56 protein-coding genes (2 of these 56 only partly in view) are annotated in these 55,299 nt (G+C 65.7%); 30 read left to right on the forward strand and 26 right to left on the reverse strand.

Features of this window, described 5'->3' with window-relative positions; genetic code table 11:
- From IE097_RS03615 to IE097_RS03650, 8 genes are all read right to left on the reverse strand, one after another.
- On the reverse strand, window positions 1–684 hold the 5' portion of the coding sequence (locus IE097_RS03615; RefSeq protein ID WP_189458786.1) for an ABC transporter substrate-binding protein. Its footprint begins 879 nt before the window's first position; only the first 684 of its 1,563 coding nucleotides appear in the window; the start codon lies at window positions 682–684; the stop codon falls past the left edge of the window.
- Between the two features lie 38 nt (window positions 685–722).
- Window positions 723–1,562 carry a taurine dioxygenase gene (gene tauD / locus IE097_RS03620; RefSeq protein WP_189458787.1) on the reverse strand — a complete coding sequence of 280 codons (840 nt, stop codon included), beginning with the start codon at window positions 1,560–1,562 and terminating at the stop codon, window positions 723–725.
- 14 nt (window positions 1,563–1,576) lie between these two features.
- Window positions 1,577–2,425, reverse strand: a complete 849-nt coding sequence (gene tauC / locus IE097_RS03625; protein WP_189458788.1) for a taurine ABC transporter permease TauC — start codon at window positions 2,423–2,425, stop codon at window positions 1,577–1,579.
- Window positions 2,422–3,216, reverse strand: a complete 795-nt coding sequence (gene tauB / locus IE097_RS03630) for a taurine ABC transporter ATP-binding subunit (protein WP_189458789.1) — start codon at window positions 3,214–3,216, stop codon at window positions 2,422–2,424. The genes tauC and tauB overlap by 4 nt, the downstream gene beginning before the upstream one ends.
- Before the next feature lie 62 nt (window positions 3,217–3,278).
- Window positions 3,279–4,268, reverse strand: a complete 990-nt coding sequence (tauA, locus tag IE097_RS03635) for a taurine ABC transporter substrate-binding protein (protein WP_189458790.1) — start codon at window positions 4,266–4,268, stop codon at window positions 3,279–3,281.
- A gap of 206 nt (window positions 4,269–4,474) precedes the next feature.
- A complete protein-coding gene (locus IE097_RS03640) occupies window positions 4,475–4,843 on the reverse strand; it encodes an ArsR/SmtB family transcription factor (protein WP_189458791.1) in 369 nt (122 codons plus the stop codon).
- Window positions 4,830–5,297, reverse strand: a complete 468-nt coding sequence (locus IE097_RS03645) for an SRPBCC family protein (RefSeq protein ID WP_189458792.1) — start codon at window positions 5,295–5,297, stop codon at window positions 4,830–4,832. The genes IE097_RS03640 and IE097_RS03645 overlap by 14 nt, the downstream gene beginning before the upstream one ends.
- 11 nt (window positions 5,298–5,308) lie before the next feature.
- Entirely contained in the window at window positions 5,309–5,794 is a 486-nt protein-coding gene (locus IE097_RS03650; protein ID WP_189458793.1) for an SRPBCC family protein, read from the reverse strand.
- A gap of 264 nt (window positions 5,795–6,058) precedes the next feature.
- On the opposite strand from IE097_RS03650, the gene IE097_RS03655 reads away from it, so the two are divergent.
- The 7 genes from IE097_RS03655 (at window position 6,059) to hslO (ending at window position 10,530) form a co-directional block, all read left to right on the forward strand.
- On the forward strand, window positions 6,059–6,403 hold the full coding sequence (locus tag IE097_RS03655) for an FKBP-type peptidyl-prolyl cis-trans isomerase (RefSeq protein WP_189458794.1): 345 nt from the start codon (window positions 6,059–6,061) through the stop codon (window positions 6,401–6,403).
- 224 nt (window positions 6,404–6,627) lie between these two features.
- On the forward strand, window positions 6,628–7,107 hold the full coding sequence (locus tag IE097_RS03660; protein WP_189458795.1) for a DUF1579 domain-containing protein: 480 nt from the start codon (window positions 6,628–6,630) through the stop codon (window positions 7,105–7,107).
- A 325-nt stretch (window positions 7,108–7,432) separates the two neighbouring features.
- Window positions 7,433–7,999, forward strand: a complete 567-nt coding sequence (gene orn / locus IE097_RS03665; RefSeq protein WP_189458796.1) for an oligoribonuclease — start codon at window positions 7,433–7,435, stop codon at window positions 7,997–7,999.
- 25 nt (window positions 8,000–8,024) lie between these two features.
- Entirely contained in the window at window positions 8,025–8,513 is a 489-nt protein-coding gene (locus IE097_RS03670; RefSeq protein ID WP_189458797.1) for a CinA family protein, read from the forward strand.
- Window positions 8,510–9,091, forward strand: a complete 582-nt coding sequence (locus IE097_RS03675) for an MFS transporter (protein WP_189458798.1) — start codon at window positions 8,510–8,512, stop codon at window positions 9,089–9,091. The genes IE097_RS03670 and IE097_RS03675 overlap by 4 nt, the downstream gene beginning before the upstream one ends.
- Window positions 9,092–9,105: 14 nt before the next feature.
- A complete protein-coding gene (locus IE097_RS03680) occupies window positions 9,106–9,582 on the forward strand; it encodes a NanQ anomerase/TabA/YiaL family protein (RefSeq protein ID WP_189458799.1) in 477 nt (158 codons plus the stop codon).
- A 75-nt stretch (window positions 9,583–9,657) separates the two neighbouring features.
- The gene (hslO, locus tag IE097_RS03685) at window positions 9,658–10,530 is read left to right on the forward strand and encodes an Hsp33 family molecular chaperone HslO (RefSeq protein ID WP_189458800.1); all 873 of its coding nucleotides are present in this window, start codon (window positions 9,658–9,660) and stop codon (window positions 10,528–10,530) included.
- A gap of 43 nt (window positions 10,531–10,573) precedes the next feature.
- Here hslO and IE097_RS03690 read toward each other — a convergent pair whose 3' ends face one another.
- The 6 genes from IE097_RS03690 to IE097_RS03715 form a co-directional block, all read right to left on the reverse strand.
- A complete protein-coding gene (locus tag IE097_RS03690; RefSeq protein WP_189458801.1) occupies window positions 10,574–10,948 on the reverse strand; it encodes a hypothetical protein in 375 nt (124 codons plus the stop codon).
- Entirely contained in the window at window positions 10,945–11,175 is a 231-nt protein-coding gene (locus IE097_RS03695; RefSeq protein WP_189458802.1) for a DUF1653 domain-containing protein, read from the reverse strand. The genes IE097_RS03690 and IE097_RS03695 overlap by 4 nt, the downstream gene beginning before the upstream one ends.
- 64 nt (window positions 11,176–11,239) lie before the next feature.
- Window positions 11,240–13,873, reverse strand: a complete 2,634-nt coding sequence (alaS, locus tag IE097_RS03700; RefSeq protein ID WP_189458803.1) for an alanine--tRNA ligase — start codon at window positions 13,871–13,873, stop codon at window positions 11,240–11,242.
- Window positions 13,874–14,008: 135 nt separating this feature from the next.
- Window positions 14,009–15,205 carry a multidrug effflux MFS transporter gene (locus tag IE097_RS03705; protein ID WP_229797411.1) on the reverse strand — a complete coding sequence of 399 codons (1,197 nt, stop codon included), beginning with the start codon at window positions 15,203–15,205 and terminating at the stop codon, window positions 14,009–14,011.
- 129 nt (window positions 15,206–15,334) lie between these two features.
- Window positions 15,335–15,973: an NAD(P)-dependent oxidoreductase gene (locus IE097_RS03710; RefSeq protein ID WP_189458804.1), complete on the reverse strand. Its 639-nt coding sequence runs from the start codon at window positions 15,971–15,973 to the stop codon at window positions 15,335–15,337.
- A 16-nt stretch (window positions 15,974–15,989) separates the two neighbouring features.
- On the reverse strand, window positions 15,990–16,616 hold the full coding sequence (locus tag IE097_RS03715; protein WP_189458805.1) for a DsbA family protein: 627 nt from the start codon (window positions 16,614–16,616) through the stop codon (window positions 15,990–15,992).
- 101 nt (window positions 16,617–16,717) lie between these two features.
- Here IE097_RS03715 and IE097_RS03720 point away from each other — a divergent pair, with 101 nt between their 5' ends.
- Window positions 16,718–17,614 (forward strand): LysR family transcriptional regulator, encoded by an 897-nt coding sequence (locus tag IE097_RS03720; RefSeq protein WP_229797412.1) that lies wholly within the window; start codon window positions 16,718–16,720, stop codon window positions 17,612–17,614.
- Here the strand turns inward: IE097_RS03720 and recX are convergent.
- Complete coding sequence (gene recX / locus IE097_RS03725; RefSeq protein WP_189458807.1) at window positions 17,611–18,069, reverse strand: recombination regulator RecX; 459 nt, start codon at window positions 18,067–18,069, stop codon at window positions 17,611–17,613. The genes IE097_RS03720 and recX overlap by 4 nt on opposite strands.
- A 56-nt stretch (window positions 18,070–18,125) precedes the next feature.
- Window positions 18,126–19,148 (reverse strand): recombinase RecA, encoded by a 1,023-nt coding sequence (recA, locus tag IE097_RS03730; RefSeq protein ID WP_189458808.1) that lies wholly within the window; start codon window positions 19,146–19,148, stop codon window positions 18,126–18,128.
- 189 nt (window positions 19,149–19,337) lie between these two features.
- On the opposite strand from recA, the gene IE097_RS03735 reads away from it, so the two are divergent.
- The 10 genes from IE097_RS03735 to IE097_RS03780 all read left to right on the forward strand — a co-directional run bounded on the left by IE097_RS03735 (window position 19,338) and on the right by IE097_RS03780 (window position 30,767).
- Complete coding sequence (locus IE097_RS03735; RefSeq protein WP_189458809.1) at window positions 19,338–20,627, forward strand: D-amino acid dehydrogenase; 1,290 nt, start codon at window positions 19,338–19,340, stop codon at window positions 20,625–20,627.
- Between the two features lie 70 nt (window positions 20,628–20,697).
- The gene (locus IE097_RS03740; protein WP_189458810.1) at window positions 20,698–21,141 is read left to right on the forward strand and encodes a spore coat protein U domain-containing protein; all 444 of its coding nucleotides are present in this window, start codon (window positions 20,698–20,700) and stop codon (window positions 21,139–21,141) included.
- A 116-nt stretch (window positions 21,142–21,257) separates the two neighbouring features.
- Window positions 21,258–21,737, forward strand: a complete 480-nt coding sequence (locus tag IE097_RS03745; protein WP_189458811.1) for a spore coat protein U domain-containing protein — start codon at window positions 21,258–21,260, stop codon at window positions 21,735–21,737.
- On the forward strand, window positions 21,734–22,456 hold the full coding sequence (locus tag IE097_RS03750) for a fimbrial biogenesis chaperone (RefSeq protein WP_189458812.1): 723 nt from the start codon (window positions 21,734–21,736) through the stop codon (window positions 22,454–22,456). The genes IE097_RS03745 and IE097_RS03750 overlap by 4 nt, the downstream gene beginning before the upstream one ends.
- Window positions 22,456–24,732: a fimbria/pilus outer membrane usher protein gene (locus IE097_RS03755; RefSeq protein WP_189458813.1), complete on the forward strand. Its 2,277-nt coding sequence runs from the start codon at window positions 22,456–22,458 to the stop codon at window positions 24,730–24,732. Before IE097_RS03750 ends, IE097_RS03755 begins: the two co-directional genes overlap by 1 nt.
- 2 nt (window positions 24,733–24,734) lie before the next feature.
- On the forward strand, window positions 24,735–25,190 hold the full coding sequence (locus IE097_RS03760; RefSeq protein WP_189458814.1) for a Csu type fimbrial protein: 456 nt from the start codon (window positions 24,735–24,737) through the stop codon (window positions 25,188–25,190).
- 102 nt (window positions 25,191–25,292) lie between these two features.
- A complete protein-coding gene (locus IE097_RS03765; RefSeq protein ID WP_189458815.1) occupies window positions 25,293–26,525 on the forward strand; it encodes a phosphoglycerate kinase in 1,233 nt (410 codons plus the stop codon).
- A 157-nt stretch (window positions 26,526–26,682) separates the two neighbouring features.
- The gene (locus IE097_RS03770) at window positions 26,683–27,408 is read left to right on the forward strand and encodes a PepSY domain-containing protein (protein WP_189458816.1); all 726 of its coding nucleotides are present in this window, start codon (window positions 26,683–26,685) and stop codon (window positions 27,406–27,408) included.
- Window positions 27,405–28,481, forward strand: a complete 1,077-nt coding sequence (locus IE097_RS03775; RefSeq protein ID WP_189458817.1) for a 2Fe-2S iron-sulfur cluster-binding protein — start codon at window positions 27,405–27,407, stop codon at window positions 28,479–28,481. Before IE097_RS03770 ends, IE097_RS03775 begins: the two co-directional genes overlap by 4 nt.
- Window positions 28,482–28,637: 156 nt before the next feature.
- Entirely contained in the window at window positions 28,638–30,767 is a 2,130-nt protein-coding gene (locus tag IE097_RS03780; RefSeq protein WP_229797414.1) for a TonB-dependent receptor family protein, read from the forward strand.
- A 22-nt stretch (window positions 30,768–30,789) separates the two neighbouring features.
- Here the strand turns inward: IE097_RS03780 and IE097_RS03785 are convergent, their stop codons facing one another.
- The gene (locus IE097_RS03785) at window positions 30,790–31,683 is read right to left on the reverse strand and encodes a LysR family transcriptional regulator (RefSeq protein WP_189458818.1); all 894 of its coding nucleotides are present in this window, start codon (window positions 31,681–31,683) and stop codon (window positions 30,790–30,792) included.
- A gap of 150 nt (window positions 31,684–31,833) precedes the next feature.
- On the opposite strand from IE097_RS03785, the gene IE097_RS03790 reads away from it, so the two are divergent.
- The 3 genes from IE097_RS03790 (at window position 31,834) to IE097_RS03800 (ending at window position 34,382) form a co-directional block, all read left to right on the forward strand.
- Complete coding sequence (locus IE097_RS03790; RefSeq protein WP_189458819.1) at window positions 31,834–32,889, forward strand: NAD(P)-dependent alcohol dehydrogenase; 1,056 nt, start codon at window positions 31,834–31,836, stop codon at window positions 32,887–32,889.
- A 220-nt stretch (window positions 32,890–33,109) separates the two neighbouring features.
- Entirely contained in the window at window positions 33,110–33,505 is a 396-nt protein-coding gene (locus IE097_RS03795; RefSeq protein WP_189458820.1) for a (R)-mandelonitrile lyase, read from the forward strand.
- Window positions 33,506–33,542: 37 nt separating this feature from the next.
- A complete protein-coding gene (locus IE097_RS03800; protein WP_189458821.1) occupies window positions 33,543–34,382 on the forward strand; it encodes an SDR family oxidoreductase in 840 nt (279 codons plus the stop codon).
- 15 nt (window positions 34,383–34,397) lie between these two features.
- On the opposite strand, the gene IE097_RS03805 is transcribed toward IE097_RS03800, so the two are convergent.
- The 7 genes from IE097_RS03805 to IE097_RS03835 form a co-directional block, all read right to left on the reverse strand.
- Entirely contained in the window at window positions 34,398–34,805 is a 408-nt protein-coding gene (locus IE097_RS03805) for a GFA family protein (RefSeq protein ID WP_189458822.1), read from the reverse strand.
- Window positions 34,806–34,813: 8 nt separating this feature from the next.
- On the reverse strand, window positions 34,814–35,218 hold the full coding sequence (locus IE097_RS03810; protein ID WP_189458823.1) for a ribonucleotide reductase subunit alpha: 405 nt from the start codon (window positions 35,216–35,218) through the stop codon (window positions 34,814–34,816).
- A gap of 121 nt (window positions 35,219–35,339) precedes the next feature.
- Entirely contained in the window at window positions 35,340–36,443 is a 1,104-nt protein-coding gene (locus IE097_RS03815) for an alkene reductase (RefSeq protein WP_189458824.1), read from the reverse strand.
- 90 nt (window positions 36,444–36,533) lie between these two features.
- A complete protein-coding gene (gene curA / locus IE097_RS03820; RefSeq protein ID WP_189458825.1) occupies window positions 36,534–37,553 on the reverse strand; it encodes an NADPH-dependent curcumin/dihydrocurcumin reductase in 1,020 nt (339 codons plus the stop codon).
- Window positions 37,554–37,572: 19 nt separating this feature from the next.
- Window positions 37,573–38,730, reverse strand: a complete 1,158-nt coding sequence (locus IE097_RS03825; protein WP_189458826.1) for an iron-containing alcohol dehydrogenase — start codon at window positions 38,728–38,730, stop codon at window positions 37,573–37,575.
- Window positions 38,731–38,822: 92 nt separating this feature from the next.
- Complete coding sequence (locus IE097_RS03830) at window positions 38,823–39,416, reverse strand: TetR/AcrR family transcriptional regulator (RefSeq protein WP_189458827.1); 594 nt, start codon at window positions 39,414–39,416, stop codon at window positions 38,823–38,825.
- A 64-nt stretch (window positions 39,417–39,480) separates the two neighbouring features.
- A complete protein-coding gene (locus IE097_RS03835; protein ID WP_229797415.1) occupies window positions 39,481–40,371 on the reverse strand; it encodes a LysR family transcriptional regulator in 891 nt (296 codons plus the stop codon).
- A gap of 193 nt (window positions 40,372–40,564) precedes the next feature.
- Here IE097_RS03835 and IE097_RS03840 point away from each other — a divergent pair, with 193 nt between their 5' ends.
- From IE097_RS03840 to IE097_RS03860, 5 genes are all read left to right on the forward strand, one after another.
- Window positions 40,565–40,972, forward strand: coding sequence for a DoxX family protein (locus IE097_RS03840; RefSeq protein ID WP_308429676.1), 408 nt, complete (start codon window positions 40,565–40,567; stop codon window positions 40,970–40,972).
- Between the two features lie 60 nt (window positions 40,973–41,032).
- Complete coding sequence (locus IE097_RS03845; RefSeq protein ID WP_189458828.1) at window positions 41,033–41,818, forward strand: dioxygenase family protein; 786 nt, start codon at window positions 41,033–41,035, stop codon at window positions 41,816–41,818.
- Window positions 41,819–42,419: 601 nt separating this feature from the next.
- The gene (locus IE097_RS03850) at window positions 42,420–44,039 is read left to right on the forward strand and encodes a methyl-accepting chemotaxis protein (RefSeq protein WP_189458829.1); all 1,620 of its coding nucleotides are present in this window, start codon (window positions 42,420–42,422) and stop codon (window positions 44,037–44,039) included.
- A gap of 50 nt (window positions 44,040–44,089) precedes the next feature.
- Entirely contained in the window at window positions 44,090–46,618 is a 2,529-nt protein-coding gene (locus IE097_RS03855) for a LuxR C-terminal-related transcriptional regulator (RefSeq protein ID WP_189458830.1), read from the forward strand.
- The gene (locus IE097_RS03860; protein ID WP_189458831.1) at window positions 46,618–48,258 is read left to right on the forward strand and encodes an EAL domain-containing protein; all 1,641 of its coding nucleotides are present in this window, start codon (window positions 46,618–46,620) and stop codon (window positions 48,256–48,258) included. Before IE097_RS03855 ends, IE097_RS03860 begins: the two co-directional genes overlap by 1 nt.
- 9 nt (window positions 48,259–48,267) lie before the next feature.
- On the opposite strand, the gene IE097_RS03865 is transcribed toward IE097_RS03860, so the two are convergent.
- Window positions 48,268–49,200 carry an NADP-dependent oxidoreductase gene (locus IE097_RS03865; protein WP_189458832.1) on the reverse strand — a complete coding sequence of 311 codons (933 nt, stop codon included), beginning with the start codon at window positions 49,198–49,200 and terminating at the stop codon, window positions 48,268–48,270.
- A gap of 45 nt (window positions 49,201–49,245) precedes the next feature.
- A complete protein-coding gene (gene pepN, locus IE097_RS03870; RefSeq protein ID WP_189458833.1) occupies window positions 49,246–51,882 on the reverse strand; it encodes an aminopeptidase N in 2,637 nt (878 codons plus the stop codon).
- A 299-nt stretch (window positions 51,883–52,181) separates the two neighbouring features.
- Here pepN and IE097_RS03875 point away from each other — a divergent pair, with 299 nt between their 5' ends.
- The 4 genes from IE097_RS03875 to IE097_RS03890 form a co-directional block, all read left to right on the forward strand.
- A complete protein-coding gene (locus IE097_RS03875; protein ID WP_189458834.1) occupies window positions 52,182–53,873 on the forward strand; it encodes a nitrite/sulfite reductase in 1,692 nt (563 codons plus the stop codon).
- A complete protein-coding gene (locus tag IE097_RS03880) occupies window positions 53,866–54,372 on the forward strand; it encodes a DUF934 domain-containing protein (RefSeq protein WP_189458835.1) in 507 nt (168 codons plus the stop codon). The genes IE097_RS03875 and IE097_RS03880 overlap by 8 nt, the downstream gene beginning before the upstream one ends.
- A 185-nt stretch (window positions 54,373–54,557) precedes the next feature.
- Window positions 54,558–54,989, forward strand: a complete 432-nt coding sequence (locus tag IE097_RS03885) for a MarR family winged helix-turn-helix transcriptional regulator (protein ID WP_189458836.1) — start codon at window positions 54,558–54,560, stop codon at window positions 54,987–54,989.
- A 3-nt stretch (window positions 54,990–54,992) separates the two neighbouring features.
- Window positions 54,993–55,299: the 5' portion of an MDR family MFS transporter gene (locus IE097_RS03890; RefSeq protein ID WP_229797416.1), read on the forward strand. 1,244 nt of this gene lie beyond the right edge of the window; 307 of the gene's 1,551 nt are visible here — the first part of the coding sequence; the start codon lies at window positions 54,993–54,995; its stop codon lies off the right edge, out of view.

Below are 55,299 nucleotides of genomic sequence, written 5' to 3' on the forward strand. Positions count from 1 at the left end.
GGCGGCCAGGCGTGGCGCGTCGCTGGTCAGGATGCGGAAGGTCACCTTGTCCCACGCCGGCTTCTCGCCCCAGTACTGCGGGTTCCTGACCAGTTCGATGGCTTCGCCGCGCTTGAAGCTGGCGAACTTGAACGGCCCGGTGCCGATCAGCGCCTTGCCGCTGTTGAAGTCCTCCGGCGTGGCGTTCTGCGCGGCTTTTTTCGAGACGATGAAGATCGAATTCACGTCCAGCGGCAGCGGGCCGTACGGTGTCGCGGTCTTGAGGCGCACCGTGTAGCGGTCGACCACCTGCTTGGCGACGATGGGCTTGGTGTAGCTGGTGAACGGCCCCGGGCTGTTGGTCAGCGTGGCCGGGCGGTCGAGCGAAAAGATGACATCGTCGGCGGTCAGCTCGCTGCCGTCGTGGAACTTCACCCCGCGCCGCAGCTTGAACTCCCAGGTGGTCGGATCGACCGCCTTCCAGCTGGTCGCCAGCCCCGGCTGCAGCTTGCCGTTCGGGTCGATGCTGGTCAGCGATTCGAACAGGTGCGACGACAGCGCGATGTTGGGGGCGATATTGACGAAATGCGGGTCCAGCGACGAGACGTCGGCGGCAAGGCCGATGCGCAGGTCTGCCGCGTGGGCGGGCAGGATGGCGGCAAAGGCGAGGGTCAGGGCGGTGAGGGCATGGTGGAAACGGGGCATGGCGGCTCGATGCTGAGAGGGTGGGCGTAGTTTAGAAATCAGAACGGCGCATCGCCAAGAATGGTGGCGCGATGCATCACCCGCCGGGCCGGCAGGTAGTCGGCAATCGCGTAGTGCTGCGTGGTCCGGTTGTCCCAGAACGCCACGTCGTCCACCTGCCAGCGCCAGCGCACGGTGAACTCCGGTCGGGCGATGTGGGCGTAGAGGAAGGCCAGCAGCGCGGCGCTTTCCCGTGGCGGCAGTTCGTTGATGCGCAGCGTGAAGCCTTCGTTGACGAAGATCGCCTTGCGCCCGGTGACGGGATGGGTGCGGATCACCGGGTGCGACAGCGGCGGGTGCTTGGCCCGGGTCGCTTCCCACTGGGCCCGGCCCGCGTCGGAAACGGCATGACGGCTGGCGGGGAAGGAGAGCGCGAAGTCGTGCGTGGCCGTCAGGCCGTCGAGCAGCGTTTTCAGTTGCGGCGACAACGCATCGAAGGCCGCCGTGCCGCTGGCCCAGAGCGTGTCGCCGCCGGTAGGCGGCAACTGCTTGGCCGACAGCACCGCACCGAGTGGCGGCGTCGGAATGAAGGTGACGTCGGTATGCCAGTTGTCGTTGTCCGGCAGGTTGTCCGCGTGCGTGTCCAGCACGAGGATCTGCGGTGTTTCGGGCACGTTAGGGTAGATCGGGTGAATGTGCAGGTCACCGAACTGGCGGGCGAAGTCGCGCTGCTGTACCGGTGTCAGCGGCTGATTGCGGAAGAACAGCACCTCGTGTGCAAGCAGCGCATCGTTCAGCGCCTCGCGCTGTTCGTCGTTCAGCGGTCCGGCCAGCGAGACGCCGTCGACGATGGCGCCGAGCGCGGGACTGAGCGGGGTGAGGGTGATGGAATGGGGCATGGGGAACTCCGGGTTCAACGGGACTGGCCTTGCCAGGGCACCAGCCGGCGCTGCAGGGCGCGCAGCCCCAGCTCGAGCGTGAAGGCGATGACGGCGATGACGATGATGCCGAGCACGACCACGTCGGTAACGAGGAACTGGGCCGCCGACTGCACCATGAAGCCCAGCCCGCGCGTGGCGGCGACCAGCTCGGCGGCGACCAGCGTGGACCAGCCGGTGCCCAGACCGATGCGGACGCCGGTCAGGATGTCCGGCTGTGCCGACGGCACGATGACGTGGCGGATCAGCTGCCAGCGGCTGGCGCCCAGCGACTGTGCGGCCCGCAGCCGGGTCGGATCGACGTTGCGCACGCCGGTGGCGGTGGCGATGGCAATCGGCGCAAAAATGGCCAGATAGATCAGCAGGACCTTGGACAGCTCGCCGATGCCGAACCAGATCACGATCAGTGGCAGGTAGGCGAGCGGCGGAATGGGGCGGTAAAACTCGATCAGCGGATCGAGCACGCCGCGTGCGGTACGCGACAGCCCGATTGCAATGCCGACCGGCACGGCAAACAGCACCGCTGCGACCAGCGCGGTCACGATGCGGAAGGCACTCGCGCCCAGGTGCTGCCAGAGGGTGGCATCCATATAGCCCCGGGTTGCCGTCAGCCACAGCTTGGCGACGATCGCCTGCGGTGGCGGCAGGAACAGCGGGGCAATCAGGCCGCTGGCGCAGACGCCCCACCATAGCAGCAATACGCCGGCCAGCGTCAGCAGGCTGATGCGCAGGGCACTGCGCGGCCCGGCCTCGGGGGGCGTCGGTTGCGCGGCTTCGGCGGTAATGAAAACGTGCTTGCCCAGTGTCAGTTCGGCGCTGTTCATGCGATGGCTCCCTCGGCACGGTTCGTACGGTGGGCGAAGACCCGCGCCAGCACGTGCTCGCGCACGGCGATGAAATCGGGCTCGGCCTTGATGCTGCGTACCGGCTCGCCCGCTGCGTGGCGGCGGCCGAAGTCGAGCTGCAGCCGCTCGACGATGCGGCCGGGCCCGGGCGACATCAGCACCAGATCGGTGGCGAGGAAGACGGCCTCCTCGATGTCGTGGGTGATCAGGAAAACCCGTTTGCCGGTTTCGCGCCAGATGCGCAGCAGCAGCGCCTGCATCTGCTCGCGGATGAAGGCGTCCAGTGCGCCGAACGGTTCGTCCATCAGCAAGACCTGCGGGTTGGCCGCCAGCGCCCGCGCCAGGCCGACGCGCTGACGCATGCCGCCGGACAGTTGCCAGACCTTGTGTCCGGCATGGTCCGCCAGATCGACCAGCTGCAGGACTTCGCGGGCACGGGCTTCGCGCTCGCGCTGCCGTACGCCGCGCAGGCGCAGGCCGAAGGCGACGTTGTCGCCGACGTTCAGCCAGGGCAGCAGCGCATCGTCCTGGAACACCACGCCGCGCTCGGCGCCGGGGCCGGTCACCGGTTCGGCATCCAGCGTGATCGTCCCGCTCGTGGGCTTGATGAAGCCGGCAATCAGGTTCAGTAGCGTGGTCTTGCCGCAACCGGACGGGCCCAGTGCGACAACCAGACTTTCCGGTGGCACGGTCAGCGACACATCCGAGAGCGCGGTGCCTTGCGCACCCGGATAGCGTACCGAAACGCGATCGACGATCAGCGAGGACATGGGGGAATTCCTGTGCAGGAGCGGGGACGACCGGGCAAGCCCGGCCGTGATATTGCGATGTATTACTTGCCAGCCGTCTGGACGAAGCGGCCGTTCACGTACCCGGTGTAGCTTTGCTGGACGGCGTCGACCTTGCCCTGATCCTTGAGGAAGGCCGAGGTGTCGGTCAGTGCCTTGACGGTGGGGGCCGCCAGGATTTTCGCCTGCTCGCTGGCGACCGGATAGCGGTTGCCTTCCAGTAGCGCGGCGACTTCCCCGGGCTTGGAGCCGGTGATGCGGGCGACTTTCTCGGTATTGGCCGCGTTGGTGGCAAAGGCCTTCGGATTGGCCTGATAGTCGGCGTAGGCCTTGAGGGTGACGCGGGCAAACTGTTCGACGAACTTCGGATTCTTCTCGGCAAAATCCTTGCGAACGATCCAGGCGTCGAAGGTCGGCGCGCCCCACTTGGCCACGTCGGTCGAGGTCACCAGCACCTTGCCGTTTTCCTTGGCCTTGCCCAGCGCCGGATCCCAGACATAGGCCGCGTCGATATCGCCACGCTGCCAGGCCGCGGTGATTTCGGACGGCCGCAGATTGACGATCTGGACTTTGGACGGGTCGATCTTCCAGTGCTTCAGCGCGGCCAGCAGGCTGTAGTGGGTGGTCGACACGAAGGGCACGGCGATCTTCTTGCCCGCCAGATCGGCCGGCTTGCTGATGCCGGCACCGTTGCGGACCACCAGCGCCTCGGCCGAACCGATCTGCGCTGCGATCAGGAAGGTCTGCACCGGCAGCGAGCGGCTGGCGGCGGCGGCCAGCGGGCTCGAGCCGACGTAACCGACCTGCACGTCGCCCGACGCAATGGCGGTGATGACCTCGGCGCCGCTTTCGAACTTGCGCCAGTTGATCTTGCTGCCGGTGGCTTTCTCGTAGGCGCCATCGGCCTGCGCCACCTTGGCCGGTTCGACCGTCGTCTGGTAAGCGACGGTGACCTCGTCGGCCTGCGCCGTGAGCGCAACCCCGGCCAGTGCCAGCGACGGCAGCAAGTACTTGAAGCGATTCAGTGTGCTCATCGGATTTTCCTCATGTATTGGCCACAGAGGGGCGTGTCGTGGCGAAGAGGCAATCTAACAAGCGGCGCTTTAAGTTAAAAAGGAATATTAAATGATTTTTAAATAACCATTTTTCGTTTCTGGTGCAAGGTTTCCCGACGTGCGCCGGGCGCTGCTTTGCGACGTTGGCGAGGCGGGCTCGGGCCGTCGCCCGTGTTCGCGGCCGGTTACGGCGATTCGGCAAAGAGCTTGAGCTTTTGCAGCGCAATGCCCCATTCGTGGCCGATCACGTCCAGCGTCTGCCTGGCGCCTTCGATCTGTGCCGGGTCCAGTTGCCACAACCGTTCCCGCCCCATTTTCACATCGCGCACGACGCCGGCTTCGGCCAGCACCTGCAAGTGCTTGGTGACGCCCTGTCGGCTGATGTCGGTGTTGGCGGTGAGCTGGGCGATCGAGAGCGCGCCGCCGGCGCAGAGCACGGCGACGAGCTTCAGCCGGATCGGGTCGCCCAGCGCGGCGAACACCCGCGCCAGCGTGTCGCTGGCGTGGATGACGTCGCTGCGGTCGTGGGCAACGAGGGGACTAGGCGCTGGCATGACGGGCGATATTCTCCAGTTGCGCCGCCCAGCCGTTGCCGTTCATGCGGAACGCTTCGAGCCGGCGGTGCGGGGGCACGTTGTCGAAGCCGGATTCTGCCACCTTCAGCAGCGTGGTGTTGTCCGGCGCGTCGTGCAGCGTGAACACCACGCGGGTCGGCGTTTCCAGTTCGTAATCGATCGTCGGGTCGACCGGATACGGGTGCCAGTGATAGGACAGCAGCTGTTGCGGCTCGATCCGTTCGATCACCACGTCGAAGTGGATGTGCTCGAAGCCCTTGATGGTGATCGGCCCGCGCGTGCGCTGACCCGGCAAAAACGTCTGGCCCTTGAGGTCAGCACCGAACCAGGTGCCGAAGGATTCGGCGTCGGCCAGCGCGCGCCACACCCGCTCGCGGGGTGCGTTGATGACGATGCTGCGTTCGATCCGGTCGGTCTCGCTGACAGTGCTCATGGTGTGGTCCTTCAGGCGGCGATGGGTACGGCAGGGTGCGGTTCGGCCGGGCGGTACGGCGTGCCGGTGCCGGTGGCAACGTACTGCTGCAGGCTGGTGAGGAAGTGCTGCCAGCCGTTCTGGCATAAATCGTAGCACTCGAATGCCGGCACCAGCCCGAGATGGACGAAGTCCAGCCGGGTCTGGCCGTCGCCGGCCGCAGCAAGACGGAACTTGATCCGCGTGCCGACCCATTCGTCCTTGCGGGTAAAGGCGTCGACGTCGGTGAATGCGGCAGTGCAGTACCAATGCACTTCGGCGGACGGCGTCAGTTGCTCGATGCGCATGTGCATGAAATGCGAGCCGAAGCGGAAGCGCAATTCGCTGCCAACGGTGTCGGCCGGATCGACATCGCTGTCGACCGTCCACCAGCCGCGCAGGCCGGCGGGCGTGGTGAGGGCGGCATAGACGTCGGCCGGCGTGGCGGCCAGGACAAGGCTTTGGTTGTAGTCGTTCATGATGGGGCTCCTTTGGGATTTCAATAGGCAACTTAATGGTTGCTTGTTGTAGTATGCGATCCGGACCGATAAATGCAACTAAAAAGTTGCGTTTTGTGTTGCGGCGCGCAGGGAGCTGGCAGGATGATCGGCGCTGGAGCCGCACCATTGCTGGTACTGAAACGGATGGACGGGTAGAGGCGGCGCGACGGCCGGCCGACGGGCGGCAAAGGGGGGCGGTGGTAGAATCCTCGGCTTCTTCTCCTTACCGTATCGAGCGCCACCATGAGCAATGAAGAACTCCGGATCGAAGACCTGGCCGTTGGCGAGGGCCGCGAAGCCGTCAAGGGCGCGCTGATCCGTACCCATTACACCGGCTGGCTGGAAGACGGCACGAAGTTCGACTCGTCGCACGATCGCGGCCAGCCTTTCCAGTGCGTGATCGGCACCGGCCGGGTCATCAAGGGCTGGGATCAGGGCATGATGGGGATGAAGGTGGGCGGCAAGCGCAAGCTGTTCGTGCCTGCACATCTGGCCTATGGCGAGCGCCAGATCGGGCCGCACATCAAGCCGAACTCGAACCTGATTTTCGAGGTCGAGCTGCTGGAAGTGCTGACCCGCGACGACTGAGCGCGACAAATGCCCCAAGGGCACTCCCTGCAGGGCGCAAATCCTGCGGGTTGCGTTGTGCTCGCTTGCCGTACCGCTTGTACTGTCAGCGCTTCGCACGCTTTGCCAGCACCGTTGCACCGGGTTTTTTTCGCCGCTCAAGGCGCCGCCATTCGGCAGCTTACGGCCTTGCTGCGCCGCACTGCTGACTAGGCTGGCATCTTCAGGTTCTGAAGGAGCCGGCCATGAAAACCGAAGTCCTGCAGCAGCACCGCTGGCTGCAACAACTGCTGGGCGAGTGGACGTTCGAGTGCGAGATGCAGGGGCCGCCCGGCCAGGTGCCGGAGAAAAGCAGCGGCACCGAGTCCGTCCGTGCGCTGGGCGACATCTGGGTGATCGGCGACGGGCGAAGCACGATGCCCGACGGCGACCCGTGCTCGATGCAGATCACGCTGGGTTTCAACGCCGACACGCAGCGTTTCACCGGCAGCTGGGTCGGCTCGATGATGACGCACATGTGGATCTACGATGGTGAGCTCGATCCCGGCGGCCGCATCCTGACACTGTCCTCGACCGGGCCGGACTACATGAATCCCGGCCAGACCCGCGTGTTCCACGACGTGATCGAGATCGTCGACGCCGATCACCGGGTGATGCGCTCGGAAGCGCAGGGGCCGGACGGGGTGTGGACGCCGCTCATGACCGCCCGTTACGCCCGGCGCTGAGTTGCGCTTGTCGACGGTTCGCCTCCGCCCGCGTGGGCGACGGACAAAAAAATCCCCGGCCGGTTCGCCGGGGGAGAAGGACGGGAGGCCGCATGGCAGGGCGGTGACTCCTGTTCCAGTCTAATGCTGCAGTGCAGCAAATCAAATGGCATACAAAGCGGGCCGCCAGGCGGTCAATCGGGCGGCCGGTCGTATGGCTGGCAAGGGCGGTGAATCCGCCCGTCGACGCAGGCCGGCAGGGCTTCGGTGTTAAAATCGGTACAGCTTCGCAGCTGCGCGGCCCCCGCCGCGCGGCAGCCCAACCCGATACCGAAAAGGATGTGCAATGGTCGACCAGAACAACCTGATCTGGCTGGACATGGAAATGACCGGTCTTGATCCGCAGAACGACAGGATCATCGAGCTGGCGATCGTGATCACCGACAGCCAGCTCAATACCGTGGCCGAATCGCCGGCGTGGGCGGTGCATCAGCCCGACAGCGTGCTTGACGCGATGGACGACTGGAACAAGTCGACCCACGGCCGCTCCGGCCTGATCGACCGGATCAAGGCGTCGACGCTGAGCGTCGAGGCCGTTGAGGCCGAAGCACTGGCCTTCATCCAGCAATACGTGCCGCAACGCACCAGCCCGATGTGCGGCAACTCGATCTGCCAGGACCGCCGTTTCATGGCGCGCTGGATGCCCCGGCTCGAAGTCTGGTTCCACTACCGCAACCTCGACGTCTCGACGCTGAAGGAGCTGTGCAAGCGCTGGCAACCGGACGTGCATCGCCAGTTCAAGAAGAAGGCCCGCCACGAGGCGCTGGCCGACATTTACGAGTCGATCGACGAACTCAAGTTCTACCGCGAACACTTCCTCAAGGCGCCGGTGGCGCCGCTGCTGGTCGACTGAGCTTGTGGATGCGATGAATGCCCCCATGTTGAATACCGAAGCGCTGGCGGTCGAACTGGGCCGCTTGCTGCTGGCGCGCGGCCACAGCGTCACCACGGCCGAATCGTGCACCGGCGGACTGATCGCCGGCGCGATCACCGACATTGCCGGGTCGAGCAACTGGTTCAACCGTGGTTTCGTGACCTACAGCAACAGCGCCAAGGTCGACATGCTCGACGTGCCGCCGGCCTTCATCCAGGGCCTCGGTGCGGTGAGCGAGCCGGTGGTCGCGGCGATGGTGCAGGGCGCGATGGCCGCGGCAAGTGCCGAATGGGGCGTGGCGGTGTCCGGCATTGCCGGCCCCGGCGGCGGCAGCGAGGACAAGCCGGTCGGTACCGTCTGGTTCGCTTTCGGCTCGCCGCTGGGCATCGTCACCGAGCGCTGCGTGTTCGGCGGAGACCGGGCTGCAGTGCGCCGTCAGGCCGTTGCGCATGCGCTGGACAAACTCGTGCAACTGATCAAGGAAAGCCGGTGACCACCGTCGTCGTCGTCAGAAAGAACAATCAGGTCGCCATCGCGGCCGACAGCCAGTCCACGTTTGGCGATACCGCGCTGGGCGCGGGGTTCGATGCGCAGTGGAACAAGATCTTCAAGTCGCATGGCAGCTATTTCTCGATTTCCGGAAGCGCCGCGCACGATCTGGTGATCCAGGCGGCGCTGAAAAAGTCCAGGGCGCTGGATTTCTCCAGCCGTGTGGCGATTTTCGAGAGCTTCCGCAAGCTGCACCCGAAGCTCAAGGAAGAGTTCTTCCTCAAGCCCGACGAGGAAGAGGACGATCCGTACGAATCGAGCCAGCTGACCGCGCTGATTGCCAACAAGCACGGCATCTTCGGGGTCTACAGTCTGCGCGAAGTCTACGAATATGCCCGTTTCTGGGCGATCGGCAGCGGCCACGACTATGCACTGGGCGCGATGCAGGCGGTGTATGACCGCGACGATCTGAGCGCCCTCGACATCGCCCGCATTGGCGTCGAGGTCGGCTGCACCTTCGACATCAGCTCGAGCCTGCCGATGACCGAGTATCTGCTCGATCTCGGTCAGGACGACGACTGACACCGGAGCGAAACATGTATCTCGGTAAGCTTGCCCACTGGCCGCAACAGCGTGCGGTCCTGCCCGATGCGGTCAACCGCGCGTTCGAGGCGCTGGCGGCGCATGATCTGGACACCCTGCCGGCCGGCCGTTACGAAATCGACGGCGACCGGCTGTTCTTCATGATCCAGGAAATGATCACCCAGCCGTTCGACGCCGGCCGGCCCGAAGCGCACCGCCGCTATGCGGACATCCAGCTGTTGCTGAGCGGCGAGGAAGGCTACGGTGTGGCGCCGGCCGATCCGGCACTGGCGGTGCTCGACGATTTCTTCGACAGCCGTGACATCGCGTTTTTCGCCCCGCCGGACAACGAGCAGCGCATCAGGCTGCTGCCGGGCGATTTCCTGGTGTTCTATCCGGGCGAGCTGCACCGGCCGGGCCGCTGTGTTGGCGAATCGATGCCGATCCGGAAGGTGGTGGTGAAGATTGATCGCGCCTTGCTGGGACTTTGAACGGGCGCCGGTCATACCGGCGCCTTGAAACGATTTGTGCATAGACGAGTACCCGGCCGAGGCCGGCAGAGAACCATGACCCAAGATACGCTTGAACGTTTCCTTTTCGACGACGCGCCGGTCCGCGGCGAGATCGTCAAGCTCGATGCCAGCTACCGCGAAGTGCTGGCCCGCCACGATTACCCGCCGGTACTGGCACGCTTCATCGGCGAACTGATGGCGGCGGGAACGCTGTTGTCGGCCACGCTGAAGTTCGACGGCACGCTGGTGATGCAGCTGCACGGCACCGGCGCGGTCCGGCTGCTGGTGGTCGAAGTGACCAGCGACAACACCATCCGTGCAATGGCGCGCTGGGAAGGCGACATCCCCGATGTCTCGCTAGCCGAGCTGCTGGGCAACGATCGCCGCTTCATGCTGACGCTCGATCCGGACGAGGGCGAGGCCTATCAGGGCATCGTCGGTCTGGAACCGGGACAGAATGTGGCCGAGATCATCGAGCACTACATGAAGCATTCCGAGCAGCTCGAAACCCGGCTGTGGCTGGCGTGTGGCAACGGCATGTCGGCCGGACTGATGGTGCAGAAGATGCCGGCCGGGCACGGCGATCCGGACGCGTGGGAGCGTATCCAGATGCTGGCGCAGACGATCACCGACGAGGAAATGCTCGGTCTGCCGGTGCGTGACGTACTGTACCGGCTGTTCAACGAAGAGCAGGTCCGCGTGTTCGACCCGGCGATGCCACGCTTTGCCTGCACCTGTTCGCGCGAACGCGTTGGCGGCATGCTGGAAATGGTCGGCCGCGAAGAAGTCGACCACGTTCTGGCCGAAAAAGGCTCGGTCGATGTTACTTGCGAGTTCTGCGGCAAGGGTTACCACTTCGATCTGGTCGATGTCGAACAGCTGTTCGCCGGGCACGGCACGGCGCAGGGCAGCGCGCAGCGGCACTGATGGTTTCCGAAAAAAGCCCCGCAATGCGGGGCTTTTTTTCGTTTCAGAGCGCCAGCCAGATCAGCGCACCGGTGGCAAAGCCGAAATAGAACAGCGTTTTCAGTGTTCGTTCGGTGTCATGCGGTGGGGTGTCAGGCGTGTAGTCCGCCAGTCCGTTGAAGATACCGTACCAGAAGTGTGCCAGTGCACCGAGCAGGTCACCGACTACCGGGCCACGGATGAAGCCGATCACGGCGAACAACGCCGCCGAGCCCGCAATGGTTGTCCCAAGCGAAATACGACCGGCGAACAGCCACATCAGCAGCAATGCCAGCAACAGGCCATAGAGTGCACCGAACAGCCCGCCAAGCGCAGCGCAGGCCAGACGGTCGCCGAAGTCGAGCGGCGGTTCGCCCGGATCGGTTCTGCGGGCAGTCATTCGGCCGGGCCGACCCAGGCAAAGCGCGGCACCGTTTCGCCGTTGACGATCACCTGTTCGAAGAACATGTCGTACGGCCGCACCCACAGGCCGAAGTCGCCGTACTGCGCGCGGTACAGCACCATCCATTCTGTCGTTTCCGAATGCCGGACCACGTCGATCACCTCGTAATTCAGGTTCTTGTAGTGGCGGTAGTAGCCGGTCTGCAGCTGCGGGCGAGGCGTCATGTTTTCTCTCATGTAAAAACGGCTGGCACAGGTGGCCAGCCGTTCTGTTTGCGTGATGCGTTGGTCAGAGCTTGGCTTCGACCCAGTCGGCGACGCTCTTGAGCGCTTCCTTCAGGTTTTCCGGCTGGGTGCCGCCGGCCTGTGCCATGTCCGGACGGCCACCGCCCTTGCCGCCGACTTGCGAGGCAACATGGTTGGCGATCTCGCCGGCCTTGATCCGGCCGGTCAGGTCCTTCGACACGCGGGCGATGATGCTGACCTTGCCGTCGAGCGTACTGGCCAGCACGGCAATGCCGGAGCCGACGCGGTCCATCAGCTTGTCGCTCATTTCGCGCAGCGTGCCGCCGTCGATAGCGTCGATGTTGGAAACGACCACCTTGACGTCCTTGATCGTCAGCATGCCCAGACCGACCAGATGGTCGAGCTGGCCGAAGGCCATCTGGCTCTTGAGCTGTTGGGCTTCCTTCTGCGCGGCCTTGAGCTCGGCCTGCAGTTTCTCGAGCTTGCCGACCAGTTCGCCCGGCTGGGCGCCGGCGACGCCGGTGGCGGCCTTCAGTTCGGATTCGATGGCCTGAACGGTGGCCAGCGCACCTTCGCCGGTCACCGCCTCGACGCGGCGGATGCCGGCGGCGACGCCCGATTCGGCGACGATCTTGAAGAAGCCGATGTCACCGGTGCGGTGGACGTGGGTCCCGCCGCACAGTTCGGTCGAGAAGTCGCCCATTTTCAGCACGCGCACTTCGTCGCCGTACTTTTCGCCGAACAGCGCCATCGCGCCGGCCTTGATCGCGTCGTCGTAGCTCATCAGGCCGACGTCGACCGCATGGTTGGCCATCACGACGTGGTTGACCAGCGCTTCGATCCTGGCGATTTCCTCGGCGGTCAGCGCCTTCGGGTGGCTGAAGTCGAAGCGGGTGCGCTCGAACGTGACCAGCGAGCCCTTCTGCTCGACGTGGGTACCGAGCACGTCGCGCAATGCGGCGTGCAGCAGGTGGGTGGCGCTGTGGTTGCGCTGGGTCGCGTGGCGCTTGTGCAGGTCGATGGTCGCGGTGACGCTGTCGCCGACCTTGAGGCTGCCGCGTGCCAGCTTGCCCTGATGGCCGAAGACGTCGGCCTTGACCTTCTGGGTGTCGGTGACGTCGAACAGCGCATTCAGGCCGCCGGCGGCCGAGATCTCGCCGACGTCGCCGGCCTGGCCGCCCGATTCGGCGTAGAACGGGGTGTTGTCGAGCACGACCACGCCTTCATCACCGGCATCGAGCTGCTGGACCTGCTCGCTGCCCTTGTACAGCGCGATGACTGTGGCTTCGGTGCTGACCTCGGTGTAGCCGTGGAACGCCGAGGCGCTGCCTTCGTAGGCGAGGCCGGCGGTCATCTTGAAGCTGCCGGCGGCGCGGCCGCGTTCCTGTTCTTCCTTCAGCTCGCGCTCGTAACCCGCCATGTCGAGTTCGAGATTGCGCTCGCGGCAGATGTCGGCGGTCAGGTCGATCGGGAAACCGTAGGTGCTGTGCAGCGTGAACGCGGTCTTGCCGTCGAGGACGGTCTTGCCGCCTTCGATCGACTTCTCCAGCAGCGCCATGCCGATGTCGAGCGTGCGCGCGAACTGTTCTTCCTCGGCGCGCAGTGCGTCCTCGATCTTTGCCTGACCTTCGCGCAGTTGCGGGTAGGCGTCGCCCATCACGCGGGCGAGGTCGTCGACCAGCTTGTGGAAGAAGGTGTTCTTCTGGCCGAGCTTGTAACCGTGGCGCACGGCGCGGCGCACGATGCGGCGCAGCACGTAGCCGCGGCCTTCGTTGGAAGGCAGCACGCCGTCGGCCACGAGGAAGGCGCAGGCACGGATGTGGTCGGCGATGACCTTCAGCGACGGCACGTCCTGGCTGTAGGCAACACCGGTTTCGCGTGCGGCGGCACGGACGAGGTCGGCGAGGATGTCGGTTTCGTAGTTGGACTTCACGCCCTGCAGCACCGTCGAGAGGCGCTCGAGGCCCATGCCGGTGTCGACCGACGGCTTGGGCAGCGGGTGCAGCGTGCCGGTTTCGTCGCGGTTGAACTGCATGAAGACGTTGTTCCAGATCTCCATGTAACGGTCGCCGTCCTCGTCGGGCGATCCCGGCGGGCCGCCGGCAACCGACGGGCCATGGTCGAAGAAGATTTCGGTACACGGGCCGCAGGGGCCGGTGTCGCCCATGGTCCAGAAGTTGTCCGACGCGTACGGTGCACCCTTGTTGTCGCCGATGCGGACGATCTTCTCGGCCGGCAGGCCCACTTCCTTGTGCCAGATGTCGTACGCTTCGTCGTCCGAGGCATAGACGGTGACCATCAGCTTGTCCTTGGGCAGGTTCAGCCACTCGGCGCTGGTCAGGAATTCCCAGGCGAAGGTGATCGCGTCACGCTTGAAGTAGTCGCCGAACGAGAAGTTGCCCAGCATCTCGAAGAAGGTGTGGTGGCGTGCGGTGTAGCCGACATTCTCGAGGTCGTTGTGCTTGCCGCCGGCGCGCAGGCATTTCTGGCTGGTCGTGGCCCGGGTGTAGGCGCGCTTGTCGAAGCCGAGGAAGCAGTCCTTGAACTGCACCATGCCGGCCACGGTGAACATGATGGTCGGGTCGTTGTTCGGCACCAGCGGGCTGGAGGCGACGATCTGGTGGTTCTTGGAAGCGAAGAAACTGAGGAATTTCTGGCGAATCTCGGCGGTTTTCATGGGCGCAGGGCTCGGAAAGGCGTGCAAATGCAAACCTTGGATTCTAAAGGAAAGCCCGCCGCGGGGGATAGCGGCGGGCTGTGTTTGTCGCGCGGGCGGGCGCGCCGGTACCGGCGGTTGCCGGCCCGTCGTCGCCTAGTGCGGTGACCGCCCGGCGAAGCGGCGGTGGATGCCCCAGCCGATCAGGCCGAACAGTGCCATCGACAGCGCCAGCGGTCGGGCGCTGCCGTCATGGATCATGCCCATCGCAAACGTCGCTAGGGTGGCCAGACCGTACTGCAGGGTGCCGAGCAGCGACGAGGCACTGCCGGCGCGTTCCGGGTGGTTGGCGAGCGAGGCCGCGGCGGCGTTCGGGTTGACGAAGCCGAGGCTGGTCATGAAGCAGAAGATCCCCGCCAGCAGCAGCGGCATGGTCGCGACACCGGCCAGGCCGGCGAAGGCGAGTATCACGGCGGCGGCCAGCGTCGCCGTCAGTCCGTGGCGCAGCAAGGTGTAGATGCCGTTGCTCTTGAGCAGGGCGGCGTTGATCTGCGAGGCGCCGATCAGCCCGACCGCGTTGACGCAGAACACCCAGCCGTAGGCGCTGGGGCTGAGATGGAACAGTTCGATCAGCACGAAGGGCGAGCCGGCCAGGTAGGCATACAGCCCGGCCTGGGCGAAGCCGCCGGAGACCGCATGCACGCTGAACTGCGGGTCGCGCAGGATTTCGACGTAGCCGCGGAACACGCTGAACGGGTTGAGCGAGGTGGCCGGATCGGGCGAACGGCTTTCCCTGAGCGAGGTGACGACGACAATTAGGCAGGCAAGTCCGAAGGCGACGTTGATGCCGAAGATCACCCGCCAGCTCGACACCTGCAGGATGTAGCTGCCGAGCAGCGGTGCGAGGATGGGCGAGACGCCCATGATCAGCATCAGCATCGAGAACGAGCGCGCCGCTTCGCGCGGGTCGCAGCGGTCGCGGACGATGGCACGCGCCAGCACGATGCCCGAACACGCGCCGAACGCCTGGATAAAGCGCCAGAACATCAGCGCATCGATGCTCTGTGCCAGCATGCAGCCGATCGACGCGAGCGAGTACAGCGCCAGTCCGGCCACCAGCGGCTTCTTGCGGCCGAAACGGTCGCTGGCCGGGCCGTAGACCAGCTGGCCGCACAGCAGACCGACGAAGAAGGTCGTCAGCGTCAGCTGCACCGCACCGCTGCCGGCGTTCAGGCTGTGCTGGATGGCCGGGAAGGCCGGCAGGTACATGTCGATCGACACCGAGCCGATCGCGGTCAGGATGCCGAGCAGCAGCATCCAGCCGGGAATGTGGAAACGCGGAGTGGAAGTCATGCCGATATGCTGCCAGTAAACGGGAATTGTTACATCAAAAATAATCCCGAAAGTAATCAAATGGCCGCCGTCCTGGGAGAATGCCGAAGGCCCGCCGGGGGCGGGCCTTCGCGGACGACGGCAACCGGATCAGTAGCCGACGGTAAAGCGGGCACGGCTGTGCTTCGGCGTTTCCAGTTCGTCGATCATTGCGACCGCGTAGTCTTCGACCGAAATCACGCTGTTGCCGTCCGCGTCAACGATCAGCTGGTCCCCGCCGAGGCGGAAGCGGCCGGTGCGCTCGCCCGGCTGCAGCATCGCCGACGGACTCAGCAGGGTCCAGTCGAGGGCGGTTTCGGCGCGCAGCAGGTTCAGCGCCTCGCGGGCGCCGAGTGCCGAGGCTTTCCACTGTTCGGGGAATTCGGGGGTATCGACCAGTTGCACGCCCGGTGCGACTTCGAGGCTGCCGGCGCCGCCGACGACCAGCAGACGGGCAACGCCGGCGGACTTGGTCGCAGCGACGATGGATTTGAAGCCGTCGACGAAATAGCCGAGCACGTCGCTCTGGGCGTGGCCGCTGAAGGCGCTGATCACGGCGTCGTGTCCCTTGAGCTGCGCTGCCAGCGCAGCAGTGTCCTGGACCTTGACGGCGACGCCGGTCAGGTTGGCGTGCGCTTGCAGTTTTTCGGGGTGCTGGACCAGTGCGGTGACGCGATGGCCGCGGGCGAGGGCTTCGGCAAGCAGTTTGGAACCGACATAGCCGGTGGCACCGATGAGGGCGATGTTCATGGAAAGCTCCTTGGGGTCAGGCGTGGGTGGCGACGAACCTGACCAGCGCGGCCGGGTTCTGGAACAGCAGGGTATTGGGCACGATGGCGACGTCGTCGCCACGGCGCAGCAGCAGCACCGGCACGCCGCGCAGGTTGAGCTGACGCATCAGCACCCGTGCCTGGGCAACGTCGTGGTGCAGCGCGTCGGACCAGCCGGCGGCAAAGTCCGCCTGCAGTGCGGTGGCCTCAAGCCCGAACTCGCCGGCGAGGACGGCAAGCTGCGATGCGTCGACCAGCATGCCGTCGACGTAGCGCAGTGCCTGCACCCGTTGTAGAACGTCGAGCGCCTGTCCGGGGCGCTGGCGGGTGACCAGATGCCAGGCCAGCGTGGCGGCGGTCGAGTCGAGTACGACGGTGTCGCCACCCAGAACGCGGTCGCGATAGGTCTCGCTGAAGGCGACGCCGGTGCGTTCGCGGATCTGCAGGTCGCTGCGCCAGAAGTAGGCGTCGGCGGCGGGCACGTCGTCCGCACCGGCAAAGAGGCCGGTCGGCAGCAGCCGCCACGGCAGCGGGCTGGCGTCGCGCAGCGCGGCGAGCGCGGGGTGCGCGCCGTAGCACCAGCCGCAGTTGGGGTCGAACAACAGGATCAGTTCGGTGGACATGGGGGCATCCGTTCAATCGATGTGCCGATGATGCGCCTTGCCATTGAGCGAATAAATCGCGTAGTCGATAATTGACTGTTGTCGATATGGAAACAATGGCAATGGCCCACGATCTGAATCTGCTGGCGGCGTTTGCCGCCGTCGCCGAAACCGGCAGTTTCACCGCTGCGGCCGAGCGCACCGGCAAGCCGAAGTCGCAACTCAGCCTGCAGGTCCGCCGGCTCGAAGCCGGGCTGGGAGTCCGGCTGTTCACGCGGACGACGCGCAAGGTCAGCCTGACCGAAGCCGGCAGCGCGCTCTTCGACGATTGTGCGCCGCTGTTGCACGAGATGGCGGCAGCGCTCGAACGGCTCGACGTGGGTCGGCGCGAACCGAGCGGGCTACTGCGATTGACGGTGTCGGCCGAGTATGCGGCAACCGTACTGGCGCCGCTGATCGTCGGCTTCATCGAGCGCTATCCGAAGATGGAAATCGACGTGGTTACCGCCAGCGAGCAGGTCGATCTGGTCGATGCGCGGCTGGATCTGGCGATCCGGATGGGCTGGCTCAAGGATTCGAGCCTGCGGGTGGTGCCGCTCGGGGATTTCGGTCAGTGGGTTGTCGCGGCACCGGATTATCTGCGGCGCCACGGCACGCCGCAGACGCCGGCCGAACTGGCGGCGCACCGCTGGGTGGCGCTGACGCTGCTGCGATCACCGCTGCACTGGACGTTTGCCACGCCGGCTGGCGGGGACGAGGCGGTCAGGGTGACGGCGGCGTTGAAGGTCAACTCGACCGCCGGACTGCAGGGCCTGGTGGCTGCCGGGGCCGGGCTGTCGGCGCTGCCGGATTTCATGGTGGCCGAACAGGTCAGGACCGGCCAGCTGGTGCGGGTGCTCGGCGGCTATGCCTTGCCGCGGGCCGGCATCTACGCGGTCTACCCGGACGGGCGGCATGTGCCGGCCAAGGTCAGGGCCTTCATCGACCACGTGCGCGAGGCACTGGTTGCTGCGCCTTAATCGGTGTCGTCGTCGCTGCCGCCAATGACCCGGTAGACGACGTCGAGCGAAAAGCCGCGACCGGCAAGAAAACGCGCCTGTTTCGCGCGCTCCTTGGCATCCTGCGGCGGTGCGCCGAACTTCTTCTGCCATTGCGCACGCGCCTGGGCGAATTCGTCGTCGGCAACGCCTTCGAGCGCGGTATCGATCAGTGTATCGTCGACGCCTTTCTGCCGCAGCTCCGCGCGCAGCCGCTGCGGGCCGTAGCGCTGCGAGCGGAAGTGCGCCCATTGCTCGGCAAAGCGTTCGTCCGACAGCCAGCCACGAGCGACAAGGTCGTCGAGAATGGCGTCGAGCGCAGCCTCGTCGCCGTCGGCGTGCGGCAACAGCTTCTGGCGCAGTTCGAGGCGCGCGTATTCACGCCGGGCGAGGTGGGCAAGGGCGCGGTTGCGTAGCGTCGGTGTGGTCGGGGCCATAAGGGCTCGCAATGAAAAACGGCCGGTAAACCGGCCGTCCGTTTGGCGATGGTGGCTTATTCGGCCAGCGCTTCGGCGTCGTCGTCGATGGCAGCAGCACCGGTATCCAGCGGCAGTACCGGGCCGATCTTTTCGCGGACCTTGGCGACGATTTCGGCAGCCAGCTCGGGATTGTCCTTCAGGTACTGGCGCGAATTCTCCAGACCCTGACCGATCTTGTTGCCGTTGTAGCTGTACCAGGCGCCCGATTTCTCGACGATCTTCTGTGCCACGCCCTGTTCGATGATCTCGCCTTCGCGCGAAATGCCTTCGCCGTAGAGGATGTCGAAGGTGACGATGCGGAACGGCGGGGCGACCTTGTTCTTGGCGATCTTGACCTTGGTCTGGTTGCCGATGATCTCGTCACCCTTCTTGACGGCGCCGATGCGGCGGATGTCGAGGCGGACCGAGGCGTAGAACTTGAGTGCGTTGCCGCCGGTGGTGGTTTCCGGGCTCTGGCCGGGCATCATCACGCCGATCTTCATCCGCAGCTGGTTGATGAAGATCACCAGCGTGTTCGTACGCTTGATGTTGCCGGTCAGCTTGCGCAGCGCCTGGCTCATCAGCCGCGCCTGCAGGCCGACGTGCACGTCGCCCATTTCGCCTTCGATTTCGGCCTTCGGCACCAGTGCGGCAACCGAGTCGACGACGATGATGTCGACGCCGCCCGAGCGGACCAGCATGTCGGCCGAAATCAGCATTTCCGGCACGTTGACGCCAAGACGCGCTGCATAGATCGGGTCGAGCGCGTTTTCGGCGTCGATGTAGGCAGCGGTGCCGCCGAGCTTCTGGATTTCGGCGACGACATGCAGACACAGCGTCGTCTTGCCCGACGATTCCGGTCCGAAGATTTCGACGATGCGGCCGCGCGGCAGGCCGCCGACGCCCAGTGCGAGGTCAAGGCCGAGCGAACCGGTCGACACGACCTGCAGGTCGTTTTCGATCTGGTTTTCGCCCATCTTCATGATGGAGCCCTTGCCGAACTGCCGTTCGATCTGTGCCAGTGCCGCAGCGAGCGCCTTGCTCTTGTTGTCGTCCATGTCCGTCGATCCGGGGGGTCGTTTGTCTTGGTGCCGATTGTAGAACAATTGTTCTACGAATAAAAGATCATCGATCGGGTTTGTCGCCGGTGGGGGGCACGACCGGTCAGCAGGTTTGAGCCCGCAACAGATTTACCCAGATCAAAGCGTGTCCAAGTCGACGGGCAGTGTGATTTTGCACACGGCATAATGCCGTCTCTTGCGGGGGGAGGGATTCGGATGCGGGTGATCGTGCTGGGAGCAGGGGTGGTCGGTGTGACGTCGGCGTGGTTTCTGGCACAGGCCGGGCACGAGGTCACGGTGGTCGACCGCGAGCCGGCCGCCGGGCTGGAAACCAGCTACGCCAACGGCGGGCAGATTTCGGTGTGTCATGCCGAGCCGTGGGCCAATCCGAAGGCGCCGTGGAAAACCCTGCAGTGGCTGGGCGAGGAAGACGCGCCGCTGCTGTTCCGGCTGAAAATGGACCCGGCGCAGTGGCGCTGGGGCCTGCGCTTCCTGCAGGAATGCACGCCGGCGCGCGCCCGTGGCAATCTGCAGAACCTGGTCCGGCTGGGGCTGTACAGCCGCGCGCAACTGCAGCAGCTGCGGGCCGACACCGGTCTGCATTACGACGAGCTCTCGCGGGGCATCCTGCATTACTACACCGACGAGGCCGATTTCGATGCGGCGATTCCGGCGGCGGCGGCGATGCGCGAAATCGGTCTGGACCGCGAAGTGAAGAACGCGGCCGAATGCCTCGCGATCGAGCCGGCACTGGCCAAAAGCCGCCTGCCCATCGTCGGTGGTACCTATACGTCGACCGACGAATCGGGCGATGCCCGCAAGTTCACCGAGGAGCTCGCCGCACTGGCCGCAAGTCGTGGCGTCGCCTTCCGCTACCAGACACGCGTCACCCGGCTGAAGCAGGCCGGCGACCGGATCGCCGGTGTCGAGGTCGAGTACGACGACGACGGCGATACCGTGACCGAACTGCTGCAGGCCGATGCCTACCTCGTCTGTCTGGGCAGTTACAGCCCCTTGCTGATGAAGCAGGTCGGCATCACGCTCGACATCTACCCGGCCAAGGGCTATTCGGCGACGATTCCGGTCGCCGAGACCGATCTGGCGCCGACCGTGAGCCTGACCGACGACGGCTACAAACTGGTGTTCTCGCGGCTGGGCGACCGGCTGCGTGTCGCGGGGACGGCCGAGTTCAACGGTTACAACCTCGAGCTGAACGAGGTCCGTTGCCAGGCGCTGATCCAGCGCACGAGCGAGATCTTTCCCGACATCGCCGGATACGGCGACGCCGAGTTCTGGTGCGGGCTGCGACCGGCGACACCGGGCAACCTGCCCTATATCGGCCAAAGCCGCATCGCGAACCTGTATCTCAATACCGGTCACGGCACGCTGGGCTGGACCGAGTCCTGCGGTTCGGCGCATGCGATCGCCGAGCTCGTGTCGGGACGCCGGCCCGAGGTCGAGTTTCCTTTTCTCTGAACGTGCATACTGGTGCGGTGTCGCCCCGGACGCGCAATCGGACGGCGAGGGGGCAGGAGCGGGGGAGATCATGACGCGGATCGGGGTGTTCGTTTTGCTGCTGCTCGGCGGTCAGGCGCTGGCGGATACGCGCGGCATGCCGGTGACGGCGTCCGTGCCGGGCAGCTGCAAGTTCGGCAACGCCGACGACGTGGTGCTCGATTTCGGCGCGCTGGTCCCCGGGCAGGGGGCACGGCAGGTGTCGCAGTCGGTGGCATTCACCTGCAGTACCGGTACGCAGTACACGGTAACGCTGGATCCGGGCCGATATCCGAATGGTCAACAGCGCCGGATGCGCGGCGACAGCGGTAGCTATATCCCGTATGCGTTGAGCGCTGCGCCCACCAGCGGCAACGGACAGGGAGAGCTGACACCGATCTCGCTGATGCTGACTGCCAGCATCGAGGCGACCGCTTACATCGACAGTCCGGTCGGCAATTACGCCGACACGGTGGTGCTGACCGTTTCTCCCTGATCGGTATGTGGGTTTTACCGTATTGCTTCGGTAATTTAATACATTATTTGAATATCCCATTCGCCTAAAATTTGGTTCATCAAAACAACCTTCCCTTCGCGGGAACGAGCGAGTCAATGATGAACAAGGGCTTCAACCTGGTAATGGGTGCCACCCTGCTGCTGATGTCCATGGGCGGCGCGTATGCAGCCGACAAGAATGTGCAGGTCAAGGCAAAGGTGGTCGGGACCTGCGACTTTGTCGACGCAAACGACGTGGTGATCGATTTCGGTACGCTGACTCCCGGCGGCGGCGACCAGACCAAATCCGCAACAACCAGCTTCTGGTGTTCCAACGGCGTGAACTACACGGTGTCGCTGGACAACGGCCTGAATCCGGATGGTGGCGGCAAGCGGCAGATGCTGCTGTCGGGCGGGACGGCGACCGACGTGATCGGTTACACGCTGACGCCGGACAAGACCACCGGCACCGCCACCGGCCAGAGCACGCCGATTTCACTGACGCTGGATGCCGGTGTCAAAGGCACCGACTATCAGGATGCCAAGATCGGCGATTACAATGACACGGTGATCCTGACCGTTGATCTGGCGCCGTGAACCTCATAACCAAGATCAAGGCCGGCTTTGCCGGCCTTTTGTTTTTTACCGCGACCGTGCAGGCCGCCGGATTCGGCGTCTCGCCGGTCCGTGTCGATTTCTCCCCGCAGGACCGTGCCAGCGCGATCACGGTCACCAACAACGGCGACGCGATATTGCGGGTGGCGGTGTCGCTGAAGGCCTGGCAGCAGGATGCGGCCGGCAAGGACCAGTACACGCCGTCCGATGCGCTCGTGTACTTTCCGCGTCAGCTCGAACTGGCCCCCGGGAGCAGCAAGGTGATCCGCCTCGGTCCGAAGGGCGAGCGCGGGGCACAGGAACAGGCGTTCCGTCTCTATGTGAGCGAGCAGCCCGTGGCCGGCGCAAACCGGCAGGGCCAGGTCGCCATGCTGGTGAGCTTCGGCGTGCCGGTCTTCGTCCAGCCGCAGCAGCCGGCACCGTCGGCAAGGGTGACACCGGGCGTGGCCAAGGGCCGGCTTGATGTCAGGGTCGAGAACGACGGCAACATGACGCTGAAGATCAAGCAGGCGACCTTTTCGGACGGTACCTCGGTGGACCGTTTCGACAACTGGTACCTGTTGCCGGGTGTGGCGCACGACTACGGCTTCCAACTGCCCGAGGCACTGTGCAGGCAGCCCAAGCCGGTGCTGACGCTGGTCTTCGACCGGAAAACGCTGGCGGTGCCGCTGAGCCTGACCGCAGGCGACTGCAAGGCCTGATGCTGCTGCGCTGCTTCGCACTGGTCCTGACGCTGATCGCCGGCACGACGAGTGCCGAAGCCCTGCTGGTTGCCGTGCGTGTCAACGACGTCGACCGGGGTACCCAGCGGGCCTGGCTCGAGGCCGGCCAGCTCTGGCTGGCCAGCGACGACCTGGGCCAGCTCGGGCTGAAGCCCGACGGCCAGTCGGCAGAGTTCGACGGCGTGCGCTACCTGCTGCTGTCGTCGTCCAAGGAGATGCAAAGCCGTTACGACCCGGATCAGTTGACGGTATCGCTGACCGTCGCGCCGGCGCAGATCGGCGAGCAGACGATCTCGCTGTACGGCCGCTCCCAGCCGGCCGAGGTCTGGCGCGGCGGCGTTTCCGGCTACCTCGACTACACCGTGTCGACCTTCCGCAACCCGGACGGCAGCGACGGTTACGGCTTTGCACCGCTGGCCAACCTGTCCGTCGGCGGCTGGAATCTGCGCAGCGACCAGAACTACCAGTCGTCCGGCCGTGACGAGCGCTGGCAGCGCGTTACGACCACGGCGACCTACGACTGGCCGGACAGCATGGCAAGACTGACGCTCGGGGATCTGGCGCCGGTGACCGGCACGCTCGGCAGCGCGCCGCAGCTGGCCGGGATCGGCTTTTCGCGCGTGTTCTCGATGCAGCAGGATTTCGACAGCGCACCGTCGATGTCGGCCACGGTACCGGTGACCACGCCGTCGACGGCCGAGGTCTACCTCAACGGCGAGCGCATCCGCACCGAGAGCCTGAGTCCCGGCATGTACCAGTTCCAGGACCTGCGCTATTTCGCCGGCCTGCAGAACGTGCAGATCGTGCTGCGCGACGAGTACGGCAACCGCCAGACGATCAACGTGCCGTACTACTTCGACGACAGCCTGCTCAAGGCCGGGCTGAACGATTTCAACTACAACGTCGGCGTCTGGCGCCGGCCCGAAGGCTTCGACGATTACGGCGGTCTCGCGTATTCGCTGTACCACCGCTACGGCGTGACCGATGCGCTGACCGTCGGCGCGCGCGCCGAAGGCAATCCCGATTACGACTCGGCCGGCGGGCTGGTAACGATGCGGCTCGGCCGCGCCGGCGTACTGTCCGGTGCATTTTCGTGGGCGCGGCACGACGACGGCAACGAGGGCGACGCGCAGTATCTTTCCTACCGCTTCGACGAGCGCAACTGGAGCCTGCGCGGCTTCGCCCAGCATATCGATCCGGGCTACGTCGCCGCCGGCACCGGCTTCGCGCCGCCGCGCTGGAGCGGTGGTGCCGGCGGCAGCTGGGGGACGCCGGCCTGGGGCAACTGGAGCTTCGACTGGTCGCGTCAGGTCGGCGGCGCCTTGCCGACGCAGAACCAGTACCGCCTCGGTTACTCGGTCGCACCGCTGCGTTCGGTCTCGCTGTCGATGAACGTGACGCTGGCCGACACCGGCGACAACAGCTCGCTCGGCGGCTACGTGAACCTGGCTTGGTTTTTCGACAGCCGGACCACCGCGTCGGCCAGCAGCCAGCGCAGCAACGACGGCAACTGGCAGAGCAATGTCGCGCTCGCGCGTTCGACGCCGTTCGGCGAAGGCTGGGGCTACCGGATCAACGCGCAGCACGGTGACAGTGGCGACGAGGTCGACGGTTCGATCGACGGCCGCTTCGCGCCGGGCCAGCTGTCGCTCAGTGCCTCGCGCAACGAGGGACAGTCGACCGCATGGCGGGCAAGCTGGGCCGGCGCGCTGGTCTATGCCGACGGCGCGACCGCGCTGTCCCGGCAGGTGAACCAGAGCTTTGCAATCGCCGAGCTGCCGCTGAGCGGTGTCGCGGTGACGCAGAACGGTCAGGTGGTCGGCCGCAGCGGGGCCGACGGCCGTGTGGTGCTGCCGGACCTCTCGAGCTACAACACCCAGCAGATCGGACTGGTGCAGAACGATCTGCCGCTCGACTATGCGGTGCCGCAACTGCGGCGCGACGTCCAGCCCGCCTACAACAGCGGCCGCGTGGTCCGCTTCGAGGCCACGCCGATCCGCGCCTGGGCCGGGCTGCTCGTCGACGGGCAGGACCAACCGCTGGCCGGTGCCGTGATCCGCCTGGCACTGCCCGAGGGCACGCGCAAGCTGCAGGCGGCGCTCGACGGCAGTTTCTACGTCGACGAGCTGGCGGCCGGCGAGTACCGTTTTGTCGTCACCGACGCGGAAGCGCTGCGCTGCCGTGGCACGCTGACGCTGCCGGCCGGCAACGACGTTGTCCAGCAGCTGGCGCCAGTGCGCTGCACGGGAGAGTAGCGATGCACCGCCTGTTTTTCGCCCTGTTCCTCGTGCTGGCCGCCCGCCTGGCGAGTGCCGGCTGCTCGATCAACCAGGGGCAGGACCCGTCGTTCGGCCAGTACAACCCCGAGCTGTCGAGCACCAGTGTGGTCAACTTTTACATCGTCGTCGTCTGCGACACGTCGACCTCGTACACGCTGCAGGCCGGCCCCAGCACGAACAGCCAGAGCATTTCCGCCCGCTACATGCTTCGCGTCGGGGGGACCGAACGGCTGAACTACCAGCTGTGCGTCGGCGTCAACAACGTGAGTTGCTCGACGATTTTCGGCGACGGCACCACCGGCCAGCCGATTTCCGGTACGGCGTCGGGCGGCGGCGCCACCAGTCTGGCCTACGCGACGGCGCTGCTCTACGGCAGCCAGCAGGTGCCGCCGGGGGATTATGCCGATATCGTGCCGGTGACCTTGCTACCCTGAAGGCATTGCGCGACCGCAATGTAGTCGTCCGGTTCCGGAACTACTGCGACCGGAACCGGTAGAATCGCAATCGATTTCCAATCCACTCAATGGAGCTAAAGCATGACCAAGCTGTTCATCGAAGACTTGGCCCTCGCCGGCAAGCGCGTCCTGATCCGTGTCGACTTCAACGTCCCGGTCAAAAACGGCGTGGTCGAAAGCGACAAGCGCATCCGCGCCGCGCTGCCGACGATCCGTTACGCGCTGGAGCAGGGCGCGTCGGTTGTGCTGATGAGCCACCTCGGCCGCCCGAACGGCGCGCGCGTCGAGAAGTACACGCTGGCGCCGGTCGCCACCCGTCTGGCCGAACTGCTCGGCAAGCCGGTGCAGTTCCTCGACGACTGCGTCGGCCCGGAAGTCGAGGCTGCCGTCGCCAAGCTGCAGGCCGGTCAGGTCGCACTGCTCGAGAACGTCCGCTTCCACATCGAGGAAGAAGGCAAGGCCAAGGACGCCGACGGCAACAGCGTCAAGGCCGATCCGGCCAAGGTCGAAGCCTTCCGCGCTTCGCTGTCCAGGCTCGGCGACGTGTTCGTCAACGATGCCTTCGGTACCGCGCACCGCGCACACTCGTCGGTGGTCGGCGTCAACCTGCCGCGCGCGGCCGGTTACCTGCTGAAGAAGGAACTCGAATTCCTCGGCGATGCGGTCGATCGTCCGGTGCGTCCGTTCGTGGCGATCATCGGCGGCTCGAAGATCTCGGGCAAGATCGACGTGATCCAGGCACTGCTGCCCAAGGTCGACAAGCTGATCATCGGTGGCGGCATGGCGTTCACCTTCCTCAAGGCCAAGGGTCTGGAGATCGGCAATTCGCTGTGCGAGAACGACCGCGTCGAACTGGCACGCGAGCTGATGGCGCAGGCCGGCGACAAGCTCGAACTGCCGAGCGACACCATGGTCACCAGGCACCTGGACTTCGATGCCCGTACGCTTGACGGTCTGGTCCAGGTGGATTCGACCGCGATCCCGGCCGATCAGGAAGGCGTCGACGTGGGCGAAGCCTCGCGCAAGCGCTTTGCCGAAATCATCAAGTCGGCCAAGACCGTGCTGTGGAACGGCCCGATGGGCGTGTTCGAAATCGATGCCAGCGCGCAAGGCACCTTCGCCGTGGCCCATGCACTGGCCGAAGCGACCGCCGCCGGTGCGATCACCGTCGTCGGCGGCGGCGATTCGGTGGCCGCGGTCGAGAAGGCCGGTCTGGAAGACAAGGTCTCGCACGTGTCGACCGGTGGTGGCGCCTCGCTCGAGTTCCTCGAAGGCAAGGCGCTGCCGGGCGTCGTGGCACTGAGCGACAAGTAAGCGCTCGTCGTTTCGCCCCGGAAAACCGCAGCTTCGGCTGCGGTTTTTTTTCGCGTGGCGGGGACGCCGGCATGCTTGGTAACCGCTTGTAAGCAATTTGGTAAATGATAATTGAATTCATTTATAATTTGCGCTTTTCCGCACCCGGGCTGGCAAGATGAACGACAAGGGCATGCCGTCGCGCTGGCGGCGCTGGCACATGTGGGCCGGGGTGATCCTGGCGCTGCCGTTTCTGGCGATCTGCGTTACCGCCTTGCTGATCTCGCACAGCAAGTCGCTGGAGCTGAAGAAAATCGATGCCTCGAGCCGCTGGCTGCCCGGCTACGTGCCCGAGCGGGTCGAAGCAAAGGCATTGCTGCAGCTGGCCGACGGCACGCTGGTCGTCGGCGGCAAGCACGGCCTGTGGGAAATCCGCGCCGGTCGTGCCGAGCCGGCGCTGACCGGCAAGCGGATCGAAGTATTCCAGTTCGTCAACGCACCGCAGGGCGTGTTCGCCGCGACCAGCAGCGGCCTGTACCGACGCGATGCGTCGGCATGGACGAAGCAGCTGGCCGGCAACGTGACCACCGTCGCCGTGCTGGCCGACGGCAGCCTGATCGCCGGTGAAGCCGGCAAGCTGCAGCGCAGTACCGACGGCGAACACTGGCAGGCTGACGCAACCGTCGCTGCCGCGCTGGATTCCCTCCCCAAGGTCGACCCGCCGCTGAGTCTGGCGCGGCTGCTGTTCGACATCCACACCGGCAAGGCGCTGCTCGGGCAGGACGGCAAGTGGCTGTGGATCGATGCCTGCGCGCTGGTGATGCTGATGCTGACCCTGTCGGGCAGCTGGCTGTGGATGCGCGGCCGGCAGCGGCGCGTGCGTCTGGCGGTGGCGGGCGCATGATGCTCGCGGCGATCGGCACGGTTGTGGCCGCCCTGTGCGTAACGCTGCTGTGGTGGCAGGCGTGCGGCTGGATCGCGACGCTGCGCGACTGGCGCCGGCGCGCGACGGCGCGCCCGCTGACGCTGCACGTGCTCGAACGCGACGTCATTGCCGGTTATGTCCGTCTGCGTCTGGCCCCGGTGCGCGGGCGCCTGCCCCGGTTCGGTGCCGGCCAGCACCTGCTGGTCCACGGCGACGACGGTGCGCGCTGCTATTCGCTGGCACGCTGGCAGCGTCGGCCGGCGCATTACTGGATTGCGATCAAACCGGAAGGGCGCGCGTCGTCGTCGATCGCCGCGACGCCGGTCGGCGCGTGTTTGCAGGCATCGCGGCCGCGCGGCGACTTTGCCTGCCGGCCAAAGCGCGCCGACGAGGTGCTGCTGATCGCCGGCGGCATCGGCATCACGCCACTGATGGCGATGCTCGACCGCCTGCGCGCGGCACCGCCGGCCCGGGTCACGCTGGTCCACGTGGCGCGGACGCGCGATGCGCTGCTGTGGCATGACGAACTGGTCGCACTGGCCGAGTCGGACAGCTGGTTCGATTACCGGCCGCGGCTGACCGGGCCGGATGCCGACTGGCAAAACGAGCGCGGCCGGCTGACGCCACGCGACGTGGAGGCGCTGGTCGGCCATCCGGCGAACACGTCGGTCTGGCTCTGCGCAGGTGACGGACTGACCGGCACCGTGCAGGTCGGCCTGACGCTGGCCGGTGTCGCCGCCGGACGCATCCACCGCGAATCGTTCGGCCCGGCTGCCGGTGTCGCTCAGGGCGATGTCCGCATCGCGCTGGCCGACGGCCGCAGCGTGCGCGGAGGCGAAACGGCGACGCTGCTCGCCGCGCTGGACCCCTTGCAGCCGTACGCTGCCGCGCAGTGTCGCGCAGGCCAGTGCGGCGGTTGTCGCAGCACATTGCAGGCAGGCGAGGTGCGCTGGCTGACGAAGCCCGATTGCGTCGTCGCCGATGGCGAGGTGCTGGCCTGCTGCTGCGCCGCGACCAGCGACGTGGTGCTGCAGCCGCATTTTCCACGCTGACTGGAGCAGGTCCGTGCCGGGTCGGGCTTTACCCGATGCCGCCGGCATGGCGAAGCGGTTAATAATCAATTCTCATTATCAATAAAACAAAACGACGATGCAGTCGAAGTGCCGGGCGGTGAAACCGGTTTCGACGGTCGCGAGGGAGCAAGTGAAGTGAGCAAGGGTTTCAGACTGACGTGCATGGCCATGGGCGTGGCCGGCGCGATGCAGGTGCATGCCGCCGAGACGACCTCCGCCGGCGAGGCGACGCTGGGTACGGTGTCGGTGGTCGGCAACTGGCTTGACGATGCCAGCAGCGTCGACGTGCTCAACCATCCGGGTGCGCGGACCTATGTCAGCCAGCAGGTGCTGACCGAAAGCGCCGCCACCAACGTCCGCGAGGTGCTGCGCCGCGTGCCCGGCGTTCAGGTGCAGGAGAACAACGGTACCGGCGGCAGCGACATTTCGCTCAACGTCGGCGTGCGCGGGCTGACGTCGCGGCTGTCGCCGCGCTCGACCATCCTGCTCGACGGCGTGCCGCTGGCGGTCGCACCGTACGGCCAGCCGCAGCTGTCGATGGCGCCGCTGTCGATCGGCAACATCGAGGCGATCGACGTCGTCCGCGGCGGCGGTTCGGTGCGCTTCGGGCCGCAGAACGTCGGCGGCATCATCAACTTCGTCAGCCGCTCGGTTCCGAAGCAGTTCGGCGCCAACGTCAGCACCGAAATCCAGAGTGCCGAACATGGCGGCGTCAAGGAACTGGTCAGCACGGCGATCGGCGGCACCAACGACAAGGGCCTTGGCGCGGCGCTGCTGTATTCGGGCGTCAAGGGCGACGGCTATCGCGACGACAACGATCACACCAATATCGACGACGTGATGCTCAAGGCCAGCTACGCGATCACCGAGCGCGACACGCTTGCCGCCAGCCTGCATTACTACGACGCCGGTGCCGACATGCCGGGCGGCCTGTCGGTGAAGGAGTACGCGCAGAATCCGTTCCAGTCGACCCGGCCTTACGACGACTTCGCCGGCCGCCGCAAGGATGCGTCGCTGAAGTACAGCCACGTCGACGCGACGCGCAAGTTCGAGGTGCTGACCTACTACACCGACAGCTTCCGCGGCAGCCACATCGCCAACGGTGCGTACTACGACATGACCCAGCTGGTCGCGTATCCGCGCAACTACAGCACTTTCGCGATCGAGCCGCGCTTCTCGCAGCTGTTCGCCTGGGGCGAGGCCAGTCACGAGGTCGGTGTCGGTTACCGCTATCTCGAGGAGAAAATGAGCGAGAAGGCGCTGACCGACAAGGTCAAGGTCGGCGGCGTGCCCAAGGGCAACTATGTGCTGACGCAGGACCGCAACGGCGGTACACAGGCACAGGCGGTCTACATCGACGACACGATCAGCTACGGTCGCTGGACCGTGGTGCCGGGGCTGCGCTACGAGATCATCGATACGCAGTGGCGCGACGTGATGCTCGGCTACCACCGCGAGCAGAGTTACGAAGAGCCGCTGCCATCGATCAACGCCAGCTACCACCTCAGCGACGTCTGGAACGTGTTCGCCAACGCCAATACCTCGTTCGGGCCGATGCAGTACTTCCAGATCGCGCAGGGCGGCAGCGGCAACCAGAGCGCGAACGGCCTGACCGCCGAAAAGGCGCACACCTACGAGGTCGGCACGCGTTACGACGACGGCCGCTGGGGCGGCGAGGTCACGCTGTTCTACATCGACTTCGACAACGAGATGCAGTACGTCGGCAAGATCCCCGGCCAGCCCAACAGCAGCGACCAGTGGACCAACCTCGGCGCCACGAAGCATCAGGGCATCGAAACCGCGGTCCACTATGATCTGGCCAACGTCGACGAGGTGCTCAAGGGCCTGACCGCCTACGCAACCTACGTCTACACGCGGGCGACGTCGGAGCAGGGCGATTTCGCCGGCAAGGACCTGCCGTTCTACTCGCGCAATGTCGCCACGCTCGGCGCGCGTTACCAGCGTGCGCAGTGGACGTTCAATGTCGACGGCTTCGCCCAGTCGAAGCAGCACTCGCCCGGCGCCGGTCCGAACTACATCACCAGTGAAACGCCGGATGGCCGCTACGGCGACATCGCCGGCTATGCGACGTGGAACGTCCGGGGCGAATACAGCTTCGGTCCGCAGTTCTACAACATGAAGCTCGCCGCCGGGATCAGGAACCTGTTCGACCGCGAGTACTACACCCGCTCGACCGACAACAACTACGGCAAGTACGTGGGCCAGCCGCGGACCTACTTCATGCAGGCGTCGTTCGACCTGTAGCAGCGGGTGATGCGCTGCGGCCTCATTCCCGGTGCCGCAGCGCCTCGACCACCAGCGCGAACGCCGGCGATGCCTGTCGGCGGCTCGGGTAGTACAGGTGGAAGCCGGTGAAGCGCGGACACCAGTCGGCCAGCACCGGAACCAGCCGGCCTTCGTCGATGTGCGGCTGCGCCATGTCCTCGGGAACGAAGGCGAGGCCGCAACCGGCCAGCGCGGCACGCAGCCGTGGCTGGGTCGCGTTGAACGTCCACTGGCCGTTGACGCGGACGTTGAGGCGGTGGCCGTCCTTTTCGAATTCCCACGGCAGCAGGCCGCCGTAGGTCGGCAGCCGCAGGTTGATGCAGTCGTGCGCAGCCAGATCGTGCGGCGTCTGCGGTGGCGGGCGCCGGCGGAAGTAGTCGGCGGTGCCGACCACCGTCATGCGCAGGTCCGGGCCGATGCGCACGGCGATCATGTCCCTGGCGACCTGATCGCCCAGCCGCACGCCGGCGTCGAACCGGTCGGCGACGATGTCGGTCAGGCCGTAGTCGACGCTGATCTCGATCCTCACGTCCGGATAGTCGTGCAGCAGCGGCGAGAGCTTGGGCCACAGCACCTGGTTGGCGGCGTGCTCGGCCGTGGTGATGCGGATCGTGCCGGCCGGTTTGTCGCGCAACTCGCTCAGTGCGGCCAGCTCGGCCTCGATGTCGTCGAAGCGCGGTGCGACGGTCGCCAGCAGCCGTTCGCCGGCTTCGGTCGGTGCGACGCTGCGTGTCGTGCGCGTCAGCAGACGAATCCACAGCCGCGCTTCCAGCCCGCGTATCGTGTGGCTCAGCGCCGATTGCGAAACGCCCAGCTGCGCGGCGGCGCGGGTAAAGCTGCCGGTGCGGGCAACACAGACGAAGGCCTGCAGGTCGTTGAGGTTGGCGCGCGACATTCATGAATCCGGTTCATCAGACTGTACCGATTATTGCAGCCAATCGTGCCGCGTCGCGTCCTCTATATTTCAGATCCTGGGCACGGCGCCGCCGCGCCCCGACCCCTTTGCAAACGATGTCCCGAACGATTGCCGATCTGGAGACCGACCATGAGTCATGAAGTGCTGGGCTATGCCGCCCAATCCCCCGAATCGCCGCTGGCGCCTTACCGATTCGTCCGCCGCGAGCCGCGGACCGACGACGTGGAGATCCGGATCGAGTACTGCGGCGTCTGCCATTCCGACCTGCACACCGCACGCAACGACTGGCAGAACAGCGTCTATCCGGTCGTGCCCGGCCACGAAATCATCGGTCGCGTCACCCGGGTCGGTGCCGGGGTGACCCGCTTCAAGCCGGGGGACCGGGTCGGCGTCGGCTGCATGGTCGACTCTTGCCGGGTGTGCAATCCGTGCCAGCGCGGGCTGGAGCAGTACTGTGTCGAGTTTCCGGCGGTGACCTACAACGGCCGCGACCGCCATGACCACAGCCCGACCTACGGCGGCTACTCCGAACAGATCGTCGTGTCGGAAGCCTTCGTGCTGCGCGTCCCCGAAGGGCTGGACCCGGCCGGTACGGCGCCGCTGCTGTGTGCCGGCATCACCACCTGGTCGCCGCTGCGGTACTGGAAAGTCGGCGAGGGCCGCAAGGTGGCCGTGGTCGGCCTCGGCGGGCTCGGACACATGGCACTGAAGCTCGCCAGCGCGCTCGGTGCCGAGGTGACGCTGTTCACCCGCTCGCCGGGCAAGGAGGCCGATGCGCGCCGACTGGGCGCCGACCACATCGTGCTGTCGACCGATGCCGCGCAGATGACCGCTGCCGCCGGGCGCTTCGACCTGATCCTCGACACCGTGCCTTACGTCCACGACCTCAACCCCTATCTGCCGACGCTGGCGATCGACGGGACGCTGGTGCTGGTCGGCTACCTTGGCGATCTGAATCCGGTGCTGAACACGGTGCCGCTGATCATGGGGCGCAAATCGGTCGCCGGTTCGCTGATCGGCGGCATTGCCGAAACGCAGGAAATGCTCGATTTCTGCGGCCGGCACGGCATCACCTCGGACATCGAGCTGATCGACATGGCGACGATCAACGACGCCTACGAGCGCATGCTCAAAAGCGACGTGAAATACCGCTTCGTCATCGACATGGCGTCGCTCAAGGGCTGACCGTTCTACGGCCACACAACGCCCTCGCTGCCGGATGCCGGCGCGGGGGCGTTGTCGTTTCAGGGCGTTGCTGTATGGCCGTTGTGCAGGATGATGCCCAATTGATGATTTACTTTCATAAGTACGTGCGGATTGGGCTACTTAATCGCATGAAGCCCGAGGGCTACATTCTCCCCATCGGCTGCCGAGTCGGGCAGCAAGGCATTCACAGGAGATCACCATGGATATCATTCGCAGCGGTTCCCGGCCTTCGGCGCGCGGCCCGGCCGAGTATTTCACCGGCACGGTGCGTGTCGATCCGCTGTTTCCGGCCAAGGCGCCGGCGCGTGCGCTGGGTGTCACCGTCACCTTCGAGCCGGGCGCCCGCACCGCCTGGCATACCCATCCGCTCGGACAGACGCTGATCGTCACCGCCGGACGCGGGCTGGTGCAGCGATGGGGCGGCCCGGTCGAGGAAATCCGCCCCGGCGACGTGGTGTGGATTCCCGAAGGCGAAAAGCACTGGCACGGCGCAGTACCGGCGACGGCGATGACACACATCGCCATTCAGGAAGTGCAGGACGGCAAGACCGCCGACTTCATGGAACACGTCGGCGCCGACCAGTACCCGGCCTGAATCCGCACCTACCGCTTCACTGAAAAGGAAGGCAACGATGAACAACATCACGGTACTGATCGGTGCGGGCGCCATCGGCGTGGCCATCGCGCGCCGGGTCGGCGCGGGCAAGCACATTCTTGTGGCCGACCTTCGCGAAGACAACGCGGTAGCCGCGGTCAGCGGGCTCGCCGACGCCGGATTCGGGGTCAGCACTGCGGTGGTCGATGTCGCGTCGCGTGCGTCGGTGCAGGCGCTTGCGCGGAGAGCAGCAGCGCTCGGTAGCGTCACCGGCGTCATCCACGCCGCCGGTGTTTCGCCGTCGCAGGCGCCGCCCGACGTGATCCTCAGGGTCGACCTGTACGGCACGGCGCTCGTGCTCGAGGCCTTCGGCGGGATCATCGCACCGGGCGGGGCCGGCATCGTCATCTCGTCGCAGTCGGGGCACCGCTTGCCGGGGCTGTCGCCCGAACAGGATCACGCGCTGGCGACGACGCCGGCCGACGACCTGCTGGCCTTGCCGATGCTGCAAGAGGTGACCGATCCGCTGAATGCCTACCAGATTGCCAAGCGCGGCAATGCCTTGTGGGTTCGTGCCGAAGCGGTGAAGTGGGGGAAGCGTGGTGCGCGGGTCAATGCGATCAGCCCCGGCATCATCATCACGCCGCTGGCCAGGGACGAACTGGCCGGCCCGCGCGGCGAAGGTTACCGGCGCATGCTGGCGCTGAGCCCGGCCGGCCGTGCCGGTACGCCGGACGAGATTGCCACGATCGCCGCGCTGCTGACGGGACCGGACGGTGCCTTCATCACCGGCAGCGACGTCCTCGTCGACGGCGGCGTGACCGCGGCTTACTGGTACGGGGCGCTGGCGCCGGACCGCCGGCCGGCGGATTCGTGATGCGGAGGGGGGCGCTCAGCGCCCGTCCTGCCATTCCGGAAAGGTGCAGACGCCGTCGCTTTCCAGCCACGGTACATCATGCGCAGTCCAGATGTGTGCCTCGGGGCGCAGGCCCGGATCGGTGTCGAGCGTCGCGACCCGCAGGATCAGGTGGGGTCGGCCTGTCCGCTCGGCGACGAGATGGCTGCCGCAGCGGCTGCAGAAATGGCGCAACTTGCCGGGCGACGACTCGAAACGCGCCAGTTGCGATTCACCGCGCAGCCAGCGGAAATGCTCGCGCCTGACACCTGCAGTGCTGGCGTAGGCCGCCGCATGCGCCTTGCGGCAGGTCCGGCAGTGACAATGTACGATGGGCAGGTCGAGCCGGTCGAGCTCGTAGGCGATGTCCCCGCAAAGGCAGCTGCCGCGCAACGGTCCGCTCATCGCCCGGCTCAGTTCAGCTGCAGGATGTCGCCTTCGCGACCGAAGGCGAGGAACTGGCCGATATGCCCGTGCTTGACCATCTCGACCATGCGTTCGAGCGGTGCGGTGGCGGCCTGGCTGTCCGGCACCCGTCCGCCGTGGCCGCCGAGTGCGGCGGCAAATACGACGTCCCAGGGCTGGCCGGTCCGGTGCGATTCGTCGCGCAGTGCGGCAAAGCCGGCAACCTCGGCCGGCAGCTTGTCGACACACATCACCGGCGCCAGTGCGCCGCCTTCGCCGCGTTCGAACCGGGCTTTTTCCTCTGCCGTTGCGTCGGCCGGCAGCTCGGCGCGGGTGAACACGAACAGCAGCCGTTGCGGCTCGGGCTGCTGGCTGGCGGCATTGAGGAAGTCGTCGAAGCTGGCAATCTGCATGGTGAGGTTCCGGTCCGTGATTGCACCATCGTGGCACAGCCGGGGCGTTTGCGGCATAGGCCAAAGGTAGGGGCATGAAAAAAGCCCGGCCAGGCCGGGCTTCGGCGCGAGTGGACGGTGTTCAGTCCGCCAGTGCCGGGTAGTCGGTGTAACCGTGCTCGGCACCACCGTAGAAGGTGCTCTGGTCCGGCGTGTTCAGCGCCGCGCCACGGCGGAAGCGCTCGACCAGATCCGGGTTGGCGATGAAGGGCCGGCCGTAGCCGATCGCGTCGGCCGTGCCACCGGCAAGGCGGGCTTCACCGGATTCGGCGCTGTAGCCGCCGCACGTGATGATCGCACCGTTGAAATGGCTGCGCAGCGCGGCGCGGAAGGCGTCCGACAGCGGTGCGCCGCCGACCCAGTCCGGCTCGGCGATGTGCAGGTAGGCAAGACCGCGCTTGGCGAACTCGGCGGCCAGATACGTCGCCATCGCTTCGGATTCGGCGTCCTGGATGTCATGGGCGACGAAGTTCGGCGACAGTCGCACGCCGACGTGGTCGGCGCCGATTTCGCCAACGACGGCATCAATCACTTCGAGCAGCAGCCGGGCACGGTTTTCAAGGTTGCCGCCGTAGGCGTCGGTGCGCTGGTTGCTGTTGGTCGACAGGAACTGGTGCAGCAGGTAGCCGTTGGCCGAATGGACTTCGACAAAGTCGAAACCGGCGCGTTTGGCGCGTGCTGCGGCGGCTGCGTAGGCGGCGACGATGCCCGGCAGCTCGTCGGCCTCGAGCGCGCGCGGCGTGTCGGTCTGCACGTTGGCCGGCGTGCCGTCTTCCTGCACGACAAAGCTCTTGGCGCCTTCGGCGCGGATCGCCGACGGGGCGACCGGTGCCTGGCCGTTTTCCTGCAGAAGGTGGTGCGAAATCCGCCCGACGTGCCACAGCTGCAGCGACAGCCTGCCGCCCTTGGCGTGTACGGCGTCGACGACGTCCTTCCAGCCGGCTTCCTGTGCATCGGTGTAGATGCCCGGTGTCCATGCGTAACCCTGACCCTGACGCGAGATCTGCGTGGCTTCGGTGACGATCAGCCCGGCGCTGGCGCGCTGGGCGTAATAGGTGGTGTTGAGCGCCGTCGGCAGATCGCCGGGCTGGGCGGCGCGCGAACGCGTCAGCGGTGCCATGACGAGGCGGTTGGCGAGCGTGGCGTGGCCGATGGTGAGCGGGGTCAGCAGTTTGTCGAGCGACATGATGTCCGTCCTGTAGGGGATGAAGGTGCGGTAAGGGCGCGTGCCGGCCGGGCCGGCACGCAGTACTGCAAAACGCTTGGGTCTTCGTGATCAGTCGGCGATGCGGACGACGACCTTGCCGAAGTTTTTGCCTTCCAGAAGCCCGATCAGCGCGGCCGGCGCGTTGGCCAGCCCGTCGACGACGTCTTCGCGGAACTTCACCTGGCCGCTGGTCACCCACGGCGCCATCGCGTCGAAGAACTCTTGGTAGCGGTGGCCGTAGTCGTGCCAGATGATGAAGCCCTGCATCCGGATGCTTTTGGTCAGCAGCGTGCCCAGCAGCAGCGACGTGCGGTCCGGTCCCGGTGGCAAGGATTCGGCGTTGTAGTGCGAAATCAGTCCGCACACCGGCACGCGGGCGCCGACGTTCAGCCGCGGCAGCACGGCGTCGAACACCTTGCCGCCGACGTTTTCGTAATACACGTCGATGCCGTCGGGCGTCGCGGCGGCGAGGTCGGCTTCGAAGCTCGGGCTGCGGTGGTCGACGCAGGCGTCGAAACCGAGTTCGTCGACGACATAGCGGACCTTGTCGGCACCGCCGGCGATACCGACGACGCGGGCACCCTTGAGCTTGGCGACCTGGCCGACGACCGAGCCGACCGCGCCGCTGGCGGCGGCGACGACGACAGTTTCACCAGGCTTGGGGTTGCCGATGTCGAGCAGGCCCATATAGGCGGTGAAGCCGGGCATGCCGAGCACGCCCAGCGCCAGCGACGGCCGGGTCAGCGCCGGATCGAGCCTGGTCAGGCCTTCGCCGTTCGACAGCGCGTAGGCCTGCCAGCCGCTGAACGACAGCACCAGATCGCCCGGTGCGAAGTCCGGGTGGTTCGATTGCTCGACCCGGCTGACGGTGCCGCCGACCATGGTTTCGCCGAGGCCGACCGGTGGTGCGTACGACGGGCCGTCGTTCATCCGGCCGCGCATGTACGGGTCGAGCGACAGGTAGAGCGTTTTCAGCAGCACTTCGCCTGCGCCCGGCGCCGGCAGCGTTTCGGTTTCAAGGCGGAAGTTGTCCGGCGTCGGCGCGCCCTTGGGGCGGGATGCCAGAACGATGCGGTGGTTGGTCGTCATGGGTGTGCTCCGTTGCTGATCAGAGGGCGGCTTCGAGCACGCGGCGGCTGACTGCCGGCGTGACGTCCTGCTTTTCGCCGAGGGTGGTCATGCCGTGCGCTTCGAGCTGGCTGACCACCGCATCGACCGCGTCGGTACCGAGGCCGTAGTCCGACAGCGTGGTTTTGACGCCCATGGCTTCGAAGAACTCGCGGGTCTTGGTGATGGCGGCGTCGATGCGTTCGTCGTCGCTGCCGTCACGAATGCCCCAGACGCGTTCGGCGTACTGGACGAGCTTGGCGCGCTTGTCGGCACGGCGGATCTGCAGCATCGCCGGCAGCACGATCGCCAGTGTTTGCGCGTGGTCGAGCTCGTACAGCGCGGTCAGTTCGTGGCCGACCAGATGCGTTGCCCAGTCCTGCGGCACGCCGGCACCGATCAGGCCGTTCAGTGCCATCGTCGCGGCCCACATCAGGTTGGCGCGCACCTGGTAGTCGTGCGGTGTCGCCAGCGCCTTCGGACCGACTTCGATCAGCGTCTGCAGCAGGCTTTCGGCAAAGCGGTCCTGCACCGGGGCGTCGGTCGGGTAGGTCAGGTACTGCTCGACGACGTGGACGAAGGCGTCGACGGCGCCATTGGCGACCTGGCGCGGCGGCAGGCTGTAGGTCTTGGTCGGGTCGAGCACGGCGAACTTCGGGAACACCTTGGCTGTGTGGAAGGGCAGCTTGGTCTTGGTCGCTTCACGGGTGACAACGGCGCCCTGATTCATTTCCGAACCGGTGGCCGGCAGTGTCAGCACCGCGCCGAGCGGCAGGGCGCTGTTCACGACCGCGCCGCCGCTGGTGAGGATGTCCCACGCGTCGCCGTCGTACTGTGCGGCAGCGGCGACGAACTTGGTGCCGTCGACGACCGAGCCACCGCCGACGGCGAGCAGGAAGTCGATCTTCTCGGCCTTGACCTGCGCCACGGCCTTCAGCAGCGTCTCGTAGCGCGGGTTCGGCTCGATGCCGGCGAACTCGAACACCGTGTGGCCCTTGAGTGCGGCGAGCACTTCGTCATAGGTGCCGTTCTTCTTGATGCTGCCGCCGCCGTAGAGCACCAGCACGCGGGCGTTGGCGGGGACCAGCGTGGCCAGGTCGGCAATGCGGCCCTGACCGAAAACGATGTGGACGGGATTGTAGAAGTCGAACGATTGCATGGTGTGCTCCGTAGGATTAGACCGGTCGTCTAGTTGTCGGGTCAAAGAAACGGCACTTGTGGTGCCGTCATCGGGTGGATACAGCCGTGGGCTCAGTCGCTCACGTTCAGCATGGTGCGGGTGGCAGCCAGCGCGGTCTGCAATGCGCTGTCGTCACGGCGGATCTTGGTCAGAAGGCTGGCGCCGAGCCAGAGTTGATACAAGGTTGCGGCGGTGTGTTCGGGATCAAGTGCCGCCGGCAGCGAACCGTCGGCGAGGCCGGCTTCGACCAGCTTCGCCAGCCGGGCGACGACGCGGCCGGTGCCGCTCCGGATCGTGTCGCGGATCGGTTCGGATAGGTCCGAGACCTCGGCCGAGAGCTTGACCACGAGGCACTGCTCCTCGCAGCGGCAGGTGCCCTGCGTCGACAGCCAGCCGTGCCAGTACGCCATCAGCCGCGTTTGCGCGCTGCGGCCATCGTCGGCAAACAGCACGTCGAGCTCCTTCAGATAGTTGCTGAAGTAGTGCTCGAACAGCTCGTTGCCGAACTGCTCCTTGGATTTGAAGTAGTGGTAGAACGAGCCCTTGGGTACGCCGGCGGCGGTCAGGATCTCGGTCAGCCCGACCGCGGCAAAGCCTTTGCCGAGGATGATGGCTTCGCCGGTATCGAGAATGTGCTGCTTGGTGTCGGGTTGTTCATGTTTCATGCTGTGCACTTTAATTCGAGTAGACCGGTCGGTCTAGTGTTGTTTGCCGTGAAACGACGAACGGTCAAAGCCCGGCATCCCATGGCGGCGCGTCGCCCCAGGCGGCGGCGAGGAAATCGACGAAGCTGCGCACCTTGGCGGACAGGAAGCGCCGGCTCGGATAGACCGCCCACGCGGTGTAGTCGGGCAGGGCATGGTCGGCCAGCACGCGCACCAGCCGGCCGTCGCGCAGCGCATCGCCGACGAGGAAGGTCGGCTGGGCGATCAGCCCGGCGCCGGCGATCGCCGCCTCGACCAGCACGTCGCCGTTGTTGGCGCGCAGGAAGCCGTTGACCTCGACGCTGTGCGGCGGCGGGCCGGCGAACTCCCAACTGGTGCCGCGATCGGTGTAGCTGTAGCCGAGGCACTGGTGCCGGCCCAACTCATGGGGCGCCGCCGGCGTACCGTGGCGGGCCAGATAGTCCGGCGCGGCGCAGACGACGACGCGGACCGGCGCCAGCCGCCGGGCGATCAAGGTCGACGCCAGTGGCTGGCGGCTGATGCGCAGCGCCAGATCGTAGCCTTCATCGACCAGATCGACGACGCGGTCGTTGACGGCCAGCTCGATGCCGACCTGCGGCTGCAGTGTGCGGAACCGGGGCAACAGCGGTGCGAGGTGGCGGATGGCGAACGACACCGGGGCGTTGACGCGCAGCACGCCGCTGGCGATCTGGCTGGCCGAGCTGACCGCCGCTTCGGTCTCGGCCAGCTCGGCCAGCAGCGAGACGCACTGAGCGTAATAGACCCGGCCGACCTCGGTCAGCGACATCGTCCGCGTCGTGCGCTGCAGGAGTCGCACGCCAAGATGCGCTTCCAGTTCGGCCAACTGGCGCGATACGGCGGTGGTCGACTGTTCGAGCCGCTCGGCGGCGCGCACGAAGCTGCCGGCGTCGACGACGGCGGTAAATACCTGCATGGCGGCAAAGCGGTCGATGGTCGTGCTCCGACGGTAAAAATCTGATTGTTGCGAATTTCGGGATAATCAATCACATGATCGCATATTTATCCTGATCCGGACCCGGCCTAAAGTGGCACCACTGCAACGGCACATGCCGAACCGCCTGCAACAGACAGGCCGCCACTCAAGCCACTATCCCGAACGGAGCCCCATGATGATCGACCAACGTACCGCCCCCTATGCCGCCTTGCTGCTTCGCCTTGCCCTTGGCGTGATGTTCCTGGCCCACGGTTTCACCAAGCTGCTGGTGTTCACCCTGCCGGGCACCGCGCAGTTCTTTGCCTCGGTCGGCTTTCCCGGCTGGCTGGCGTATCCGACGACGTTTGCCGAAATCGGCGGCGGTGCACTGCTGATCCTCGGCGTGATGCCGCGCCTCGTTGCCGTGCCGCTGACCCTGCTGCTGGCCGGCGCGTCGACGGTCCACTTCGGCAACGGCTGGTCGTTCAGCAATCCGAACGGCGGCTGGGAATACCCGGTGTTCCTGACCGTGGCCGCCGCGGTGCTGGCGCTGCTCGGCGACGGCAAGCTGGCCCTCGTGAAGAGCCCGGCCAGCAAGTAAATCCACAATCCCGAACCCGGATGGCCGATGGCCGTCCGGTGTCGCGCCAGGAGAACGATGATGACCCGACTGCCTACCTTCTATGTTTCCCACGGTTCGCCGATGCTGGCGCTCGACCCCGGCCACACCGGCGAGGCCTGGACCCGGATCGCAGCTGGCTTGCCGCGTCCGCGTGCCATCGTCATGGTCTCGGCGCACCACAACGCGACGATCACCACGATCGGTTCGGCAGCTGCGCACGACACGATCCACGATTTCTACGGCTTTCCGGCCGCGCTGTACCAGCAGCGTTACGACACGCAGGGTGATCCGGCGCTGGCGCAGCAACTGGCACACGGGCTGGAAGCGGCCGGCTGGCCGGTGCAGCTCGACCCGCAACGCGGCCTCGACCACGGCGGCTGGGTACCGCTGAAATCGTTCTACCCGGCCGCCGATATCCCGGTGGTGCCGTTGTCGATCAATGCCCGGCAAAGCCCGGCATGGCACTACCGGCTCGGGCAGCTGCTGGCAACGCTGTTGCCGGACGATGTGCTGCTGATCGCCTCGGGTAGCCTGACGCACAACCTGTACGAATTCGAGCCGGGCTTCGACGGTGCGCCGGCACTACCGTATGTGACCGCATTCCAGGACTGGATGCATGACCGGTTGCAGGCTGCCGATCTGGACGCGCTGCTCGATTACCGGCATCGCGCACCCGCGGCCGAGCGTGCCCATCCGACCGAGGAGCATTTGCTGCCGCTGTACGTGGCACTGGGGGCTGCCGGCGAACAGACGCAGGCGCTGCGTCATTACGACGGGGTGACCGAACGCATTCTGGCGATGGATGTCTACGGTTTCACCAGGTGAAAGTTTTGTTCTGATGGAGTCTGAAAAAATTGATCCGGATTAAAGCCGGCGCAGCAATGCGCCGGCTTTTTCTTTTTACCGGTTTCCGATTCCGTACGGGTATTTGCATGCCGTTTGCATCGGCAATCCGGCCTTCGAACCGGGCCGGCAATGACCGGGGTATGGATACCAGTCTGTGCGCAAAGCGCGGTGATATCCGTTCTCGGTAGGTCAGGGTCGAGTCATTCAAGATATGTATCTTATTTAAGTAAATGATTTTTATGGATAAATAAACATTTATTCAATGAAAATGACCGCATCGGTGTGGCGTGCTCCGGCTTCAATGCACAAAAAAAACGCATTGGCACCACCCGTTCGGGTGGCAAGCGCAAATGACGTTGTCACGTATTGACCAATATCAATGTCTGTCCGAATCGCCGTTGTTGGCAGTGGCCGCCTTCACTATTCTGCGGCGGCAACATGGCGATGTAATGAATCATAAAAAACCGAATGTCATGTTGTGTATTTCTCATTGTTTCTTACAAATACAGGGCGTGGAGCGCAGCATGAAATCTGGTATCTATCGGACATCGGGAAGGCCGGCCCGAACGGGAGTACGGTCATGAAAATCACAACCAAGCTGGTATTGCTGAATGCGGTCGGCATCGTGACGTTTGCCTTGTTGCTGGGCACCGTTTTCGTCACCGTCTCCGCCGTGAAGGAAGACGCCTACGACATCACCGAAAATATCGTGCCGACACTGGCAACCGTGCCGGAAATCAACCAGAACTTTGCCGAGGCGCGCCGTCAGGCCCTAATGTGGGCGTCGGTGGGGCCAGCCGACGAAAAGGCGGTCAAGGAGAGCTTCCTCGCTGCGCGGGCAAAGCTGGACCAGTCTCTGCATGCCTATGACAAGGCGATCGAGCTCGATTCGCCGGACATCAAGGATCAGGACCGGCAGTTGTTCAATGTGGTGATGGATGCCACCAAAAAATGGAATGCACTCGGTGATCAGCTGATGACCATCGAAGGCAACGAGGCGCAAGTCGATTTCGTGCGAAAGGTCACCTCGCCGGCCGCCGACAAGGTGTTTGTGGCCGTGACCGATCTGGTCAGGTTCAACGTCGACCTGGGCAAAAAGGGCAGCGAAAAAGTCGGTGCCGATCTGCGTCTGTTGTATGCCGTGGTAACCACGATCGGTGTGGTCGGCTGTATTGCACTGCTCGTGATCGGCTTCGTCATTTCCCGCAGCATTTCGCAGTCGCTGGGGCGCCTGCAGCGCGAAACGGCCGACATCGGCAGCACGCTCGATTTCTCGCGGCGCTTTGCCGCAGGTTCGCGTGACGAGATCGGCGTGACGGCGACCGCGCTCAACGGTCTGCTGGCCATCGTCCAGCAGAGTCTGGGAACGATCGGCGACGTGAGCCGCAATGTCGGCATGCGCGCGTCGGAACTGGCAACCAACACGCAGGAGTTGTCCGCCGCCAACGAGATGGTCAGCAGTTCGTCGTCGGCGATGGCCGCGGCGGTCGAAGAGGTGACGGTCAGCATTGCGCACGTGGCCGAGCGCTCGCAGGAAACGCGCGTGCTGGCACAACAGGCCGGCGATCTGGCCGTGACCGGCGGCGAGGCGATTTCCGAGGCGATCCGGAAGGTCGACCGGATTGCCGAGCGGGCCAACATGACCGCGCAGCAGGTCGAGGCGCTCTCGCAGAAGGCCGAGAACATCAGCACGGTGGTGACGGCCATCAAGGAGATTGCCGAGCAGACCAATCTGCTGGCGCTGAACGCCGCCATCGAGGCGGCACGCGCCGGCGAGGTCGGGCGCGGTTTTGCGGTGGTCGCCGACGAGGTGCGCAAGCTGGCCGAGCGGACCGGCACGTCGACGCAGGAAATCGCCCGGACCATCGAGCAGATGCAGAGCGAGGCGCTGCACACGGTGACGGCGATCCGGCTTACCGTAGAAGAGGTCGCCGCCGGCGTGAGCCATGTCACCTCGGCGGGCGAGGTCGTGGCGCAGATCAAGGACAGTGCCCAGGCGGTGCTGTCGAGCGTCAACGACATCTCGGATGCGATGCGCGAGCAGAGCATGGCCAGCAACAGCATGGCGCAGGAAATCGAAAAGGTCGCGCAGATGACCGAAGAGACCAGTGCCAACGCGCAGGGCACCGCCGATGTCGGCGGCCAGCTGCACGGCTACAGCCAGGAACTGCTTGGCGTCGTGGCGCGTTACAAGGTCTGACCCCGATCCGGCTGCCGAGGGTGGCCGGCGCGTGACTGGAGATCACCGACATGCTGGCTGTCGACCCGCCGCAGGCGCCGTCCGGCCTTGTGCCGCGGCCTGCATTGCAGGCAAGGCTTGTTGCGCAGCTGCACGGGTGCCGCGTACTGGTCCTGCACGCGCCGGCCGGCTTCGGCAAGACCTGTGCGCTGCTGTCGCTGTTCCGCGCACTGGGCCCGGGGGCCGCGCAATGGCTGCGCCCCGAGCCGGCGGACCGGGACCCGCAGCGCGCCGCGCGGTCCCTGCAGGCGTCCGTCGACGAGCGGCCCGGCCGATTCGTGTTCATCGATGCGCTGGAGCAACTGCCGGCGGCGTGCGAGGGACGCTGGTTGCAGACGGTGCTCGGGGCCTTGCCGCCCGCACTGACGCTGGTGATGTCGGCCCGCCGCTTCGGGCCGCAGGGGCTCGAACCGCTGCGCGCCAGCGGCGGGCTCGTCGAACTCGGAACGCCGGCCTTGCGGATGGGGGGGGACGAGGTCGCAGCGCTGTGCGGCGGGGCTTCTTTCGGCCGCGATCCCGACGTGGCGGCCCTGGCGCACGCGACCGCAGGCTGGCCGGCGATCGCCGCGCTGTTGCGGTCGAGCCTGAACGGCCACGGCGGCGAAGCGGACGCGGCCGCGTACCGTGAGCGTGTTGCGCGTTACCTCGACGACGAAGTGCTCGCGGCGGCGGGCAGCGACGACCGGGTTTTCCTGACCACGATTGCAGCACTGGGTGACGTACCGGCCGAACTGGCCGACCGGTTGTCCGGACGCAACGATAGCGCCCCCCGTCTTGCGGCGATGGTGCGCGACGGGCTGCCGGTCGAAACCGTCGGCGAGGGTTGCTACCGGGTGCATCCGGTCCTGGCTGCACACGCCGCGGACCTTGCCGGGGGCGTGTCACCGCAGGCGCTGGCGCAGTTGCGCCTGCGTGCGGCCGACTGGTTCGCCGCGCGGGGGCAGACCGAAAACGCAGTCGGGCAGCTGATGGCAGCCGGTGCCTGGGCGGCGGCCATGCAGTGGCTGCCCGCACTGGCGCAGAGCCTGCTGTTCCGCGCGCAGTTCAGGCAGGTGACCGACTGGTGCCGCGCGCTGCCGCCGGCATATCTGCACGGCAACACCGGTCTGAACGTCAGCTACATCTGGAGCCTGTTTTTTTCCGGCGACGTACACCAGGCGCTGAATGCCCTGAGGGAAATGAAAACGAATATGCGTGGCATGTGTGATCCGCTCGTCGAGCAAACCATCAACCTGCAGGAACTGATCCTGACCGAATTTCCGCAGCATGACTATGCGGTCATCCTGCAGGGTGTCGAAGCACTGATGCCGATGCTGGAAAGCGTCGGCGACATGAATCGCGGCCGCATCTACAACATGCTGGCGATGATCCAGATCAGCCACGGCGAGCTGGCCAGGGCCGGGGCGGCGCTGATGCAGGCCAAACGCATCCATCGCGAGGTCGGCAACCTGCAGGGCCTGTTCACCTCGTACTTCCTCGAAGCGGCGATCCTGGCGACCGGCGGCGACCTGAAGCACGCGCTGGACGTGCTCGAGAACGCCGACGACATGCTCCGTCTGCGCGACGCCCGGGCGCAGGCCGGCAGCATGCACGTGTTCTGCGTCGGCTACCGGCTGCAGCTGCTGTACGAACTGGGCGAGTACGATCTGGCGCGCGACTGGCTGGACCGCTACCAGCGGCTGCACAGGGGCTCGCCTTCGGTGCTGTCCACGCTGCTGGCCGGGCTGGTCGACGCGCGCCTGACGCTGATCGAGAAGGGGGCGGGGCAGGCCATGCTGGTCCTCGAACGGCTGGCAGACCGCTATGCGCAGAACGGCGCCGTGCAGCGGCGTATCGGCTTCGAAATGGCCCGCATCGCCATCGTCACGCAGGACCCGATGCGGCTGCGCATGTTCGTCAGCGATCTGCTCGACCAGACCGGGCCGCTGGCGCCGGAGGGCTTCATTCATCCGGCCGAGGAGCTTGAAGGCGCTGGCGTGGAGATCCTGCGGCTGATGCTGCATGCCGGCGGGCACCACCGTGCCGAGGCCATGCAACGCCTTGCCGCCATGATTGCCGACACGACCCGGATCGGCCACGCATGGCGGCGGATGAAGCTGCACCTGCTGATGGCCGCGGGCCACCTGTGCGCCGACGAGCGGGTGTCGGCCGGCAAGTCGTTGCAGCTGGCCCTGCAGTTGGCCCTGGTCAACGGCACGGTCAGTTCCTTCCTGGACGAAGGGCCGGCCCTGACCGAACTGCTGGCGAGCCTGGCGGCACCCGGGGCCCGCATCCTGACTGCCGCCGAGCAGGCCCACGCCGAACGGGTGCTCGCGGCCAGAGGGCAGCGGCCCGTTGCGCAGCCGGCGCTCGGTCTCGGCGAGCGCGAGCTGGAAATCCTGCGGCTGGTTGCCGAGGGACTGACCAACGAGCAGGTGGCGTTGCGACTGTGTCTGGCCACGCAGACGGTCAAGTGGTATCTGAGCGGCATCTACGGCAAGCTCGGCGTCGGCAACCGCGTCGGCGCCGTTGAAAAACTCCGCCGGCTGAACGTGCTCTGATGCCGGTCTCCCGTTCCCCCGGGCACGAGGCCCGACGCAGACTGCTGCTGCTGCTGGCCGCCGTGATCGCCATCGTCGCGACCAACACCGCCCTGTTCCTGTTCGCGCAGTGCAGCGTGGCGCACGAACTCGACAGCACTGCCGCCACGCTGGCGCAGCGGATTGCACAGGTGCTGGCGCGGTCGCACGGGCTGGCCGACGAAGCGCACCGGCACTGGCTGGGTCGCGCATCGCCGCCGTGTGACGACCGTTTTGTCGCGTCGCTGGGCAAACTGGCCGACAGCGTGCCTTACGTGAAGGGCATCAGCGTGCTGCAGGGGGCAACACTGGCGTGTACGTCGCTGTCCGGCATGGCACAGGCACAGACCGACCGGCTGCTCGACCGGCTGCTGGTCGGCGACAACTACCAGGCGGCTTCACCGCTCAATCTGGGCAGTGCGGGCCTGGTGCAGTATTACCCGTATGCGGACGGCTTCAACATCCTGAGCATCATGTCGGCCGAGTATTTTTTCGACCTGCTGCGCACGCAGGATCCGGCACGTTACCGGCTGGTGGTGCTGCGGGTGAAAAGCACCTACTTGCGTTCGGACCTGCGGGTCGGGTCGCACCTGCCGGCGTTCCGCCACGAATGGGGCACCGCGACTGCGCCGGGGGGCGTGCAGGTCTATGTCGAGGCCGACGGCGCCCTGTGGTGGCAGTACGTCCGCGACAGTGTGGTGACCTGGAACCTCATCGTGGCCGGCGTGCTCTGGGTGCTGCTGGGATTCTGCCGCCGCCTGACCAGCAACGAGCGCGCGTTCGACCGGGCGCTGCGCAAGGCGGTCACCGACGGGACCATCGTGCCGTACTACCAGCCGCTGTTCGATCTGCCCGGTCAGGTGCTGTCCGGGGTGGAGGTGCTGGCGCGCTGGCCGCTGCCCGACGGCCGCTTCGTGCCGCCGGACCTGTTCATTGCCCGCGCGGAAAAAACCGGCGTCATCGGTGACCTGACGCGGCTGCTGATCGACCGCGTGATCGCCGATCTGCCGGCGCTGCAATTGCCATGGGGCACGCGGCTGGCGCTGAACCTGCCGCCGGAACTGCTCGACGATGCGGCGCTGTTCGCCGGCATCGAATACTGGGGGCAAACGGTCCGGGCACAGCAGTTGCAGCCGGTGATCGAGGTGACCGAGCGCAGCTTCGTCACGATCGCGCAGACGGAGCAAATCAACGCACTGTTCGGCCGCTTGCGCCGGCACGGCATCCAGGTGGCGCTCGACGACTTCGGCGCCGAATACAGCTCGCTCGGCTACCTGCACCGCTTCCATTTCGACTACGTCAAGATCGACGGGCTGTTCCTCGACGGGATCGGCAAGCGCCGCGAAGTCGAGCGGGTGCTCGACGGCGTCCTGAACATCGCCGCCAGTCTGGGGCTGAAGGTCGTGGTCGAAAAGGTCGAAACCCCGGTGCAGCTCGCCTACCTGAACGACAGGAAGGTCGGTGCGGCGCAGGGCTACTACTTCGGCCGGCCGGTACCGATCGATGCCTGGCGCGCGCAGGCGGGAAGCTGCGCACGACAGCGTGGCGGCTGCGGCCTCAGCGTCGCCGAGTGCGAGCAGGAACGGGCCATCCACGAGGTGACGTTTCCCTGCCCGCGCTGATCCGGTCGTTCAGTCGGCGACGTGCAGCACGATCTTGCCGCGGGCGTGGCCGGTCTGGCTGTGCTCGTGCGCCTCGCGTGCCGCTTCCAGCGGGTAGACGTCGTCGATAACGACAGTGACGGCGCCTGCGTCGATCAGTTTGGCCAGTTCGGCCAGACGAGGGCCGTCGGGCCGGACGACGACCAGTGCGCCGCGCGCCCGGTGCTGCTGCGCGGTTTCCGGGTCCGGCTCCGAGACCACCGACACCAGTACGCCGCCGGGCTTGAGGCAGGCCCACGAGCGGTCCTGCGTTTCGCCGCCGATGGTGTCGAACACGACGTCGACGTCGGGCGCACGAACGATGAAGTTCTCGCGAGTGTAGTCGACGACGACGTCGGCGCCGAGCAGGCGCAGCAGCGCCAGATTGTCGGTCGACGCGGTTGCGATCACGTGCGCACCCGCATGTTTGGCCAGCTGGATGCCGAAGCCGCCGACCCCGCCGGCACCGGCATGGATCAGCACCCGCTGGCCGGCCTTGAGTCCCGCTTCGTCGAACAGGGCCTTCCACGCGGTCAGTGCCGCCAGCGGCACGCCGGCCGCTTCGTCGAACGTGATCGTCGGCGGCATGATCGCCGCTTCACCGGCACGCACGACGACATAGTCGGCGTAGCAGCCGTCGCGCGACGCGTCGGGACGGGCGTAGATCGCGTCGCCGGCCTTGAAGCCGGTCACCGAGGAGCCGACCGATTCGACCACACCGGCGACGTCCCAGCCCAGCGTCAGCGGCAGCCTGTGCTGAAGCAGGTCGGCCCGCCAGCCTTCCCGGATCTTCCAGTCGACCGGATTGACCCCGGCAGCCTTGACGCGGACCAGCAGCTCGTCGGCCGCCGGTACCGGCACCGGGACTTCATCCAGTTGCAGGACTTCGGGGCCGCCGTAGCGGTGAATGCGGATGGCTTTCACATCGTCTTCCTGTTCCGAATGGGCCCGGTGAGTCTAGTGCACCAATCAGGTGCCTGCGCTCAATGCCTTGCTGGCGATCTCGAAGGTGTCGCCGGAAAGCCCCGGTTCGCGGGTGATGCGCTCGAGTTCGGCCCGCATCAGTGCCCGGCGCGCCGGCTCGAGCCGGGTCCAGCGGTTGAAGCACGAAGTCAGGCGTGCGGCGATCTGCGGGTTGAGCTTGTCGAGCTCGATGATCCGGTCGGCGGCAAAGGCATAGCCGTAGCCGTCGAGCGCGTGGAAGTGCTGCAGGTTCTGCTGGCAGAACGCACCGATCAGCGCCCGCACCTTGTTGGGATTCCGGATCGAGAACGCCGGATGGCTCATCAGCGCCTGCACCTGACTCAGGGCGCCCGGACGGCGGCTTGTCGCCTGCAACGCAAACCACTTGTCCAGCACCAGCGGATCGTCCTGCCAGACGTTGCCGAAATCGTCGACGAAGGATTCGCCGTCGTCGCGCTGTGCCAGTGCCTTCAGCGCGGCCAGCCGGTCGGTCATGTTGTCGGCGTGGCGGTACTGGTCGGCCAGCAGTTCGGCGGTCAGCGGTTCGTCGAGTTCGGCCAGATAGTCGAGGCAGACGTTCTTGAGTGCGCGGCCTGCAACGGCTTCGCCGTCGTAGCGGTAGGGCGCACCGGCGTTGAGTTTCTGGTAGGTCGTCAGCAGTTGCGGGCGCAGGCTGCGGGCCAGCGTCTCCTTCAGGCTCTGGCGCACCGCGCAGAGTTTCTGCGGATCGACATCGGCCAGGGCTTCGAACAGCGCGGCGTCACTCGGCAGCGTCAGCATCAGCGCCGCCAGCGCCGGGTCGAGGCGGGTATCGTTCAGCACGGCAGCCATTGCGGCGGCGAATTTTGCCGGTGGCGGGGTGTCGGTTTCGCCGTCGCGGTAGCGTTGCAGCAGCAGGCGGGTCGCATACTGGTTGGCGGCTTCCCAGCGGGCGAAGGCGTCGTTGTCGTGTGCCATCAGGAACACGAGGTCGTCGTCGCTGTACGGATAGTCGAGTTTCGCCGGCGCCGAGAAATCGCGCAGCAGCGACGGCACCGGGTGATACGGCACGTTGATGAAGGTGAATGTCTCTGTCGCGTTGCGCAATTCGAGCACGCGGCTGGTGCCGGCTGCGGCGGTCTCGCCGTCGAGCTGCAGCGGCAGTTCCTGACCGCGGCGATCCAGCAGGCCGAGCGCCAGCGGGATGTGGAACGGCAGCTTGCTGTCCTGGCCCGGTGTGGCCGGGCACGATTGCGCGACGGTCAGCGTATAGGTCTGCGCGGCTTCGTCGTACACGCCTTCGACGTCGAGCACCGGGGTACCGGCCTGGCTGTACCAGCGGCCGAACTGTTCGAGATCGGCGCCGTTGGCGTCGGCCATGGCGGCGCGGAAATCGTCGCAGCTCACTGCCTGGCCGTCATGGCGCTTGAAGTACAGGTCCATGCCCTTGCGGAAACCGTCGGTACCGAGCAGCGTCGCGTACATCCGCACGACTTCGGCACCCTTCTCGTACACGGTCCACGTGTAGAAGTTGTTGATTTCCTGATACTCGTCCGGGCGGACCGGGTGCGCCTGCGGGCCGGCGTCTTCGGCAAACTGGTATTCGCGCAGGCCGCGCACGTTCTGGATGCGCTGCACGGCACGGCTGCCGAGGTCGGACGAGAACTCCTGGTCGCGGTAGACGGTCAGGCCTTCCTTCAGCGACAGCTGGAACCAGTCACGGCAGGTGACGCGGTTGCCGGTCCAGTTGTGGAAGTATTCGTGCGCGACCACCGATTCGATGCCGTCGAAATCGGCGTCGGTCGCGGTTTCCGGCTTGGCCAGCACGTACTTGCTGTTGAAGACGTTCAGGCCCTTGTTTTCCATCGCGCCCATGTTGAAGTCGTTGGTCGCGACGATCATGTAGGCGTCGAGGTCGTACTCGAGGCCGAAACGCTGTTCGTCCCACGCCATGGCTTTCTGCGCCGCAGAGAGTGCATGGTGGCAGCGGTCGGCGTTGCCCGGTTCGACGTAGATTTCGATGGCGACATTGCGGCCGGACGGTGTCGTATGGCTGCCGGTGACCGCGACAAACTTGCCGGCGACGAGGGCGAACAGGTAGGCCGGCTTCTTGAACGGGTCGACCCATTTGACCCAGTGGCGGTTCTTGTCGAGCGTGCCTTCGCCGACACGGTTGCCGTTCGACAGCAGCACCGGGTACTTGGTCTTGTCGGCAATGATCGTCGTGGTGAACTTGGCCATCACGTCCGGCCGGTCGAGGTAGAAGGTGATCCGGCGGAAGCCCTCGGCCTCGCACTGGGTGATGAAGTTGCCACTCGACAGGTACAGGCCCGACAGCTCGGTATTGGCTTCCGGATTGACCTTGGTGACGATTTCGAGGATCGCCGTATCCGGCATTGCGGGAATCGTCAGCGTGTCGTCGCCCAGCGTGTACGCGTCGGGGGCGAGCGGTGCACCGTCGAGCTTGACCGATTCGAGCACCAGCGCCTCGCCGTTCAGCACCAGCGGCGTGTCCGCCGCCGTGCCGGCGTTGCGCTGCAGCACCAGCCGGCTGGTCACCCGCGTGGCGGTGTCGTCGAGATCGAAGGTCAGATCGACGCGGTCGATGAGGTAGGCAGGGGCGGTGTAGTCGAGACGACGGATGGCTTGGCGCGGCTGGGACATGGCGTTCTTCTTGAATGAATCAATACACGTGGCGTCAGCTTACCGCCGCAGTCGGGGTCCCACAATTGCAGTAATGCGTACCGGCCGGGGCAAACGGACCGCACGCCGTGTGGACCCGGCATCACGGGCCGCGGTTCCGCGCCGTACCGGCGTCCCTTTATATAGCCAAATCATTGCAACTTATAAAAACACAGTAATTCAGTTCATAAGGCGGCAACTGGTATAGTTCCTGCCTCATGGGCGCGTGCGTATTCACGTTTCGTGGCGCCTTGGACACCTTTCGCCGCTTTAGGATCGCGATGTACGTTTACGACGAACTCGACCAGAAAATCGTGGATCAGCGCGTAGCGCAGTTCCGCGATCAGACGCGCCGCTATCTCGCGGGCGAGCTGACCGAAGATGAATTCCGCCCGCTGCGCCTGCAGAACGGCCTCTACATCCAGCGCCATGCGCCGATGCTGCGCGTGGCCGTGCCCTATGGCGAGCTGGCCAGCCGCCAGGTGCGCGTGCTGGCGAAGATCGCCCGGACCTACGACCGCGATTACGGCCACTTCACCACGCGCCAGAACCTCCAGTACAACTGGCCGAAGCTCGAAGACGTACCGCAGATCCTCGCCGAACTCGCGACGGTGCAGATGCACGCGATCCAGACCTCGGGCAACTGCATCCGCAACACCACGACCGACCAGTTTGCCGGCGTCGCGCACGACGAGATCGTCGATCCGCGCCCGTGGTGCGAAATCATCCGCGAGTGGAGCACCTTCCATCCCGAGTTCGCGCACCTGCCGCGCAAGTTCAAGATTGCCGTCAACGGCGCCGCCGAGGACCGCGCCGCGATCCTGGTGCACGACATCGGCATCAACGTGATCCGCAACGAGGCCGGTGAAGTCGGCTTCCAGATCTACGTCGGTGGCGGCCTCGGCCGTACGCCGATCATCGGCAGCCTGATCAAGCCGTGGCTCGAGCCGATGCACCTGCTGTCGTATCTCGACGCCGTGCTGCGCGTGTACAACCGCTACGGCCGTCGGGACAACAAGTACAAGGCGCGGATCAAGATCCTCGTCAAGGCGATGACGCCGGAAGCATTCGGCGCCAAGGTCGAGCAGGAGTGGGTCCACCTGAAGGACGGTCCGACGACGCTGACGCAGGGCGAAATCGACCGCGTTTCGAAGTTCTTCACCGCACCGGCCTACGAGTCGTTCGCCGGTGATGACGCCGGTTTCGTGGCTGCGCGTCAGGACAACAAGGGCTTCGGCCGCTGGGTCGAGCGCAATGTGTTCGCACACAAGCAGCCGGGCTACGCCTGTGTGACCTTGTCGCTGAAGCATCCGGGCGTTGCACCCGGTGACGTCAGCGGCGACCAGCTCGACGCGATCGCCGATCTGGCCGACAAGTACTCGCTGGGCGAGCTGCGCGCCAGCCATGAACAGAACCTGATCCTGCCGTACGTGAAACAGCGCGATCTGCTGGCGCTGTGGGAGGAACTGAAGGCGCTGAAACTGGCATCGCCGACCGTCGGCCTGCTGACCGATGTCGTCTGCTGCCCGGGCGGCGACTTCTGCTCGCTGGCCAATGCCAAGTCGATCCCGATCGCACTGGCGATCCAGGAGCGTTTCGACAACCTCGACTACCTGTACGATCTCGGCGAAATCGACCTGAACATGTCGGGCTGCATGAACGCCTGTGGTCACCATCATGTCGGCAACATCGGCATCCTCGGCGTCGACAAGAACGGTTCCGAGTGGTACCAGGTGTCGCTGGGCGGCCGTCAGGGCGTCGGCGCCAGCATCGGCAAGGTGATCGGCCCGTCGTTCGCACAGGACGAAATGCCGGAAGTGATCGAGAAGATCATCAATGTGTTCGTCGCCGCCCGCGAAGGCGAGGAGCCGTTCATCGACGTGTTCGATCGCATCGGCATGGAGCCGTTCAAGACCCGGGTTTATGCCGGCAAACCGAATGCACGCGCTCCGAAGGAGGTCGCCGATGCCTAAGCTGATCATCGACCGGCAGATCGTCGACAACACCGCGACTTTGCTGCGCTCCGCCGAAGACGGTGCGTTTGCCGCGGTACCGGCACAAGGCACCGTGATCGTGCCACTGGCGCAGTATCTGGCGCAGAAGACCGAACTGAACGCACGCGGTGACGTCGGCGTGTGGTTCGCGCCGGACGACGAACCCGAGTTGCTCGGCGCCGATGCCGCCGCACTGTCGCTGATCGCCGTCGAATTCCCGGCCTTCACCGACGGCCGCGGCTTCTCGATCGGCCGGCTGCTGCGCGAGCGCTACGGCTTCACCGGCGAGCTGCGCGCCTTCGGCGACGTGTTCAAGGACACGCTCAACTACCTGACCCGCTGCGGTTTCAATGCCTTCGTGATCCGCGAGGACAAGGACATCGGCGAGGCGCTGAAGGGCCTCGACGACTTCACCGAGTCCTACCAGAGCAGCGTCGCCCAACCGATGCCGCTGTTCCGGCGCCGGCACGCCAGCTGAGCCGCCATCGGCTGAAAAGCGCACCTGCGGGTGCGCTTTTTTCATATCTGCAGCATTACGAATGAACGTTGGGTTGCGTTTGTCATCCAAACAAATTGCCATGTTGCATAACGCAGATTTCGTTGCGCATTGCAACAGTGGCGATTACATTCAAAACACAGCAATACCGATGGAGTTCCACAATCATGAAAGTCGACAAGGATGCACGCTTGCTGCGTGAGCTGGTCTGGCGCTTTGTCTTCGAAGAGCGGGATCAGCTTGCTGCGCTCAATCTGGCTCAGAACAGCCGTGTGCTCGAAATGATGCACCGTGTCGGCCCGATGACCCAGTCGACGCTGGGACAGATCCTCAATTTCGAGAAAAGCTGGATCAGCCGGATGGTCGACCAGCTGGTCGCCGAAGGCTGGGTCGAGCGCACGCCGAACCCGCAGGACCGTCGCAGCAAGATTCTCGTGCTGACCGACGACGGCGTCGCCCATGCGCGCAAGATCGGCGCGATGTTCGATGGTCATTCGCGTGACGTACTCGATCGCCTGTCCGACGAAGCACGTCACGACATCTTGCGTGCCACCGCACACCTTGCCGCCGCCTTGCCGCCGCGTGCCGGCGGTCTCTGAGGCATGGAAACACGCTCGCGCTGGGTATCGGTTGCCGCGATGAGCGGCATCTGTCTGGTCATGATGCTCATCGCGCTCGACCAGACTGTCGTCGGCACCGCCTTGCCGCGTGTCGTTGCCGAGCTGCAGGGCTACGCACTGTACCCGTGGGTGGCGTCGGCCTACCTGATGACCAATGCGGTGATGATTGCGATCACCGGGCGGCTGGGCGACCTTTACGGTCGCAAGCCCTTTGTGCTGACGGCCATCGTGCTGTTCACGCTGGCGTCGATGCTGTGCGGCATGGCGCAGAGCATGCTGCAGCTGGTGC

The organism is Jeongeupia chitinilytica, from assembly GCF_014652315.1.
In the GTDB taxonomy this organism is placed as follows: Bacteria; Pseudomonadota; Gammaproteobacteria; order Burkholderiales; family Chitinibacteraceae; genus Jeongeupia; species Jeongeupia chitinilytica.

Excerpts from the sequence above, each read along its gene's own strand:
- tauD (WP_189458787.1), bottom strand. The coding sequence starts at position 1,562 with ATGCCCCATTCCATCACCCTCACCCCGCTCAGTCCCGCGCTCGGCGCC.
- tauC (WP_189458788.1), bottom strand. The coding sequence starts at position 2,425 with ATGAACAGCGCCGAACTGACACTGGGCAAGCACGTTTTCATTACCGCC.
- tauB (WP_189458789.1), bottom strand. The coding sequence starts at position 3,216 with ATGTCCTCGCTGATCGTCGATCGCGTTTCGGTACGCTATCCGGGTGCG.
- tauA (WP_189458790.1), bottom strand. The coding sequence starts at position 4,268 with ATGAGCACACTGAATCGCTTCAAGTACTTGCTGCCGTCGCTGGCACTG.
- IE097_RS03640 (WP_189458791.1), bottom strand. The coding sequence starts at position 4,843 with ATGCCAGCGCCTAGTCCCCTCGTTGCCCACGACCGCAGCGACGTCATC.
- IE097_RS03645 (WP_189458792.1), bottom strand. The coding sequence starts at position 5,297 with ATGAGCACTGTCAGCGAGACCGACCGGATCGAACGCAGCATCGTCATC.
- IE097_RS03650 (WP_189458793.1), bottom strand. The coding sequence starts at position 5,794 with ATGAACGACTACAACCAAAGCCTTGTCCTGGCCGCCACGCCGGCCGAC.
- IE097_RS03655 (WP_189458794.1), top strand. The coding sequence starts at position 6,059 with ATGAGCAATGAAGAACTCCGGATCGAAGACCTGGCCGTTGGCGAGGGC.
- IE097_RS03660 (WP_189458795.1), top strand. The coding sequence starts at position 6,628 with ATGAAAACCGAAGTCCTGCAGCAGCACCGCTGGCTGCAACAACTGCTG.
- orn (WP_189458796.1), top strand. The coding sequence starts at position 7,433 with ATGGTCGACCAGAACAACCTGATCTGGCTGGACATGGAAATGACCGGT.
- IE097_RS03670 (WP_189458797.1), top strand. The coding sequence starts at position 8,025 with ATGTTGAATACCGAAGCGCTGGCGGTCGAACTGGGCCGCTTGCTGCTG.
- IE097_RS03680 (WP_189458799.1), top strand. The coding sequence starts at position 9,106 with ATGTATCTCGGTAAGCTTGCCCACTGGCCGCAACAGCGTGCGGTCCTG.
- hslO (WP_189458800.1), top strand. The coding sequence starts at position 9,658 with ATGACCCAAGATACGCTTGAACGTTTCCTTTTCGACGACGCGCCGGTC.
- IE097_RS03690 (WP_189458801.1), bottom strand. The coding sequence starts at position 10,948 with ATGACTGCCCGCAGAACCGATCCGGGCGAACCGCCGCTCGACTTCGGC.
- IE097_RS03695 (WP_189458802.1), bottom strand. The coding sequence starts at position 11,175 with ATGACGCCTCGCCCGCAGCTGCAGACCGGCTACTACCGCCACTACAAG.
- alaS (WP_189458803.1), bottom strand. The coding sequence starts at position 13,873 with ATGAAAACCGCCGAGATTCGCCAGAAATTCCTCAGTTTCTTCGCTTCC.
- IE097_RS03705 (WP_229797411.1), bottom strand. The coding sequence starts at position 15,205 with ATGACTTCCACTCCGCGTTTCCACATTCCCGGCTGGATGCTGCTGCTC.
- IE097_RS03710 (WP_189458804.1), bottom strand. The coding sequence starts at position 15,973 with ATGAACATCGCCCTCATCGGTGCCACCGGCTATGTCGGTTCCAAACTG.
- IE097_RS03715 (WP_189458805.1), bottom strand. The coding sequence starts at position 16,616 with ATGTCCACCGAACTGATCCTGTTGTTCGACCCCAACTGCGGCTGGTGC.
- IE097_RS03720 (WP_229797412.1), top strand. The coding sequence starts at position 16,718 with ATGGCCCACGATCTGAATCTGCTGGCGGCGTTTGCCGCCGTCGCCGAA.
- recX (WP_189458807.1), bottom strand. The coding sequence starts at position 18,069 with ATGGCCCCGACCACACCGACGCTACGCAACCGCGCCCTTGCCCACCTC.
- recA (WP_189458808.1), bottom strand. The coding sequence starts at position 19,148 with ATGGACGACAACAAGAGCAAGGCGCTCGCTGCGGCACTGGCACAGATC.
- IE097_RS03735 (WP_189458809.1), top strand. The coding sequence starts at position 19,338 with ATGCCGTCTCTTGCGGGGGGAGGGATTCGGATGCGGGTGATCGTGCTG.
- IE097_RS03740 (WP_189458810.1), top strand. The coding sequence starts at position 20,698 with ATGACGCGGATCGGGGTGTTCGTTTTGCTGCTGCTCGGCGGTCAGGCG.
- IE097_RS03745 (WP_189458811.1), top strand. The coding sequence starts at position 21,258 with ATGATGAACAAGGGCTTCAACCTGGTAATGGGTGCCACCCTGCTGCTG.
- IE097_RS03755 (WP_189458813.1), top strand. The coding sequence starts at position 22,456 with ATGCTGCTGCGCTGCTTCGCACTGGTCCTGACGCTGATCGCCGGCACG.
- IE097_RS03760 (WP_189458814.1), top strand. The coding sequence starts at position 24,735 with ATGCACCGCCTGTTTTTCGCCCTGTTCCTCGTGCTGGCCGCCCGCCTG.
- IE097_RS03765 (WP_189458815.1), top strand. The coding sequence starts at position 25,293 with ATGACCAAGCTGTTCATCGAAGACTTGGCCCTCGCCGGCAAGCGCGTC.
- IE097_RS03770 (WP_189458816.1), top strand. The coding sequence starts at position 26,683 with ATGAACGACAAGGGCATGCCGTCGCGCTGGCGGCGCTGGCACATGTGG.
- IE097_RS03775 (WP_189458817.1), top strand. The coding sequence starts at position 27,405 with ATGATGCTCGCGGCGATCGGCACGGTTGTGGCCGCCCTGTGCGTAACG.
- IE097_RS03785 (WP_189458818.1), bottom strand. The coding sequence starts at position 31,683 with ATGTCGCGCGCCAACCTCAACGACCTGCAGGCCTTCGTCTGTGTTGCC.
- IE097_RS03790 (WP_189458819.1), top strand. The coding sequence starts at position 31,834 with ATGAGTCATGAAGTGCTGGGCTATGCCGCCCAATCCCCCGAATCGCCG.
- IE097_RS03795 (WP_189458820.1), top strand. The coding sequence starts at position 33,110 with ATGGATATCATTCGCAGCGGTTCCCGGCCTTCGGCGCGCGGCCCGGCC.
- IE097_RS03800 (WP_189458821.1), top strand. The coding sequence starts at position 33,543 with ATGAACAACATCACGGTACTGATCGGTGCGGGCGCCATCGGCGTGGCC.
- IE097_RS03805 (WP_189458822.1), bottom strand. The coding sequence starts at position 34,805 with ATGAGCGGACCGTTGCGCGGCAGCTGCCTTTGCGGGGACATCGCCTAC.
- IE097_RS03810 (WP_189458823.1), bottom strand. The coding sequence starts at position 35,218 with ATGCAGATTGCCAGCTTCGACGACTTCCTCAATGCCGCCAGCCAGCAG.
- IE097_RS03815 (WP_189458824.1), bottom strand. The coding sequence starts at position 36,443 with ATGTCGCTCGACAAACTGCTGACCCCGCTCACCATCGGCCACGCCACG.
- curA (WP_189458825.1), bottom strand. The coding sequence starts at position 37,553 with ATGACGACCAACCACCGCATCGTTCTGGCATCCCGCCCCAAGGGCGCG.
- IE097_RS03825 (WP_189458826.1), bottom strand. The coding sequence starts at position 38,730 with ATGCAATCGTTCGACTTCTACAATCCCGTCCACATCGTTTTCGGTCAG.
- IE097_RS03830 (WP_189458827.1), bottom strand. The coding sequence starts at position 39,416 with ATGAAACATGAACAACCCGACACCAAGCAGCACATTCTCGATACCGGC.
- IE097_RS03835 (WP_229797415.1), bottom strand. The coding sequence starts at position 40,371 with ATGCAGGTATTTACCGCCGTCGTCGACGCCGGCAGCTTCGTGCGCGCC.
- IE097_RS03840 (WP_308429676.1), top strand. The coding sequence starts at position 40,565 with ATGATGATCGACCAACGTACCGCCCCCTATGCCGCCTTGCTGCTTCGC.
- IE097_RS03845 (WP_189458828.1), top strand. The coding sequence starts at position 41,033 with ATGACCCGACTGCCTACCTTCTATGTTTCCCACGGTTCGCCGATGCTG.
- IE097_RS03850 (WP_189458829.1), top strand. The coding sequence starts at position 42,420 with ATGAAAATCACAACCAAGCTGGTATTGCTGAATGCGGTCGGCATCGTG.
- IE097_RS03855 (WP_189458830.1), top strand. The coding sequence starts at position 44,090 with ATGCTGGCTGTCGACCCGCCGCAGGCGCCGTCCGGCCTTGTGCCGCGG.
- IE097_RS03860 (WP_189458831.1), top strand. The coding sequence starts at position 46,618 with ATGCCGGTCTCCCGTTCCCCCGGGCACGAGGCCCGACGCAGACTGCTG.
- pepN (WP_189458833.1), bottom strand. The coding sequence starts at position 51,882 with ATGTCCCAGCCGCGCCAAGCCATCCGTCGTCTCGACTACACCGCCCCT.
- IE097_RS03875 (WP_189458834.1), top strand. The coding sequence starts at position 52,182 with ATGTACGTTTACGACGAACTCGACCAGAAAATCGTGGATCAGCGCGTA.
- IE097_RS03880 (WP_189458835.1), top strand. The coding sequence starts at position 53,866 with ATGCCTAAGCTGATCATCGACCGGCAGATCGTCGACAACACCGCGACT.
- IE097_RS03885 (WP_189458836.1), top strand. The coding sequence starts at position 54,558 with ATGAAAGTCGACAAGGATGCACGCTTGCTGCGTGAGCTGGTCTGGCGC.